General features: G+C 65.4%; 55 protein-coding genes (2 of these 55 cut by a window edge). 13 read left to right on the forward strand and 42 right to left on the reverse strand.

Annotation, left to right across the window (positions count from 1 at the left end):
• Positions 1-857, reverse strand: partial view of a lytic transglycosylase domain-containing protein gene (locus tag AAC691_RS16255; RefSeq protein ID WP_342627660.1) — the 5' portion only. 70 nt of this gene lie to the left of the window's left edge; the window shows 857 of its 927 coding nt (coding positions 1-857); the start codon lies at positions 855-857; its stop codon lies off the left edge, out of view.
• 455 nt (positions 858-1,312) lie between these two features.
• Between AAC691_RS16255 and AAC691_RS16260 the strand changes: the two genes are divergently transcribed.
• From AAC691_RS16260 to AAC691_RS16275, 4 genes are all read left to right on the forward strand, one after another.
• Positions 1,313-2,359, forward strand: coding sequence for a flagellar basal body P-ring protein FlgI (locus tag AAC691_RS16260; RefSeq protein ID WP_342630251.1), 1,047 nt, complete (start codon positions 1,313-1,315; stop codon positions 2,357-2,359).
• 40 nt (positions 2,360-2,399) lie between these two features.
• Entirely contained in the window at positions 2,400-2,708 is a 309-nt protein-coding gene (locus AAC691_RS16265; RefSeq protein WP_342627661.1) for a rod-binding protein, read from the forward strand.
• Positions 2,705-3,136: a hypothetical protein gene (locus AAC691_RS16270; RefSeq protein ID WP_176638665.1), complete on the forward strand. Its 432-nt coding sequence runs from the start codon at positions 2,705-2,707 to the stop codon at positions 3,134-3,136. Before AAC691_RS16265 ends, AAC691_RS16270 begins: the two co-directional genes overlap by 4 nt.
• Before the next feature lie 65 nt (positions 3,137-3,201).
• Complete coding sequence (locus tag AAC691_RS16275; protein ID WP_342627662.1) at positions 3,202-3,678, forward strand: hypothetical protein; 477 nt, start codon at positions 3,202-3,204, stop codon at positions 3,676-3,678.
• A gap of 43 nt (positions 3,679-3,721) precedes the next feature.
• On the opposite strand, the gene AAC691_RS16280 is transcribed toward AAC691_RS16275, so the two are convergent.
• The 8 genes from AAC691_RS16280 to AAC691_RS16315 all read right to left on the reverse strand — a co-directional run bounded on the left by AAC691_RS16280 (position 3,722) and on the right by AAC691_RS16315 (position 11,092).
• Positions 3,722-4,363, reverse strand: a complete 642-nt coding sequence (locus tag AAC691_RS16280; RefSeq protein ID WP_342627663.1) for a DUF6468 domain-containing protein — start codon at positions 4,361-4,363, stop codon at positions 3,722-3,724.
• An 84-nt stretch (positions 4,364-4,447) separates the two neighbouring features.
• Entirely contained in the window at positions 4,448-5,581 is a 1,134-nt protein-coding gene (fliM, locus tag AAC691_RS16285; protein WP_342627664.1) for a flagellar motor switch protein FliM, read from the reverse strand.
• Between the two features lie 58 nt (positions 5,582-5,639).
• Entirely contained in the window at positions 5,640-6,185 is a 546-nt protein-coding gene (locus AAC691_RS16290) for a flagellar basal body-associated FliL family protein (protein ID WP_342627665.1), read from the reverse strand.
• A gap of 299 nt (positions 6,186-6,484) precedes the next feature.
• Positions 6,485-8,266: a flagellar hook-basal body complex protein gene (locus tag AAC691_RS16295; RefSeq protein ID WP_342627666.1), complete on the reverse strand. Its 1,782-nt coding sequence runs from the start codon at positions 8,264-8,266 to the stop codon at positions 6,485-6,487.
• A gap of 239 nt (positions 8,267-8,505) precedes the next feature.
• On the reverse strand, positions 8,506-9,594 hold the full coding sequence (locus AAC691_RS16300; protein ID WP_342627667.1) for an EscU/YscU/HrcU family type III secretion system export apparatus switch protein: 1,089 nt from the start codon (positions 9,592-9,594) through the stop codon (positions 8,506-8,508).
• A gap of 24 nt (positions 9,595-9,618) precedes the next feature.
• Positions 9,619-10,431, reverse strand: a complete 813-nt coding sequence (locus AAC691_RS16305; RefSeq protein WP_342627668.1) for a flagellar biosynthetic protein FliR — start codon at positions 10,429-10,431, stop codon at positions 9,619-9,621.
• A 34-nt stretch (positions 10,432-10,465) separates the two neighbouring features.
• Positions 10,466-10,741, reverse strand: coding sequence for a flagellar biosynthetic protein FliQ (locus tag AAC691_RS16310; RefSeq protein ID WP_176638658.1), 276 nt, complete (start codon positions 10,739-10,741; stop codon positions 10,466-10,468).
• A gap of 9 nt (positions 10,742-10,750) precedes the next feature.
• Positions 10,751-11,092 carry a flagellar hook-basal body complex protein FliE gene (locus AAC691_RS16315; protein ID WP_342627669.1) on the reverse strand — a complete coding sequence of 114 codons (342 nt, stop codon included), beginning with the start codon at positions 11,090-11,092 and terminating at the stop codon, positions 10,751-10,753.
• A 240-nt stretch (positions 11,093-11,332) separates the two neighbouring features.
• On the opposite strand from AAC691_RS16315, the gene AAC691_RS16320 reads away from it, so the two are divergent.
• The gene (locus AAC691_RS16320; RefSeq protein WP_342627670.1) at positions 11,333-11,941 is read left to right on the forward strand and encodes a hypothetical protein; all 609 of its coding nucleotides are present in this window, start codon (positions 11,333-11,335) and stop codon (positions 11,939-11,941) included.
• A gap of 144 nt (positions 11,942-12,085) precedes the next feature.
• Here the strand turns inward: AAC691_RS16320 and AAC691_RS16325 are convergent, their stop codons facing one another.
• Positions 12,086-13,063, reverse strand: coding sequence for a flagellin (locus AAC691_RS16325; RefSeq protein ID WP_342627671.1), 978 nt, complete (start codon positions 13,061-13,063; stop codon positions 12,086-12,088).
• Positions 13,064-13,349: 286 nt separating this feature from the next.
• Between AAC691_RS16325 and AAC691_RS16330 the strand changes: the two genes are divergently transcribed.
• Both AAC691_RS16330 and AAC691_RS16335 read left to right on the forward strand, forming a co-directional pair.
• Entirely contained in the window at positions 13,350-13,748 is a 399-nt protein-coding gene (locus AAC691_RS16330) for a flagellar biosynthesis regulator FlaF (protein ID WP_342627672.1), read from the forward strand.
• A 62-nt stretch (positions 13,749-13,810) separates the two neighbouring features.
• Positions 13,811-15,313, forward strand: coding sequence for a globin-coupled sensor protein (locus tag AAC691_RS16335; protein WP_342627673.1), 1,503 nt, complete (start codon positions 13,811-13,813; stop codon positions 15,311-15,313).
• A 45-nt stretch (positions 15,314-15,358) separates the two neighbouring features.
• Here AAC691_RS16335 and AAC691_RS16340 read toward each other — a convergent pair whose 3' ends face one another.
• The 30 genes from AAC691_RS16340 to AAC691_RS16485 all read right to left on the reverse strand — a co-directional run bounded on the left by AAC691_RS16340 (position 15,359) and on the right by AAC691_RS16485 (position 44,450).
• On the reverse strand, positions 15,359-15,748 hold the full coding sequence (locus tag AAC691_RS16340; RefSeq protein WP_342627674.1) for a hypothetical protein: 390 nt from the start codon (positions 15,746-15,748) through the stop codon (positions 15,359-15,361).
• A gap of 27 nt (positions 15,749-15,775) precedes the next feature.
• Positions 15,776-16,336 carry a chemotaxis protein CheD gene (locus AAC691_RS16345; protein WP_317135213.1) on the reverse strand — a complete coding sequence of 187 codons (561 nt, stop codon included), beginning with the start codon at positions 16,334-16,336 and terminating at the stop codon, positions 15,776-15,778.
• On the reverse strand, positions 16,333-16,722 hold the full coding sequence (locus tag AAC691_RS16350) for a response regulator (RefSeq protein WP_176638652.1): 390 nt from the start codon (positions 16,720-16,722) through the stop codon (positions 16,333-16,335). Before AAC691_RS16350 ends, AAC691_RS16345 begins: the two co-directional genes overlap by 4 nt.
• Positions 16,723-16,897: 175 nt before the next feature.
• Positions 16,898-17,938, reverse strand: a complete 1,041-nt coding sequence (locus AAC691_RS16355; protein ID WP_342627675.1) for a chemotaxis response regulator protein-glutamate methylesterase — start codon at positions 17,936-17,938, stop codon at positions 16,898-16,900.
• Between the two features lie 3 nt (positions 17,939-17,941).
• The gene (locus AAC691_RS16360) at positions 17,942-18,784 is read right to left on the reverse strand and encodes a protein-glutamate O-methyltransferase (RefSeq protein ID WP_323993101.1); all 843 of its coding nucleotides are present in this window, start codon (positions 18,782-18,784) and stop codon (positions 17,942-17,944) included.
• Positions 18,781-19,242 (reverse strand): chemotaxis protein CheW, encoded by a 462-nt coding sequence (locus AAC691_RS16365; protein WP_176638649.1) that lies wholly within the window; start codon positions 19,240-19,242, stop codon positions 18,781-18,783. Before AAC691_RS16365 ends, AAC691_RS16360 begins: the two co-directional genes overlap by 4 nt.
• Positions 19,243-19,284: 42 nt before the next feature.
• Positions 19,285-21,513, reverse strand: coding sequence for a chemotaxis protein CheA (locus AAC691_RS16370; RefSeq protein ID WP_342627676.1), 2,229 nt, complete (start codon positions 21,511-21,513; stop codon positions 19,285-19,287).
• Positions 21,514-21,541: 28 nt separating this feature from the next.
• Positions 21,542-21,925, reverse strand: coding sequence for a response regulator (locus AAC691_RS16375; protein ID WP_323993099.1), 384 nt, complete (start codon positions 21,923-21,925; stop codon positions 21,542-21,544).
• 9 nt (positions 21,926-21,934) lie between these two features.
• Positions 21,935-22,228, reverse strand: a complete 294-nt coding sequence (locus tag AAC691_RS16380; protein WP_342627677.1) for an STAS domain-containing protein — start codon at positions 22,226-22,228, stop codon at positions 21,935-21,937.
• On the reverse strand, positions 22,228-23,643 hold the full coding sequence (locus AAC691_RS16385; protein ID WP_342627678.1) for a methyl-accepting chemotaxis protein: 1,416 nt from the start codon (positions 23,641-23,643) through the stop codon (positions 22,228-22,230). Before AAC691_RS16385 ends, AAC691_RS16380 begins: the two co-directional genes overlap by 1 nt.
• 316 nt (positions 23,644-23,959) lie before the next feature.
• Positions 23,960-24,667 (reverse strand): flagellar type III secretion system pore protein FliP, encoded by a 708-nt coding sequence (fliP, locus tag AAC691_RS16390; protein WP_342630252.1) that lies wholly within the window; start codon positions 24,665-24,667, stop codon positions 23,960-23,962.
• 76 nt (positions 24,668-24,743) lie between these two features.
• A complete protein-coding gene (locus tag AAC691_RS16395; protein ID WP_342627679.1) occupies positions 24,744-25,133 on the reverse strand; it encodes a flagellar biosynthetic protein FliO in 390 nt (129 codons plus the stop codon).
• An 85-nt stretch (positions 25,134-25,218) separates the two neighbouring features.
• Complete coding sequence (gene fliN / locus AAC691_RS16400; RefSeq protein ID WP_176639838.1) at positions 25,219-25,599, reverse strand: flagellar motor switch protein FliN; 381 nt, start codon at positions 25,597-25,599, stop codon at positions 25,219-25,221.
• A complete protein-coding gene (locus AAC691_RS16405; protein WP_342627680.1) occupies positions 25,596-26,372 on the reverse strand; it encodes a hypothetical protein in 777 nt (258 codons plus the stop codon). The genes fliN and AAC691_RS16405 overlap by 4 nt, the downstream gene beginning before the upstream one ends.
• A complete protein-coding gene (fliG, locus tag AAC691_RS16410) occupies positions 26,369-27,406 on the reverse strand; it encodes a flagellar motor switch protein FliG (RefSeq protein WP_323993335.1) in 1,038 nt (345 codons plus the stop codon). Before fliG ends, AAC691_RS16405 begins: the two co-directional genes overlap by 4 nt.
• Positions 27,407-27,423: 17 nt before the next feature.
• A complete protein-coding gene (fliF, locus tag AAC691_RS16415) occupies positions 27,424-29,073 on the reverse strand; it encodes a flagellar basal-body MS-ring/collar protein FliF (RefSeq protein ID WP_342627681.1) in 1,650 nt (549 codons plus the stop codon).
• 270 nt (positions 29,074-29,343) lie between these two features.
• Positions 29,344-29,679, reverse strand: a complete 336-nt coding sequence (locus tag AAC691_RS16420) for a hypothetical protein (RefSeq protein ID WP_323993087.1) — start codon at positions 29,677-29,679, stop codon at positions 29,344-29,346.
• 93 nt (positions 29,680-29,772) lie between these two features.
• On the reverse strand, positions 29,773-30,660 hold the full coding sequence (locus AAC691_RS16425) for a MotE family protein (RefSeq protein WP_176639545.1): 888 nt from the start codon (positions 30,658-30,660) through the stop codon (positions 29,773-29,775).
• Between the two features lie 395 nt (positions 30,661-31,055).
• Positions 31,056-32,534: a tetratricopeptide repeat-containing glycosyltransferase family protein gene (locus AAC691_RS16430; RefSeq protein WP_342627682.1), complete on the reverse strand. Its 1,479-nt coding sequence runs from the start codon at positions 32,532-32,534 to the stop codon at positions 31,056-31,058.
• Positions 32,535-32,658: 124 nt separating this feature from the next.
• Positions 32,659-33,396, reverse strand: coding sequence for a flagellar basal body L-ring protein FlgH (gene flgH, locus AAC691_RS16435; protein WP_246285459.1), 738 nt, complete (start codon positions 33,394-33,396; stop codon positions 32,659-32,661).
• Positions 33,397-33,424: 28 nt separating this feature from the next.
• On the reverse strand, positions 33,425-34,447 hold the full coding sequence (gene flgA, locus AAC691_RS16440) for a flagellar basal body P-ring formation chaperone FlgA (RefSeq protein ID WP_342627683.1): 1,023 nt from the start codon (positions 34,445-34,447) through the stop codon (positions 33,425-33,427).
• A gap of 1 nt (position 34,448) precedes the next feature.
• On the reverse strand, positions 34,449-35,234 hold the full coding sequence (gene flgG / locus AAC691_RS16445; protein WP_176639549.1) for a flagellar basal-body rod protein FlgG: 786 nt from the start codon (positions 35,232-35,234) through the stop codon (positions 34,449-34,451).
• A gap of 165 nt (positions 35,235-35,399) precedes the next feature.
• Positions 35,400-35,795, reverse strand: coding sequence for an MmcQ/YjbR family DNA-binding protein (locus AAC691_RS16450; RefSeq protein WP_342627684.1), 396 nt, complete (start codon positions 35,793-35,795; stop codon positions 35,400-35,402).
• A gap of 62 nt (positions 35,796-35,857) precedes the next feature.
• A complete protein-coding gene (locus tag AAC691_RS16455; protein WP_342627685.1) occupies positions 35,858-37,297 on the reverse strand; it encodes a hypothetical protein in 1,440 nt (479 codons plus the stop codon).
• A gap of 100 nt (positions 37,298-37,397) precedes the next feature.
• A complete protein-coding gene (locus tag AAC691_RS16460; RefSeq protein ID WP_176639402.1) occupies positions 37,398-38,612 on the reverse strand; it encodes a sugar ABC transporter permease in 1,215 nt (404 codons plus the stop codon).
• A 64-nt stretch (positions 38,613-38,676) separates the two neighbouring features.
• Positions 38,677-40,215: a xylose ABC transporter ATP-binding protein gene (locus AAC691_RS16465; RefSeq protein ID WP_342627686.1), complete on the reverse strand. Its 1,539-nt coding sequence runs from the start codon at positions 40,213-40,215 to the stop codon at positions 38,677-38,679.
• A 154-nt stretch (positions 40,216-40,369) separates the two neighbouring features.
• Positions 40,370-41,440 carry a D-xylose ABC transporter substrate-binding protein gene (xylF, locus tag AAC691_RS16470; protein ID WP_342627687.1) on the reverse strand — a complete coding sequence of 357 codons (1,071 nt, stop codon included), beginning with the start codon at positions 41,438-41,440 and terminating at the stop codon, positions 40,370-40,372.
• Positions 41,441-41,860: 420 nt separating this feature from the next.
• Entirely contained in the window at positions 41,861-42,010 is a 150-nt protein-coding gene (locus AAC691_RS16475; protein ID WP_342627688.1) for a DUF2474 domain-containing protein, read from the reverse strand.
• 10 nt (positions 42,011-42,020) lie between these two features.
• On the reverse strand, positions 42,021-43,028 hold the full coding sequence (cydB, locus tag AAC691_RS16480) for a cytochrome d ubiquinol oxidase subunit II (protein ID WP_176639400.1): 1,008 nt from the start codon (positions 43,026-43,028) through the stop codon (positions 42,021-42,023).
• A gap of 24 nt (positions 43,029-43,052) precedes the next feature.
• On the reverse strand, positions 43,053-44,450 hold the full coding sequence (locus tag AAC691_RS16485) for a cytochrome ubiquinol oxidase subunit I (protein WP_176639399.1): 1,398 nt from the start codon (positions 44,448-44,450) through the stop codon (positions 43,053-43,055).
• A 678-nt stretch (positions 44,451-45,128) separates the two neighbouring features.
• On the opposite strand from AAC691_RS16485, the gene AAC691_RS16490 reads away from it, so the two are divergent.
• The gene (locus AAC691_RS16490) at positions 45,129-46,217 is read left to right on the forward strand and encodes an acyltransferase (protein ID WP_342627689.1); all 1,089 of its coding nucleotides are present in this window, start codon (positions 45,129-45,131) and stop codon (positions 46,215-46,217) included.
• On the opposite strand, the gene AAC691_RS16495 is transcribed toward AAC691_RS16490, so the two are convergent.
• Positions 46,187-46,672: a nuclear transport factor 2 family protein gene (locus AAC691_RS16495; protein WP_342627690.1), complete on the reverse strand. Its 486-nt coding sequence runs from the start codon at positions 46,670-46,672 to the stop codon at positions 46,187-46,189. The two genes, AAC691_RS16490 and AAC691_RS16495, sit on opposite strands and share 31 nt — an antisense overlap.
• Positions 46,673-46,787: 115 nt before the next feature.
• Complete coding sequence (locus AAC691_RS16500) at positions 46,788-48,062, reverse strand: MFS transporter (RefSeq protein WP_342627691.1); 1,275 nt, start codon at positions 48,060-48,062, stop codon at positions 46,788-46,790.
• A 308-nt stretch (positions 48,063-48,370) separates the two neighbouring features.
• Between AAC691_RS16500 and glgA the strand changes: the two genes are divergently transcribed.
• From glgA to malQ, 5 genes are all read left to right on the forward strand, one after another.
• Positions 48,371-50,026: a glycogen synthase GlgA gene (glgA, locus tag AAC691_RS16505; protein ID WP_342627692.1), complete on the forward strand. Its 1,656-nt coding sequence runs from the start codon at positions 48,371-48,373 to the stop codon at positions 50,024-50,026.
• Between the two features lie 103 nt (positions 50,027-50,129).
• On the forward strand, positions 50,130-52,343 hold the full coding sequence (glgB, locus tag AAC691_RS16510; protein ID WP_342627693.1) for a 1,4-alpha-glucan branching protein GlgB: 2,214 nt from the start codon (positions 50,130-50,132) through the stop codon (positions 52,341-52,343).
• Positions 52,344-52,345: 2 nt separating this feature from the next.
• Positions 52,346-54,517, forward strand: a complete 2,172-nt coding sequence (gene glgX / locus AAC691_RS16515) for a glycogen debranching protein GlgX (protein WP_342627694.1) — start codon at positions 52,346-52,348, stop codon at positions 54,515-54,517.
• 12 nt (positions 54,518-54,529) lie between these two features.
• Entirely contained in the window at positions 54,530-56,356 is a 1,827-nt protein-coding gene (gene treZ / locus AAC691_RS16520; protein ID WP_342627695.1) for a malto-oligosyltrehalose trehalohydrolase, read from the forward strand.
• Positions 56,357-56,363: 7 nt separating this feature from the next.
• Positions 56,364-57,257: the beginning of a 4-alpha-glucanotransferase gene (gene malQ / locus AAC691_RS16525; protein ID WP_342630253.1), read on the forward strand. It continues 1,203 nt past the right edge of the window; 894 of the gene's 2,097 nt are visible here — the first part of the coding sequence; its start codon is at positions 56,364-56,366; its stop codon lies off the right edge, out of view.

Genomic DNA, 57,257 nt, shown 5'->3' on the forward strand with positions numbered 1-57,257 from the left:
CCCGCCGCCGGCCTGTGCAGAGAAGGCTCCGAGAAATGCCTGAAGCCCTGGAAGGGATGGAATATCCTGGCAGGGGCTCCCGCCGTCCCGGCATCAGCGGGGGAGGGGGCGGCGGCCAGGACCGTCTGCCGGCCCGCCATGCCGGTCATGGCCGGATGCGCAAAGGGCGGTGCGGACGCGAACGCCGCCTGGCCGTTCCGCCGCAAGGCGTTCTGCTCATCCCGTCCGTCCTGGGGAACCGCCCACGCTTCCAGGACCTTCCACTGATACTGGGTGCCGATGCCTGGCGTCTGGGAGTGATAGGCCGCCGCCGCCCGCGGCCAGCTTCCCATCCTGTCATGCATCCGCAGCAGGAAATGACCCGCGTAAAGCGCGTTTTCGCCCGGATCGAACGCCTGGTCGAGAGAGGTAAAGGCGTCCGGATGCTGCTGCAGGTTGATCTGCAGACAGCCGACATCGATCGACAGGATGCCCTGCTGGCGAAACGTCCCGACGGCGGCGATAGCATCGGCCCGCGTCGGGTAGTAGTGGCCGATTCCCGCCGCCGTGACGGTCCATGGCCACGCGGAAATGCTCCCGTCCGGCTCCGGCCGTCCGCTTTCGACGCGGCTCATGGCATCGAGAAACCCATCCGGGATGCGCAGCGCGCGCTCGGCCCGGGCGGCCGCCGTGGCGCACAGCGACGATTCGGGGGACCGGGCGGCAGCTTTCTGCACGGGCTGAAGCAGGATCGCGGCCGCAATCAATACCAGAGAGAGGGCCAAAGAGGGGGCGCGGCAGATGATTGCCCGCTCTTCGCCGGCGGCGTTCCATGGGGGGCCGCAACAGCGGGCCTGGAGATGGATCCGGAGTGTCATGGAGCGTCCCGAACAGGCGTCTCGAACCGCGCCTCATCGTGCGCCACCGGCTGAATTACCCCATCATCATGACGTCTGACAACCGGACCGGCGATACGGGAACATAACGCAGCAATAATGTCCTGCGCGGATCTGATTTTTCCGAAATCGAGAAGATGACGGCGCGCTTTTTCGGGCCGGTCGGGGCATTGAATGTCATGGCGCGCGCGCGTATTCTGCGCCGCACCACGGCCCGTTCGTGGCATCGCCCATGGAACGAAGCGCAAAGGTAAGCGGATTTTATGGGGAATGACCTCATGGTGGCCGGCCAGTACCGCGGCCGTGCAAGCCGCCGCGACGAAGTGGCCGCCGTCCTTCCCCGTCGCCGGGCCGGAACGTCAGGCCGGCCGCGCCGGATCCTGGCGCTGGCCGCCGCCGCGTTCCTGCTGGCGGGATTGTCTCCGATCTCGTCCGCCATGGCCGCGATGGTCAGGATCAAGGATATTGTCGATTACGAAGGCGTGCGCGACAACCAACTGGTCGGTTACGGCCTCGTCGTCGGCCTGCGCGGCACGGGCGACCGCCTGACCAATACGCTCTTCACGCGCGAAACGCTGATCAGCATGCTCAACCGCCTCGGCGTGAATATTCGCGACCAGGAGGTGCAGCTTCAGACCCATGACGTGGCTGCCGTCATGGTGACGGCCACGCTGCCGCCCTTCGCGCATGGCGGCGGGCATATCGACGTGACCGTGTCCGCCGTCGGCGATGCCCGCGACCTGACGGGGGGCACCCTGCTCGTCACGCCGCTCCAGGCGGCGGACGGCGAGGTCTATGCCGTCGCGCAGGGATCGCTGGTGACCAACGCGTTCGCGGCCGGCGGGGCAGCCGCCACGCTCACGCAGAACATACCGACCAGCGGTCATATCGCCAACGGTGCGGTGGTCGAGCGCGAAGTGCCCGTGACCCTGGGCGCGGGCGGGGTCATCCATCTGTCGCTGCGCAACCCCAATTTCACGACGGCGACCCGGATCGTCCAGGCCATCGACCGCCATGTCGCGCACGGCCTTGCCCGGGTCGACGACCCGCGCACCATCGCCATCGATCTGTCGGGGCGCGATCCCGCCGAAACCCTCTATCGGATCGGCGACCTCACCGTCGAGCCCGATACGATGGCCAAGGTCATCGTCGATGAGGCCAGCGGGACGATCGTGATGGGCGACAATGTCCGCATCAGCACGGTTGCCATCGCCCAGGGGAATCTGACGATCCAGATCACGGAACTGCCTCAGGCATCCCAGCCCGCTCCGTTCTCGAACGGAACGACCGCGATATTGCCCAGGACGCAGATCAACGCCAGTACCGACAATTCGCACCGCCTCGGAATATTGCGCGAGGGGCCGACTCTTGCCAGTCTCGTATCGGGCATGAATGCCCTGGGCATGGGGCCCCGGGACATGATCAGCATCCTGCAGGCCATCAAGGCCGACGGGGCGCTCCAGGCGGATCTCGAGGTCAGGTAGCCGGAACATGAATGTCCAGAGCATGAATGGAGGGATTGCCATGTCCGCGCCGTCTCCGGTCACCCCGCAAAGCCCGGCCGCGCAACCCGACATCAGCGCGGGCAACGCCGCGCAGGCCCGCAATGCGGCCGTCGCGTTCGAAGCCGTGACCATCGGCGAGCTTCTGAAGCCCATGTTCGATACCGTCGACATGACGGACAACAGGTTCGACGGCGGCCCGGCGGAAAAGCAGTTCCGGGCGCTTCAGGTCCAGGAAATGGGGAAGCAGATCGCCGATAGCGGGGGGATCGGCATTGCCGACAGCGTGTATCGGCAGATGCTGGCCATGCAGGAGCGATCCGGGTCATGAATCGCGCGCCGGACCGGTCCGCGGCCGTGCTCCTGCGCGGTTTTCAAAAGGTCTGCGCCCTTCTCGAGCGCGAGAACGACCTTCTGAAGACCGGAAAGCTGCAGGATGTGGTGAACATGCTTCCCGCAAAACAGAAGGAGATGGAGGCGCTCGAGGGCGTCCTGGCCGGCCCGGACGCCGCGCCGGCATCCCCCGACCGGACATCAGCCCTGCTGACGCCCGAGACCGAGGCGGCGGCAAGGCATTTCGGCGCCCTGGTGCGCACCAACCGCCGGCTGCTGCGCAATGCGATCGACGCGCAGAATTACGTCCTCCGGCTGATCGTCGTCGAGGCGGCCCAGATGGCCAGCGCCGGCTATGGTTCGTCCGGCCAATACGCGACGAATACCATCCCCCAGGGCGCGCTGACGCTGCGCAGCGACGTCTGAAAGGCGGCGCTTGTCCTGCGCATGCCGTCGGAAATCATGCAAAGCGCGCGATAGAGAACCATTCCATGGATCCACGAAACCGCCGATATCGTCATGCCGGGGCGGGGCGCGCCGCTTTGCTCTGCATCGCGCTGGCCGGATGCTCGTCTCCGGCCAAGCCCTATCTGGATGCGGGAAAGCGCTTGTCCGAGGCAGGCTTCATCGCCCATGCGGCCGATACGACGGCGCGTTACGCCATGATGAATACGCTTCCGCCGGGCGTGCTGACCTATCGCCCGTCCTCGATGGGGCCGGTCTATCTCTATGCCGATCCGATCGGGTGCGGCTGCGTGTATATGGGGTCCGTGCTGGCGTACAATGTGCTCGTCACCCCGGCGAAACGGGGGCGGACGACGGTGCCGGTCATGCCGGCCGTGCCGGACATGCAGGCGATGGCCGCGGAAAACAGGCGCGATACCGCGTCATGGGATTGGAGCGCATGGTCCTCCGGCGCCGATCCGGGGCCGACCCAGCCACGTCATGTGGCGGGGGGCTATTGGTAGCGGACAGCGGACCTAGCGGACAGCGGACCGGACATGCCGGCCCCTATCCGATCGACCGCGCGAGAAAGGTTTTCTCAAGCGCCTCCAACTGCCGGCGCTTGCGTCTGGCCGGGGCAGATGCCTGGATTTTGGCCTCCTTCGGCAAGATGTCGTCGGCGGCCGGCGCATCCGCATCGCCGGCCGCCGGCCCTGCCGGGTTACCGTCCGCGGGATGATCGGCCATGGTCGAACCGTCCTGGGGATCCGCCGTGCCCTGCGGTGCGCCGAGCCCGTTGCCGGCGCCTTCCGCTTTCTTGAGCAGGTCCAGCCTGATTTCCTCGGCCTTCTCGATCAGCGCTTCAAGTTGCTTCTCGCGGGATGGGATCCGTGTCGCCAGGGCTTCAAGCCGGTCGGCCGTCGCGTCGGCCTTGTCGACCATGGTGTCGAGTTCCGTCCCCATCATCTTGGCCTGCTCGATCATCCGGCTCAGCGGCCGGCCACTGACTTCGCCGGCAATCCGCAGTTTCTCCACCCCGTCTTCGGCGCTTTTGACGCTGCTTGCCAATTTCTCGACCAGGCCAAGCAGGCTCGCGCGATCCCGCTTCAGATTCGACAGAATCCGGCTCAGATAAAAACTATAGATAATTCCCAAAAGCAGGAAGAACGACAGAACGATCTCGATGATCACCTGGATCTGTGTCAGCATCTGCCGGATGGCCCCCAGTCTGGCCCGGTTGTGAAGCGGCGGGCGGATAACGGACAGTAAAGATTTTTTTAGTTTTGCACGCTCTCATTCCGCCGACGCGGGAGAGGGCAGGATGGGCTCGCGATGGTCGTGCGGACTGTCGGATGGGACCAGCCTTCTTTCGATCTTCACGGCGGCCTTGCCATGCATTTGGCCCAGCCTGCCCTCGAACAGGGGGGTCTGCCCGCATTGAAGCGTGACAGGAATCGGGGTGTCGCTCTGGTACGGAAAGGCGATCTGCATACCGGGGCGAATATTCAGAACCGTGGAAAGCGGGACCGTCTTTTCCTCGAATATCGCGGAAACCTGCACCTCGGTCTCGAGAATTTCGGACATCAGGTGGCTCTCCCAGATCGAATCGCGGCCGAACCGCTCACCCATGAACTGCTGGGACAACTGGTCGCGCACGGGCTCAAGCGTCGCATAGGGAACGATCAGGTCCAGATAGCCGCTTCTGTCGTCCATATCGATATGCAGCTTCGTCATCACCACGGCATTCGACGCCCGCGTGATCGTGGCGAATCGCGAACTGACTTCAAGCCTCTCGAACGTAAGGTCGATCGAACAGACGGGGCTGAAGGCCGCCGACAGATCGTGAAGCGTCAGCGCGATCAGCTTTTCGATCAGGGACCGTTCGATCGCGGTATGCGGGCGGCCTTCCATCCCGGCATGGCCCACGCCGCGCGGTCCGCCCAGCAGGATGTCGATAATGGAATATGACAGTGCGGAATCGACGATGATCAGGCCGTAATTCTCCCATTGCACGGCCTTGAAGACTGCGAACAGGGACGAAGAGGGGACCATGTTCATATAATCGCCGAACGGTATCGAGCGCATGCTCTCCATGGTGATCTCGACATTGCCGTTCGTGAAGCTGCGCAGCGTCGATGACAGCAGCCTGACCAGCGTGTTGAACACCATCTCCAGCATGGGCAGGCGTTCATAAGCCACGAACCCGGCCCGGATGACCCGCTCCATGCCGGTTTCTTCCCGGGTGGGAAGGCCGGAAAACGCATTGCCGAGAAGGCTGTCGATCTCGGATTGATCCAGCACGTAGCCACCCGTCACGCCGTTTCCGAACGACATCGCAGCGTCTTCCATGGCGCCATGCTGCGCGTTCGCCGCATCGTGCGATGCGCCGGATTGTGCCCCGGCGGCCGTCTCGTTTACATTCTGCATGACGTCTTCACCGTTGGTCCTGCTGAATTTTTCTCAAAATTCCAATAAATCCATGGGTCTACTGGACGAGAAATTCGACCAGATACAGGTTCGTGACCTCAAGCGGGGCCAGCTCGGCTCTCAGGCGGCGCAGGATCGCTTCGCGCAGCCGGTATATCCCGTTGCCGCGGATGTCCTCGGGGCGCGTCTCGTGCAGGTATGTCTGGAATATGTCCTGAATTTCCGGGATCGTGGTCTGAAGCGCGGTCTCGTCCCGCGCGCCGGATATCTCGACCTTGGCCGTCAGCTTCACATAGACGGGGCGCCCGTCACCATTGTCCAGATTGGAAACGATCGGCGGGATTCCAAGCAGGACAGGGCGATGCAGTACACCCTTCGCCAACTTCGTGTCCTTCGCCACGTCGCTTTCGACCGCCCGGAACAGGTTGCCCTTCTCAAGAAGGGCGGCACCGCCGCCGGCGATCAGAATCAGGGCTGCTCCTCCGGCGATCATCAGTTTTCGATTCGTCTGCCGACCCGCAGTCGCAGTGTCCGCAGCCATCGATTCCCGCTTCTCTTCGCCGGCAGGGAATTTGGGCGCGCCGCCGGCTACAGTCTCGCTCATATCTGGATGGCTCCGGGAGGGAAAAACGACTTGGCGTCAGTTTAGCCCCTGGACGGTGCGTGCTCAATGGGAATGGCGGCCTGCCCGGCGGCAGGAATCCGGTGCGCGCCAAAGCAGGCCACCGCCATTTATGCGACGTTCGCGCGCAATGAAGGTCCGAATATGAAACGGCATCGGAGTCTCGCAGATCGTTCCGCATCGCCGATGCGGAACGATCTCATGCCGTGCTGTCCATCCGAACATAGGCGTTCGGACGGGATTCATGGCTGGCCCGCATCCGTCACAGGCCAGCCGCAACATTATCCCTGCTTCATCGCGATCGTGGATTGCAGCAAATCGTCGGCCGTCGTCACGACCTTGGCATTGGCCGAATACGCCTCCTGCGCAACGATCAGCGAGGACAGGTCGCTGGTCAGGTCGGTTGTGGAGGATTCCACATAGCCGACCGACAGCGTGCCCGTTCCATTCTGCCCGACGGTGCCGATATTGGCGGTGCCGGACGATGCCGTGGCGGTATAGGCCTGGCCGTCGACGGCATTCAGGCCGTTCACGTTGGCGAAGTCGGCCAGGGCGATCTTGCCCACAAGCTGCGTGTCGCCATTGTCGAACTCGGCCATGACCGAGCCGTCGCTCTGGATCGCGATGCCCTCATAGGTGCCCGAGGCGACGCTGTCCGAGGTCAGGGCCGAGCTGTCGGTGGCGAGCGTCGTGCTGGTCGAAAGCTGGGTACCGCCGAGATTGGCGGTATAGGAATAGGAACTTCCGCCGATCGAGAAGGCTAGGTTGCTCAGCGACAATCCGGACGTATTGGTCGTCGTGTCCGTCACCGAACTCGCGGCGCCGGTCGCCGGGTCGAACGCGACCTGATACGTGTCCGAAGCGGCCCCGGTATAAGGGTCGACGAATTTGAGGTTCCACGTCGTCGACGAACTGCTCGCGCCCGTGGCGGCGTTGCTGGTGACGGGCGTCTGCGTCCAGACGGCGGACACATAGCTGCCGGACGCGGAATCGTAAAACGGCGCGGTGGTATAGCTCTGGTTCGATCCGGTGGTGGTCCCCAGCGTGGTCGGGGACGCGGCCATCATCAGGCCGCCCGTCGTCGGATCGGTGGTCAGGGCATCGATTCCGCTCGTGCTCGCCGTGCCGGTGGACGCCGCCATCGTGGTACCGCTGGTTCCCCCGATCGTGCCCAGATTGAGCGTCATGTTCTGCGTGACCCCGTTATAGGTCGCCGCGATCGGGATGGAAGCGGCCGCGCCGCTGGCGGAGACGGTGGTCGTCGCGCCGCCGGACGATGGATAGGAAATCGATTTCAGGTCGCCATTGGTGCCGAACGTCACGGTCGCCGCATTCGCCGCGATCGCCCCGTTGCCGCCGGCATCATAGGCTCTGACGGTCCAGACATAGGGATTGGTCGCGCTCTGCGTCCAGGTCAGGCCCACCTGGTGCGCGTTGGCATCGGCGTCATAGGTCGTGACCGGCGTCGCCGTGTAGGTCTGCGGTGTATAGCCCGTCGTGGGCGCGGTGCTGGACGGCAGCGTGCCGACGGTGGCATTCAGCGTCAGGGTCGTCGTCTGCGTCGGCCGAAACGCGACATTGTTGACATTGAGCTGCGACAGGTTCGTTTCCAGCGCGCCGGTGCTGTCATTCACCATATAGCCGTCGAGATAATATCCGCTGGTATTGACCAGGTACCCCGAATTGTTCTCGTAGATTTCGCCGTTGCGCGTGTAGTAGTTTTGGGATTCGAACTGCGTCGTGCCCGAGGTCGCGGTGCCGGTCTCCTTGGACACGACGAAAAGGCCGTTGCCCGAGATGGACGAGGCCAGGCTGTCGGTGCTGGTCGAAGACGTGCCCTGCTGGTCCACATGCTGCACGGTCACCGCGGCAACCGAGTCCGAAACGTCTTCCGACGCCGCGTTCCCGTTCAGCGAGCCGGCCACGAAGTCCTGGAACGCGGTACTGTCGGCCTTATAGCCGACCGTCTGGCTGTTGGCGATGTTGTTGCTGAGGTTCGTGAACGCGGTCGACTGCGCGTTGATGCCGCTGACAGCCGTGGAAAGGGCATTGAAAACTGACATAAGCCGTCCCTAGCCTTGTGCGCGTCACTGTCTGTCCTGTCCGCCGTCAGGCGGAAAGATCAAGGTCCGGTCGTGGTCGAACGATCCACGGCGCCGCACACCAATATCCCGGTATGGCAGAGTCCAGGCCAGCGATCTTACGGACATGGAATGGCGGCCGAAACATTCCCAGCGCGACACCGATGCCTAGCTAGGGCCCTGAGTAGCATGCGCGGCGTGAAACGCAAGGGCTTCCTGGCTCATGATTTCCGAGGCGCGCGCGATCCGGGGGTCCTCAGCTTCATGACATATGCGATGATCGCTGCGACGGGCTGGAAATATTCCGGCGGAATTTCCGCATCCAGCGGCAGCGTATACAGGGCGCGCGCCAGGGACGGGTTCGACACCACGGGCACTTTCGCATCCTCGGCCGCGTGCCGGATCCGGGCCGCCAGCTCGTCCATTCCCTTGGCGACGATCTTCGGCGCGCCGTCCGCGCCGTTTTCGTAAGACAGCGCCACGGCGTAGTGGGTCGGATTGGTCACGACGACCGTGGCCTTCCTGACCGCCTGTATCATGCGCTGCCGCGCGCGCCTGCGGCGGATTACCTTCAGCTTGGCTTTGACGTGCGGGTCGCCGTCGGTCTGGCGCGTTTCTTCCTTGATGTCCTGCAGGCTCATGCGCAATCCGTTCAGCCTGTGGTACCGGGTCCACAGATCGTCCAGAACGGCGATCACGCATTGTACGACCAGGATGATCAGCGTAGCATACGCGAACCACGCCATCAGTTCCGACGACAGGCGGGGAATGGTCCAGCGCTCGGCTTCGGGCGCCACGCGCAAGGTGCCCTGCGCCACGCCATAGAGCAGAAGACCGAAGACCACGAATTTGACCAGGCTCTTCAGCAGTTCCACCAGGTTGGTCACGCTGAACAGGCGTGTCAGTCCGCGAATGGGGGACAGGCGCGTGATATCCGGGACAAGGGCCTGCGGACGGAACAGAAAACCGGTCTGCAGCATGCTGCACGTGACGACGACCACCAGACTGGCCAGCGCCAGCGGTGCCGCCAGCAATGCTCCCTCGCGCCCGGCCAGCAGGGTCGCCGCATAGACCGACGGCATGTCCGGCGAGATCGTGTCGAAATGCTCCATCAGGCCATGCATGTGGCCGAGAAACGCGCGGCCCGCCGTCGCGGTCGTCATGGTGAAGACGATCAGAAACGCGCCCAGCACGACCAGCATCTGCAATTCCCGGGACTGGGCGACATTGCCGTCCTCGCGGGCGGTCTGGAGCCTCTTCTCGGTCGGGGCCTGGCTCCGCTCTCCGCCGCCCGATCCTTCCTCTGGCATGCATGTCCGTCCCTGATGGTCCGCTTAGCGTCGCGCCACGCCGGCCCCTATCCCGGGCAGGCCGGCCAGCAGATCGTTCATCCGCCCCTCCCAGACGCCGGTCATGACCTGGATCAGCATGGCCAGCAGCAGCACGCCGCCCAGAAGCTGCGCCGGCATGGCGATGGCATAGACCTGGATGGCCGGCATCAGCCGGTTCAGCACGCCCAGCATCGCCGGCCACAAGGTCCCGATCAGGACGAACGGCGCGGCCAGTTGGACCGCCAGGGCGAAACTCTGCGCCGTGGCTGCCGTGACGCTCTTCGCCATGTCGCCCACCATGGGCATGTGGCCCGGCGGGAACAGGGTGTACGACCCTGCAACCGCCGCCAGGGGAAACACGTACAGACCGGTGGACAGGACGATGACCGGCACCAGGAACGATGCCATATGGCTGATGGCCGTACTGGACGCCCCCAGTTCCACGTCCGGCTGCAGAACGCTGGACAGGCCGGTGAAGATCGAGATGATCTGCATGGCGATGCCCAGTGCCGTCGCCACCAGCCTGGCCAGCCATCCGATGAATGCGCCGCACAGAAGCTCGCCCGCGATGATGGCCACCGCCATGAACGGCACGCGCATCGCCGTGCCCGCCACATGCACCAGGCGGTCCTGAATGACGGGCAGGATGGTCACGGTGGTGGCCAGTGCGATTCCCGCCCTGACCACCATGGGCGACGTCGTCTCACCGAGTCCGGGGGCCGTCATCACCATGGCGCTGACACGGCAGAGCGCGACAAGAAACATGGCGGCCAGCACGGCGAGCGAGCCGCCGGGAAAAGACGGGTCCCCGGTCATCCTCGCGTGGCGGCCGCGCGCATGTCGCGCCTTTTCATGAACCTCCAACCATGATCATCTGGTCGAAGATCGTATGGGCATAGGTGTTCAATGTGGAATACATGAACGAGCCCGTCAGCAGCAGGGCGGCCATCGCCGCCACGAATTTCGGCACGAAGGACAATGTCGCCTCGCTCACCTGGGTCATGGCCTGCATCAGCGAGACCAGGACACCGGCGCACAGCGACGCCAGCAGAGAGGGCGCGCCCATCTTGACGGTCACAAGCAGGGTCTGCCGCAATATCTCATGAATATCGACCGCATGATGCATGCAAGGCGCCTAGATCGACATCTTCATGACGTCCTGATAGGCCTGAACGACGCGGTCCCTGATCGTGGTAACGGTCTGCAACGTCAGCTTCGCCTCTTCGACCGACGTCGCGATATCCGTCAAATTGCCGGTGCCAGACAGGCCCGCGGCGGCCTGCGCCTCGGCGCTCTTGCCTGTCGCGACGGCGTTGTTGAGCGCGCTCCCCAGCACGTCGCCGAAGCTGGAGACGATATCCGTCGACGGGGAATCCTGGCCGCCATCCAGGCCGTCGTTGGCCGGCTGTAACGTCTTCTGCGTCTGCCCATAGGCATTGATCGCGTCCAGACTGCGTGTGGTGATGTCGCTGATCATCCTGTCCGCGCTACGTCCTCGATGCCCCGGCATAACCCAGGCGTCTGGCAACGACAAGGTCGGCGGCTTTTACCACCCGTTAAAATATAATAGCGGAATTGCGCCCGGCGCCCATGGTCCCGGCCCGTGCGCCAGGGGGGTGTTGAAGCCGTCGCGGCAGTGGCGATAGGGTGCAGCCGGACAGCAAGTGCGTGGAGCACGATATTGATCGGTCGGTACAGGATGAATCTCCCGCGCGCGATGAAGGATGCTGGCGACTGGTGCCGGCCGGTATGCGGGGCCGCGCTGGCTGTCTTGCCGGTGGCAATGCTGCTCGGGGGCACGTGCCGGGCCGCCGGCACCGGCGAGGATGGCATCCGCTGCCCCGCGGGGGCTGTCCATATCGCGGAAATCCGTGTGCTCGCCCGTCAGGATGGCAGAGCCGGCGCCGTGCGGCCGATCGGAATCGCATCGGCGGAAATCTGCGCCGGCGATGCGACTCGTTTCTCGGACGTCGTGACGCGCGGCGCGCCGGACGGCGCCAGTGGCGCCGCCGCGATCGGGCAGAAGACAGGGGTGGAAGGCTCCATCCAGATCAGCGGACGCACCGCGCAGATGGACGCGACCGTCTACCTCCCTCTCAACGACGCGGACCTCGCCCAGTGCGCCCAGCAGCAGGACACGCAGGCGCAGGACACGCAGGCGCAGGGGGGCGCCGGCGGCACATGCAGGCCGCATGGCCTGGTGGCCAGCCTGGCCGACACATGGGTGTTCTCGCCCGGACGATGGTCGGCTCTTCAGGTGGGCACGGACAGCGCCGGGAATCCGATCGCCCTGTATGTCAGGATTTCCAACGGCCAGGTGGAATGACGGCCTGCCGCCGCGCGGCGAAAAAAATACCCCCGACCGAAATCGGGGGTATTCACAAATAGAATCAATGACGTGATGGCACGCTGCTTCCGAAATCCGTCACACGAATTTCGGAGGCAGGACACGTGCCAATCTTGCCCCAGATTACTGGAACATCGAGAGGATGTTCTGGGACTGCGAGTTGGCGATGGTCAGCGACTTGATCGCCAGCGACTGCTTGGTCTGCAGCGAGGTCAGCTTCGCGCTGGCGGCCGACATGTCGGCATTCGTCAGGGCGCCGACGCCGGCGGTCAAATTGTCCGAGATGGTCTGGCCATAGGTGGACATGTTGGCGATGTTGTTCGTGTTGGCGCCCAGAGCGGACGTGACGTTCGTCATCGCCTGGATGGCCGCCTGAACCTGGGAAATCATGTCGGCGACCGCGTTGGAGCCGGTGAAGGCCGAGCCGAGGCTGCCCGCGCCGCTCGCCGAGACGGAGACGAACACGTTGGCGGTCGGGTTGGCGCCGGCCGAGCTGCCCGTCGTCAGGCCCAGCGCGTCCGTCAAGGTGGTGCCGCTCGTGCCGCTGACGGACACCGAGGAGGAGGTGGTCATATAGCCGGCGATCGTCGAATTGAAGCCGCTGATGGTGGCCGAATCGCCCCCCAGGCCGGTTACGTAGCTCAGTTGGCTGGACGTGATCCCCTGGCCGTCGGCCGTGCCGCCGGACAGCAGGTTCACGCCGTTGAACGTCGCGTTGCGGGCAATGGTGTCGATCTGCTGGAGAAGACCCGTGATCTGCGTGCCGATCTGCCCCAGAGAGGCAGGCGTGCCCTCATTGTTGCCCACCGACGTCACGGCGTGCTGGACCTGCTGCAGCACGCTGATGATCTGGTTCGCGGCGCTGTCCGTCGAGCTGACGGTCTGCGAGGCAAAGGTCAGGCCGTTATTCACGGCGGTCTGGCCGGAAATGTTGCCCGACATCTGCTGCGCGATGCCATAGGCCGCGGCATCGTCGGCGGCCGAGGACACCTGCAGGCCGGTCGAGACCACGTTTTCCGTCTGGCTCAGGCTGGTCGACGTCGCATCGAGAGTTTCGATGGCGATCATGGCCGAGGTGTTGGTGTTGATCGAAAGGCTCACGGTGTTTTCTCCATGCTGACTCGTGCCGATGTCGCACCAGTTCCAGGCCAGACAATCGGCAAACGGCTAAGAGAAGGTTACCAGCTCTGTCGACACGTATGTTTTTTCGCGTTGTGCCGCGGCCGGATCGTGGCGCCGGAACGCCCGTCGAACGCCCGCCGAGCGACGTGATCCCGCGGCCCCAACTGGTCAGGGTTCCGGGTGTGTAGTAGTGTTTACTGGACCAGTGGCCGATATCGGGCATCATGGCCGGTATCGTACGCGGCGGACTCCAGACGGTAACATCATGATTCATCCTGCGATCAAAGCCTATCAGAGCATCAGCGGCTCTTCCCTGTCGGGCAGAGAGGCCGAGGCCGCATGCTTCAGAATGCTCATCGACGAACTCGAGACCGCGTCGCTGAGTTCCGATGTCGCCGTTCGCCGCCTGGCATTGTCCCGGCATCAGCGTTTCTGGTCCATGATCATGCAGGCGAACGCCCTGGATAACGGTCTTACGCCCGAGGAAGACCGCAGGCTTTTCGTCAGGCTGGCGGACCAGGCCCAGAGATACGGAATCAGGGCGATATTATATTCCGACGTGTCCCTGGCCCCCCTGATCGAGATCGCGGAAAATGTCCTGGCCGGCCTCGAGGCCGTCTCGGATAGCGATGCAATAGGCGCCGATCCGCTCGCCGCGTTCTGACGGAAGCGGGCGGTGGCGGAAGCGGGCGGTGGGATCGGCACCGCAGAGAGAGTGTCACGGTCATGAAGAATCCGGATGCCGGAGCGGGTGGCGCGTCGCCGCGGTCGATCGCGGACAGGCTTGCCTTCCTCAGGATCGGCAACAGGGAAAGCCGCATCCTCTCGGACATGCGCTCCGGCCTGGGCGATGTCCTGCAAGCCAGCCTCGATGATTTCTACGACCGGGTGAAGCAGACGCCCGAACTGGCGCGCTTCTTTCAGGGCGACCACCAGATGGACGTGGCCCGGTCGCATCAATTGGCCCACTGGAACACGATTCTTTCGGGCCGGTTCGGCCCCGACTATGTTCAGGCCGTCACGCGAATCGGCGGGACCCATGCCGTGATCGGGCTCGAACCGCGCTGGTATCTGGCCGGATATGCGGTTCTGCTCGACGGCATCGTCCGCCGGATGATCGACGCGGAGTTTTCGCGCCGCCCGCGCGGCCAGGCCGCCTTCTCCCGGTTGTTCGGCCGACCATCACCCGCCGCCGAACCACAGGACGCCGCGCTGCTGGGGGAGAAGATCGGCACGCTCATCCGCGTGGCGATGCTGGACATGGATCTCGCACTCTCCACCTATCTGCTCCGCCTGGAAGAGACGAACCGCAAGGCCGAGCGCGAACAGGCCGCGCTGGGCGAAATCGCACGGGCCCTGGAACAGGTGGCCGGCGGTGACCTGTCGACGACGCTCGACCGGACGGTCATGGAAAAATCGCCCCTCCTGGCATCCGTCTTCGCCAGGCTCAAGGACGGGCTGGGGGGAATCGCTTCGGAAATCCGCCGGGCATCCGCCCTGGTTCGGGAATCCGCGGCGTCGATCAGCAAGGACAGTGCGCGCATCCTCAGCCAGAGCGACGCGCAGGTCGGCTCGATCCGCAGGATTACCGGCGCCACGGCCGCGCTGGAGGAGTCGCTGTCCGACGTCGCCGAGCAGACCGAAGCGGCCGGCGTGGCCGTCAGGACCTGTGTGGCCGCGGCCGCCCTCGGGGATGGAAATATCCGTAGGGTGCGCGAAACGATGACGGATATCCGGCAGGCGGGCGAGACCATTTCCGAGCTTGTCGGCACGATTCAGGATATCGCGGTCCAGACGAATCTGCTCGCGCTCAACGCCAATGTCGAGGCCTCCCGCGCCGGAAGCGCCGGGCGCGGTTTTGCCGTCGTGGCGACCGCGATCCGCGAATTGTCGGCCAAGACCACCGAGGCGGCACGACAGATCGCGGCAAGCGCGCGCCAAAGCGAAACCGTGATCCGCAACGGCGACAGGGCGGTCAGCCAGATGACGGACGCATTGCGGGAGATCGGGACCAGCATCACGGTGGTCCGGGACGCCGTTGCCCGAATCAATACCGAAATCGGGAATCAGGAGAACAGCGTCCGCAGCACCCATCGCGAGGCCGCCGAACTGCGCGACATTTCCGAAAAGACATCCGCTATGACAAGGCATGCATCGGACGATTGCACGGCGCTGACGCAGCGGTCGGACAAGATGATGGAACTGGTCAGCAATTTCCGGCTGACCTGATGCGGCCCCGGGGCAACCGGCACTGCCCTCGGTCCGGACAGGCTTTCAGAACAGGTCGATCGTCCCGGCGGGCAGTGATCCGTCCGGTGCGTGCGTCCCTTTCAGGGCCCGCACGACTGCCCCGAGCGTAACCCCGTCATACAGACGGGCCACACTGACGCCGTCCGCCGGCCCGGGGTGGGGAAGGGATATCAGGTTTCTCAGAACCGTCGTCACGGCCGCGACCGTCTGTGTCGCGACGTCCAGCTTCTGAAGCCTGCCCATGTCCGCATCGCTCAGCGCCAGGCCCCTGACACATGTCTCGACGGCCTGCTGGGCGTGAACGAGATCTTCACAGGCCGCGTCCAGAAGACACGCCATTCTCGCCACGGCCTCATGCATCGTAATGTTCGGGGTGACGTCCGGGGTGGTGTGTGTAGCGGAATCTGTTTCCATCTTCAGTCTTTCTCCGCGCCCTGACGGTCAGAACAGTTCGACGCCCGAGCCGGCTTCCCGCGCCCATTTCCGTTCGGCTTCGGCCTCTCGCCGGCTGTACGCTTCTTCCTGATGCCCGACAGTCCTGGCATCGTGGACCAGGTTCTGCTGCGCCCGTCCGGTCGCGGGCCAGAACCGGACCCGCCGGGCCTGGCTGCCGCCCAGGCTGTGCGAAACGCAATGCAGCCCTTCTTCCGCCAGATATCGCAGGACGAAGCGGCTGTTCTCCTGCCCGATATGCCCCAGCGACGGAATGATGGCCGCGCCGCCGAATGCCTTGCATTGCAGCCGATCGAGGCTCCCGCCTGCTTTGAGAATCCCGTTGACGAGTTTCTCCATCGCATTGACGCCGAAACGCATGGCCGTTCCGCCATGGCCGTCATCTCCATCGGGCAGCAGAAAATGGTTCATGCCGCCGACGCCGGCCACCGGATCGAACATGCAGACCGAGACGCACGAGCCGAGAAGGGTAACCAGAAGAGTCGACGGATCGTCCGAGACGACCACTTCGCCCTGTACGACCGTCGTGATTGTCGATATGTCCGTCACGTTATGGGCCCGAACACCTTTTCAAGCACCTCCCGCAGTTTTGCGACGGTATAAGGCTTGGCAAGAAAATTATTGACCCCGGCCTTGACGGCTTCCTGAACGAGGTCCCGGCTGGCCTCGCTGGTCAGGATGATGAACGCGACTTTCTGCGTCTTCGGGTTGCCGCGGACGGCACGCAGCAGCGCCAGCCCGTCCATGACGGGCATGTTGAAGTCGGAAATCACGAGATGCGTCGGATTCTGGTCGAGATATTCGACGGCTTCCCTGCCGTCCTTCCTCTGCGCGATGTGCGCGAAGCCGATCTGCATCAGGCTGTTGGCCAGAATCTGCCGGATGGACGATTGGTCGTCAACGATCAGCGCCCTGATCTGTGAAGCCGCTGGCATAGTCTCCTCCTCATTTCCCATCCAGATCCGGCCAGTCCGCCGGCGTCGATCGCGATCTACGGTTGCCCGGTGCCGAAGCCCCGTCCGATCGGCCGGACACGGCGCGGACGGACAGGCCAAGGCAACGAGACAGAGAGATACCAGTAAGCCAATGGAATCGGGCGTCGTCCTGGGGTCATGTCAGCGCGCGGGCCGTCATGGCGGCGGCACTGATCTGGTCAAGAGAGACGATCCGGGACGCCGCCCCGATTTCGGCGGCGACCCGCGGCATTCCATAGACGACCGAAGACGCCTTGTCTTGCGCAATCGTCTGGGCTCCGGCCCGGTGCATGGCCAGGAGACCTGCCGCGCCATCCTGCCCCATGCCGGTCAGGATAATGCCCAGCGCATCACTGCCGACCTGCTTCGCAATGGAATCGAACAGAACGTCGACAGACGGGCAGTGACCGTTCACCGGCGCCGATTTCAGGAACGTCGTCATGCATCGGCCGTCGCGCCGTTCCACGGCCACGTGCCGGTCGCCTCCCGGCGCAATCCTGACGCAGCCCGGGGCCAGTATTTCGCCATCCCTGGCCTCGCAGATGGACAGCGCCTCGATCTTCTGGTCCAGCCTCTTGGCGAAACTGGCGGTAAACAAAGCCGGCATATGTTGGCAGACGATGATCGGGGGGCTCTGTCGCGGAAAACCCGCAAGCACCAGCTCCAGCGCCTCCACCCCGCCCGTCGAGGCCCCGATCGCCACCAGTTCGAACCAATGGGCCCAGCTTTTCTGCACGTCCGGCACGCTGTTCGGATCGCGGCGCCGCGGCTTGGCGGCAGGATCGGATTGCGCGGCCAGCCGAACGAGACGCGCCAGGCCCGCAAACGCATCCGTCCCGACCACCGAAGCCGGTTTCGCGAAGCAGTCGAACGCGCCCATCTGCAAGGCGGTGATCGCCGTATCGGCCCCCCGGGCCGTCAGGCTGGAGACCATGACGACCGGAATCGGACGCAGCCTCATGATCTTGTCGAGAAACTGCAGGCCGTTCATGCCGGGCATCTCGACATCGAGCGTAATGACGTCCGGCTGGTCCTTGATGATCAGGTCCCTGGCCTCGATCGGGTTCGCCGCTTCGCCACAGATGACGATATCGGGATACTGCTCGAAGGATCTCCGTATCAGTGCCCTTATCGTTCGTGAATCGTCGACCACCAGAACCCTTACCGGCTTCTCCAACGCTTAGTCGTCCTTTTCGTAGATGGTCGGGGCCACCTGCGTCAGCCCGCATTGGGTTGCGCAAGATACGCGTTCGGAATGGCCCACATACAGAAAGCCGCCCGGTTCCAGCCTGTCGGACAGGCGCTGCCACAGACGCTCACGCGTCGCCTCGTCGAAATAGATGACGACGTTCCGGCAGAAAATGGCCGAAAACGTCCCCCTGATCGGCCAGGAGGCATTGAGGTTGAGCACGCGGAACGCAGGAAGGCGGCCGATCGGGCCGGCAAAACGGTAATCCCCGTCGCCGCAGGACTCCATGAACTGGGCTTTCCGCGCCGCGGGTATGCCCTCCGTTTCCTCATCCGGGTAGACGCCGCCCGCGGCCCGCGCGACCACGTCGGCATTGATGTCGGTCGCGAGAATGCGCATGTCATGAGCCGCCGCGTCCGGAAATGCCGTCATGATGGACATGGCGATGCTCCAGGGTTCCTGCCCTGTGGAGCACGCCGCCGACCACACCCTTCCGCGCCCGCCCGCGGCGATGTTCGCGGCAAGGCGAGGAACCACGACGGTTTCGAGATGCTCGAAATGCTTCTTTTCCCGAAAGAAGCTCGTGACATTCGTGGTCAGGGCATAGACCAGCTTCTCCATCTCGCCTTCGCCGCCCGGCGCCTGCACGAAATCCAGATAGGTCCGGAACGAGGCGTGGCCAAGCTCCCGAACCCTGCGCGAAACGCGCGAATACACCAATGCGCGCTTGGTCGCAGGAAGATGGATGCCCGCCTGCGCCTGCGCGATCCGCTGTACCCTCTGGAAATCGGTATCCGTGTAATCGGACTCGCCGACCGGCATCAGGCCGTTCATGCGGAAACCGTATCCCCGACCAGTTGTCCGACCACGGTTTCAAGGCGAAGGACGCCGATCATCCGGTTGTCGACCAGCACCAGCCCCCCAAGGCTGCTGCCGTCATCGGATACGCTCTGCACGTCGCCAAGGTCGATGTCCGCCATGTCGATGACGCGATCGACCAGCAGCCCGCATACGACGCCGCCTTGCGACTCGACGAAGACCACGACGCGGCGCGGATTGTCGGCCTGCGGCGGCACGTTCAGATAGACCGCCAGATCGATCACCGTCAGGATGACGCCGCGCAGATTGATGGCCCCGCAGACATAGGGGGGGGCGAACGGCAGGGTCGTCGTCTTCTCGAATCCCCGGATTTCACGAACGCTCAGGATCGGAATGCAATATTCCTGCTCCCCTATGGCGAACATGATCATCTTGACGATCGTGGCGTCAGCAACCTCTGTCTGTTCCGTCATGTCCGGTTTCCTGCCTCGCTACCGATTATCGGCATGATGTCGCTACGCCGCCAGCCCCGCGCGGATGCGCGCGGGCTTGTTGTCGAGATGCCCGACGGCGGACGCAATCAATGCCGGAGCGTCGAGGATCAGGGAAACGCTGCCGTCGCCCAGAATGGTTGCCGCCGACACGCCGAATATCTGCCGGTAGTTGTTCTCTATGCTTTTGATGACGACCTGGGTCTGGTCGCGAATCTCCTCCACGACCAGGGCGGCCCGCGCCCCCGACTCGTTCTCGACGACAAGGATGATCGCATCGTCCGGCGAGCCCGCCGGCGAAGAGTCCGACAGGCCCAGCGCCGCGGCAAGCGGGATCAGCGGCATGCAGTCGCCGCGGATCGAAATGACATTGCTGCCGTCGGGCAGGGCGTAAATATCCCGGCGCTTGATCATCATGGTCTCGATCACGGCCGAGATCGGAACGATCATGGTCGAACCGCCGGCGACGATCACCATGCCGTCGAGAATGGCCAATGTCAGCGGGAGGCTGAGGCTGAACGTGGTCCCTTTCCCCGGGACACTGTGAATCGCGACCCTGCCGCCAAGGCTCAGGATCGCCTGCTTGACGACGTCCATGCCCACGCCCCGGCCCGAAAGGTCGGACACCGCCTCCGCCGTCGAGAAGCCCGGCGCGAAGATCAGATTGTTGATCTCGTCGTCGGTCAGCACCGCGTCCGGCGCGACGATGTTCCGCCTGATCGCCGTCTCAAGCACGCGCGCGCGATCGATCCCGCCGCCATCGTCCCTGATCGTGATCAGGATCCGGCCCGAGCGGTGTTCCGCGGACAGCCGGATATGGCCCTCCGCGGGCTTGCCGGCCGCGATTCGGTCTTCCTTCTTTTCGATGCCATGATCGACGGCATTGCGCAGCATATGGGTCAGCGGGTCCGTCAGCTTTTCGACCAGCGTCCGGTCGACTTCCGTCTCCTCGCCCGCAAGCGTCAGGACCACCTCCTTGCCGGTCATCGAGCACGCTTCGCGCACCACGCGCTGCATGCGCTGGAACACGCCGCGAACCGGCTGCGCCCGGATCGCCATGACGGCGTCCTGGATATCCCGCGTCAGGGACTGCATGCTGCCGATACTCTGGACCAGTTCCTGCTGCGTCGCGCTGTCGCCATGGCGGGACAGGGATTCGATGGCCGCCTGGGCAATCACCAGTTCGCCGACAAGATCCATCAGATCGTCGATCCGGTGGAGATCGACACGGATCGAAGCCTGCTCGGGCTTGCGGGCCGGCGCCGGACCAGCCGCGGCGGGCGCAACCGCCGCCGCGACCGGGACCGCGGCCGGCGCACGATGCGCGTCGGCCAGTGCGGTTGCCAGTACGGTTGCCAGTACGGGTGCCACCTCGTCGACGGGGGCAGGGACCGGTTCCGGGGGCGGCACCGCCACCGGGCTCTCTCCCGTTTCGCCCGCTCGGGTCATCTCGAAATCGCAGGCGTCGCTGACCCAGTCGAAGACGGCGCCGCAGCGTTCCTCGGAGACTTCCGGAGGCAGCACCACACGCCACGAGAGATAGGCCCTGCCGGGAACCAGATCGCCAAGCGAAGGAAGGGCGGAGCAGTCGCAGGCCGCCACGATGTCTCCCCCGCTCACCGCCGCCGCCGCGACGTCCGCAAGACCGATCAGGATGTTCCGCGCATCGTCCCCACGCTCATACAGGACGTCATGCGGGCGGAACGTGACGATCAGCGGCGCGGGGACCGGCGCGGCCGGCCCGTCAAAATCGAAATCCACCGCGATCGGTTCGAAGTCGATGGAGACAGGTTCGAAATCCAGCGGAACCGGCACGAAATCCTGCGGGACGGCGTCGTCGGTCGCATCGGGCGCATCGGTTGCGTCAGCCGTACCGCCACGGCCGGTGATGGCCTCCAGCTCGATCCGGCTCTCGGCAGCGCGGGCCGGATCGACCGCCAGATTGTCGCGCGCTTCGACGACCAGGTCGCTCAGCACATCCATCGCCTTGAGAAAAATCTTGATGATGTCGGGCGTCGGGGCAATACGCCCCGATCGCAGGTCATCAAGGGCACTTTCAAACACATGGGCGAAGCGCACGAGGTTCTCAAGCCCGAAGGATGCGGCCCCGCCCTTGATCGAATGCACGGCACGAAAGACGCCGTTGATGGTTTCCTGCCCGGATTCGCCATCCGACAATGCCGAAAGCCCGCGTTCAAGCTCCTCCAACTGTTCGTCGCATTCCTGGAAGAAGATCCGGAGGATATCGTCCATATCGGAACTCATGTCGTCCCCGCTTTCTTCAGGCCGTAACCCGCCGGATGGCCGCGACCAGACTCTCGGAACTGAATGGCTTGACGATCCATCCGGTCGCGCCGGCCGTCCTGGCCCGGGCCTTCTTTTCCGGGTCGCTCTCCGTGGTCAGAACGATGATCGGCAGATGCTTGAACTGATTCATGGTCCGAATCGTCTCGATCACCTCGAAACCGTCCATGCGCGGCATGTTGATATCGGTGATGACCACATTGGGGGGCGGGTCGGCGCCGCGCAGGACGTCCAGCCCATCGACTCCGTCCGCGCCCTGAATGACGTCGCACCCGGCCTCTTCCAACGCTTTGCGCAGCATGCCCTGCATGGTCCGGGAATCATCGATCGTCAGGACACGTAAATTCTGTCTACTCGCCATACCGCATGCTCACTGCAGAAGGGGGAGCGGTTCCTGCAGGAACGCGCTGACCCCGAAAAGGGCAAATGCCTCGCGGATCTTCTCCGACGGTGCGACCACAGGGCAGCCGCTGGCCAAAAGAACCTGCAGGCACAGGCCGCCGACATAGCCGACGCCGGATGCGTCAAGTGCCACCGTTTCCGTCCCGGCCTGGTCCCGTGCCTGCGCGATCAGCGCCTTCAGCGCCTCGGCGGCTGCACTGTCCAGCCGTTCGGGCAATATCACGCAGGCAAGGGGGGACGCCGCGCCGGATTCGCCTTCCATCAGAAATCTTCCCATCCCTGATCCGGCGACGTCGTCAGCAGCGGGGCGGTCAAGCTGGGGGAAGGCGGCCGGCCGGCTCTCGTCTGCGGCCGCGCGGGCGACAGCACGGCCATGCCGTCGTCGGCGGCGTGACGCCTCTCATTGCCGATCCTGAAACGGCTCAAGGTTTGGGTCAGCGTTCTGGTCTCGGCCGTCAGGTTATGGCTGGCCGCGGTCGTTTCCTCGACCATGGCCGCGTTCTGCTGGGTCACCTGGTCCATCTCGCTGATAAAGGCCGTGATCTCTGACAGACGCTGGGCCTGGTCCTGCGTGGAGACCGAAACCTCCTCGACCCGGGTCGCGATATTCTGCGTGCTGCCCGCGAAGTCAGTCAGATAGCGCCCCGTCTGCTGCACCAGGTCGACCCCCTTGTCGACCTGTTCCGCCGAGACGGAAATCAGGCGCTTGATCTCGCTGGCCGACTTCGCCGATTTCTCGGCAAGGGACCTGACTTCCTGCGCGACCACCGCAAAGCCCCTGCCGGCGTCACCCGCGCGGGCCGCCTCGACACCGGCATTCAGCGCCAGGACGTTGGTCTGAAAGGCGATGCCGTCGATGACCGAGATAATCTCGCCGATCGCATCCGACGATTTCTTGATGCCGTCCATCGCCGACGTCGTCTCGGCCATGATGCCGGTCGCGGACTTGACCTTTTCCAGCGACTGCTTCGTTTCGGCGCTGGCGTCCGAACAGGCCCGGGCGATGCGCTGCACGCCATCGGTCACGGTGCGCACCGACGCCGCGGCCTGGCCGAGGTTGGCCGCCTGCTTTTCCGTCCGCTTCGCAAGATCGGCGGACGCGGTGGAAATTTCGGTGGCCCCGGTCGCGATCAGTTCCGAATTGTTGGCCACGGCCCGCAGCGCCTCGCTCCGGCGCATGGCCGAATTGTTGAACGCATCGCGCAACGGCGCGAATTCGCCGTCGAAAATGGGATCCGTGATCCGCAGCTCGAGATCGCCCTCGGCCAGTTCCTTCAGCGCCGTGCCAAGGGCCTCGATGACCGCGTGCGTGTGCCTGTCCCGTTCCTCGCTGCGGTCGAGAGACTGCCTGATCTCCGCCGCCATGGCCGCCTGGCGGGTTTGCGCCTCGCCCTGCTCGCGCACGCTTCGCGCGAACGCGACCATCACGCGCGCCAGGCGCCCCGCGCAATCCTTGTTGTCGAGAAACGGCACATTGGCGCGGTTTTCACCACGGCCGAGCTGCTCGCCAAGATCGCGCAGCGTCTCCAGGGGGGTCGTCACCACACGTGTCATCATCTGCCAGATGATAAAGACGACCACCTGTCCGAAAGCCAGGGCGCACATATTCATCAGGAACATGTGGTCGATCGGCTCGTGGGCGAGATACCCGGCGGCCTCGATAATGATCTGGAGCATCAGATACGCTTCCAGAAACAGCATCACTGTCCTGATTTTGCTTCGGAACGGCGCGTCCCGATAGAGCCAATTCAACATGCTGGTCTAGCTTTCCTTCATATCTGGGGGGCACCGCATATGAAGCTGTTCGCACACACACTCTGCTTCGGACGGCACGCTGAATCCCGTCGGCCATTCCGTTGGAAAGGTAATTGTCTTGCCGTAAAGAGTTAACAAATTGTTAAAATTCCATCTTTTGCCGGAAAACACATGCGCGGTACGACGCTCGCCGAAATGCCGTCGGCGCGACATACATCCCACCAATGGAAAATGCCGGTCAGGAGCCAAAGCTTCTGACCAGGCCGCCCGCCACCATCTGCCAGCCATCGACCATGACGAAGAAGATCAGCTTGAACGGAAGCGATATCGTCGCCGGCGGCAGCATCATCATGCCCAGGCTCATCAGCACGCTCGACGTGACGATGTCGATGACAAGGAACGGCAGGTAAAGCAGAAAACCCATTTCGAAGCCGCGGCTGAGTTCACTGATCATGAAGGCGGGCATAAGCACCCGCCACGGCGTTTCGGCCGGCGATTTCGGCAGCGGGACATTCGCCAGGTGCAGGAACGTTGCGATGTCGGCCGGCCGCGCATTGGCCAGCATGAAGGTCCGGAAGGGTTCCGCCGCCGCCTTCAGGCCATCCATCTCGCTCATGCGCCCATCCATCATCGGAACGATGCCGTGGTACCAGGATTGTTCCAGAACCGGCTGCATGACGAAAAAGGTCAGAAACAACGCAAGGCCGATCAGCACGGTGTTCGGCGGCGTCCCCTGCGCGCCGATGGCGCCGCGCAACAGGGACAGCACGACGATGATGCGCGTAAAGGCCGTAACCATCACCAGCAGGCTGGGCGCAAGGGACAGAATGGTGATAAGAGCCGTCAGTTGGACAAGACGGCTGGTCGTTCCCGCGTCGCCAAGACCCCTGCCGAGATCCAGGGTCAGGGACTGGGCGTGCGACAGGCCCGGCATGGCGATCAGCATGCCGAGGGCCAGACCGACCGCGACAATGGCTCCTGAACCGAAAAAACGGCGCGTGAGCAGGCGGAATGTCACTCTGTCAGGTTCCTCTATTCGCATCGCGCGCGCCCACATCCGGCGGCGCCGGGGAGGACGCGCGCGGCGGGCTCGCCTCCGCCTCGTCGATCCATCCCAGAAACACATCACTGCCCCCGCCGGTCAGGATCAGCCCCGTCTTCCGATCGCATCGTATGATGCTCAGGCGCCGGCGCTGATCGATGGCCAGACTTTCCACCACCGCCAGACTGCGCGTCCGGCGTCCCTTCAGCAGGTACGGTTCCAGGAATTTCAGAGCATGGCGGCTCAGAAGAATCAGCGCGACGACCACCGCAAGGGACGCAAGACCGGTCAGCCACGGGGTGACGAACGCGCCCGTGCCCAGCGCCGGAAATCCCGTCCGGGCGGCGGCAAGCGTGACTGTTCCGGGCATTCCGTTCCCTCTCTCCGAAGCCGCATCCGGCTCAGCGGAAATGCTCTATGTTTTTACTTTATCGCGCATCTTCACGCGATCTGCTCTAGCTGGACGAGCCCGGAGAGGATGACAGGATCTCGGTCATCGTCACGCCGATATGGCTGTCATCGACCACCACGACCTCTCCCCGTGCGATCAGCCGGTTGTTCGCATAGATATCCACCGCTTCTCCCAGCTTCTTGTCCAGCTCCACGACCGCGCCGCGCCCCAGCCGCAGCAACTGGCTCACCGGCATCGTCGCCGTCCCGATCACGGCCGTGATCTTGACCGGGATGTCATAAATCGCCTCCATCTGGCCGGTGCCGATCGCCGCTTTATTCTGGTCGTGCTGCTCGGCCTTCCCGGACGATGAAGGCGCAGAGGGGGCGTCCGAACCCGTGGTGGAAAAATCCTCCAGCCCGATATATCCATTGTCTGCACTCATGGTTCTCTCCGCCTGGTCTGTGCCTTTTGCCGGCCCCGTTCCGCGCGCTGCTCCGCGAGGGCCGTAACAGCGGCAACAATCTTCTCCGCGACGGATTTTCGCCATTGTTCCGGATCAATGACAATGGTGGTTGCCGCAGAGGTGACGCTGATCATGCCCGACCCTGCCTCCGGTTCTGATTTCAGCACGGGCTCTATCCGAACATCGCCATCCGCCTTGACGATCGACGCCAGACGCTGCGCATGCGCTTCATCGCAGCGGATCGTGACGGCGCCCTCGCACTCCCTGACGAATCCTTCGGCATCCGCGACAAGATCGCGCCGCAACCCCGCCAGCACGGTGCCGTCCAGCGCGGTCAGGCCCCGGACGATATCCACGACGGTCGCCACAAAGGCATGCGCGGCGTCGTCCATGACTTGCCGCCGCCGGGCGTTCTCGGCTGCGAATGCCGCATTGAGAGAAGCCACGCAGGATGCATGCTGTTCCGTCAGCACATCCTCCCGGTTCCTGGCGCCGGTTTCCAGCCCCTCCTGGAACGCGGCCCGACGCAACGACTCCACGTCCTCGCGAGACATCGTGACCCGCTCCGGGTCGGACCCGGCATCGTCCGGGGGCGTCTGCGCCTCTGTCGGGATGCTCTCGGTGTCCGGCCGGGACGCGGCGCCGAAATCCTCCAGGTCGATCAGCCGGCGCCGACGGTCCGCCCCCTCCGCGGGGTGGTGCCGGTCGGACGGGCGGGCGGCCGCCGGAAAAGGAATGAAAGCCCCCCTCATGGAATGATCTCGTCATTGCCGCTATTGTCGGTCAGGTCGATCTCGCCGGCATTCGCCATGGTCTTGATGGTCGCGACAATGTCGGCTTGCGCCGCGTCGACGTCTTTCAGGCGTACAGGCCCCAGGGCGGCGATCTCTTCCAGCAGGATGCTTCCCGCGCGTTTCGACATGCATTGCAGGAACAGCTTCCGTTCCGTCTCCGCCGCGCCCTTCAGCGCAAGCGGCAGCTTCTCGCGATCGATCTGGGCGACGACCTGCCGGAGGGAATCGTACGGCAGGCGCTTGATGTCTTCGAAGGTGAACATAAGCGCCTTCACCTTCTCCATATCCTCCTGGTTGCGCCTGTCCATGGCCTCCGTCAGGCGGATTTCCGTCTTGCGGTCGAAATTGTTGAAGACTTCCGCAAGCAGTTCGTAACTGTCCTGCTTGGCCGAACGTCCCAGAGACGCAATGAACTCGGAACGCAGCGTGGCCTCGACGCTGTCCAGAACGTCCCGTTGCACCGTTTCCATGTGCAATATCCGCATCATGACGTCGGTCGCATAGTCCTCGGGCAGCAACGCCAGGACGCGCGCGGCATGGGCGGGCTGCAGGCGGCTGAGGATGACGGCGGCGGTCTGCGGATATTCGCCGCGGAGATAGTTGGCAAGCACGCTCTCCTGCACATTGCCCAGCTTGTCCCACATCGTCCGGCCGCTCGGACCACGGATCTCGTCCATGATCTTCTCGACCTGGTCCTGCGGCAGGGCCTTGCGCAGAAACTCTTCCGTGGTCTCGTATGTTCCGACCAGCCCGTCCGGCGATTCGAAGTTTTTCGTGAACTCCTGGCACACGGCTTCCACGATCTGGGCTTTCACGATCCCCAGGCTCGCCATGGCGACGGAAATGTCCCGGATTTCGTCTTCATGCAGAAGTTTCAGGATTTTCGCCGCCTGATCCCGCCCCACGGCCAGCATAAGGACAGCGGCCTTCTGCGGGCCGCTCAGATGCGGAACAGCGAAATTCTGTCCTTCGACGGCCAGCGCCGTTTCCATCACGGAATCGGCCATGGTCACGCTCCCGCTCCCGCCCTGGAATCCGGCGCGGCCAGCCAGTTCCGGATGATAAAGACGGTCTCGCGGGGACTCTCCTCCATACGGGCCGCCACTTTCGCAATCGCGACCATGCGCATCTTCCCTTCGACCCCGTCGATGCTGACCGTTTCGTCATCGCCGGCAAGGATCGGCGCCAGCGCCGCGGGCGACGCGGTGCCCGCGATCCGGGCCGTCGCGGCAGGTGCGCCCTGCAGGACCTCCAGCTCGGTTCGCGCCGCCAGGGCCGGCGTGTTGGCCTTGCCACGCCAGAGCATGGGCCGGACCGCGACGAAGATGGCGCCCAGCGCCAGCAGGATGGGAATGACCCATTCGGCCACATAGATAAGCGTATCCCGGCTGAACAGGCTGCTGCTTTCCGCCGGAAGGCCAACCCCGTTATCCGGCATGAACCGCATGGAAACGACATTGACCGCGTCGCCACGGCTTTTGTCATATCCGATTGCCGTCTCGACGAGTGTCGAAAGCCGGGCCAGCTCGGCATCGTCCAGCGGCTTCCAGACCTGGTTTCCGGTCTTGTCCTTCGTAAATGTGCCATCGACCATGACGGCCAGGCTGATCCTGGACACGCGGGGGCGTGTCTGGCTGACGACGCGGACCCGCTTGCCGATCTCGTAATTGTCGGTTTCTTCCTCCCGGTCGTCGCTCGAACCGGTCCTGTTGGCCTGGTTCGCGTTGGCGTTCGGCAGATTGTTCGCCACCGAGGTATTCGGGTTCGCTTCGGTATTGGCGCTCTTGTCGGTCGTCGTCTGCTGCGATCTCAGGACCTGCTGATTCGGGTCGTAGCTTTCATCCGTTTCGCGGATTTCGTCGGTGTTCATGGTAACGGCCGCCCGGGCGCGGACATGGCCCGCCCCCAGGATGGGTACCAGCATGTCTTCCGCGGCCTGCGCCAGACGCTGCTCTTCGGCGTAGCGGAACTTCTCAAGGGCGGATTCCTGGCCCGCCGCGCTGTCAGGATCCCCAGGCTTCGCCAGAACGTCGCCGCGCGTGTCGACGATGGAAATATTCTGCGGGCGCAGGCCGGGAACGGCCGCCGCGACCAGATTCTGAATGGCCTGGATGCCGTCCGGCGCCATGCGGCCAGCCCTGCCGATATCAAGCACCACACTGGCCTGCGACGGGCTGGTCTGGGTCGAAAAAAGATCGCGATGCGGAAGAACAAGGTGAACCCGAACGTTGCGCACCCCGTGAAGCAGGCGAATCGAACGTTCAAGTTCGCCTTCCATCGCCCTGGTTTCGTTGATGGTCTGTTCGAACTGCGTGCTGGTCAGGGTGCCGCTTTTGTCGAAAAGCTCGTACCCGACGGCGCCGCCGCTGGGCAGGCCATCCTTGGCAAGCAGCAACCGCGCACTGGCCACCTGGTCCCGCGGGACATAGAGGCTCGTGCCATCCGTGCTGGTCGTCGAGGCGATATGCGCCTTGCCCAGATCGTCGACCATCTGGGCTGCCTCATTCAGGTCGAGATCGCCATATAACAGAGCCATCGGCTGGCCGCCGCTCCGAAAGGCGAAAATGCCCAGAGCCGTAAGGAGAATCGTCGCCGCGACTCCCAACACCGCAAGCCGCGTCCGCCCGAGCCCTTTCAGGCCAGCCAATATATTCTGCATACGGAACGCTGCTATGCTGATACGGCGCTGGACCAGGAAGCCACAAAATCCTCCGGCGGGTTAACCATTCGATAATCTCTGCGTCTCGCATGCCATCGCGTCATCCTACGCGTCAAGGCAGTCCGGAAGCGCCATTTCCTCATCATAACGTGACCCGGCGTGTCAGGAAGGCCAAAAACACAGTCCGCAACAAAATCCGGAAGCGAGACACGGCTCCAGTGCGCCATGTTCGGCATCCGGCCATGCTGCCTGTCATCTCAAGGAATAGTCTCAAGGAATATAGGCGTTCGTCGGAGGTGCGGTCCTGATCGTCGTGTTGAGCCTGTTCGCATTCTGCTCCTGGGTCAGTCCGGTCGGACCTTCCGCCACCTGGCGCGCGACGTTGGGCATCAGGTCCGGTCGGCTCCAGCAATCCACGCCATTCCAGCTCTGGGTGCAATAAGGCTGCGGAGCGGGCGGTCGTTGCGGGGGCGCACACCAATCCTCGCCCGCCTGGATGTAGCCCGCATTGCATTCGCGCCCCGTCATGTGTGAGACGAGATAATCCGGCGCGCACCCTGCAAGACCCGCGATCAGGAAAACCATGATGCCGCCCCTGATTGTCATAGCTGGCAGTTCCTGTCCCTCAAGACTGTGCCCCGATCATGCAGTTTCGGGCCAGGCGGTTCCGGGCCATGCGGCGTCCGGCCGCCCGGCAGGCTACTGGCGCGATAGCTTCAGCGGATCCTGATCGGCCGGACCTTGCCCGGACGGGCTCTTCAGCCACCAGGACGGCGCACCCATATCCGTCGCCGCCGGCCCGCTCCTTCCATCGCCGCCGAAGGGCAGGCGCGAAGAACGGAAACTCCGCACGCCCGCCATGTATTGCGACACGAGATTCACGCGTTCAGGCATCATATATCCCATGACGGCCGAGATCTTCCGGGGGGTCATCCTGTTGGCCACCGAGACGAGCACATGGATATCCATGATGTCGAAGACCGCGGCGGCCTCCTTGGGGGGCATGTCCTCGTATATCTTCACCAGCCTGTCGGTCTCGGCGGACATGGTCTCCCGATGCGCCTCCTGCTTCTCGGCCAGCGCGGCCATGGACGTATCAAGGTCGCGCATCTTCGCGTCGAGGGCCGACCTGGCCGCATCGAGGATGTGCCTCTGCGCCTCCAGATCCTTCTGTTCGCTGTCGATGTCCGACCGCCGGGCCAGAATATCCTTGACGAGATCCGTCTCGGCCCTGTCGACCCCCGGGTCGGACTCTCCGCTCCGGCCTGTGGCGACCGTCCCGGCTCCCGCGCAGGCGATGCCCCGCGGGCAGTCCGCATCGGACATGCCGGTCTTCTTTGCCGACATGCGGTCGGGGGCGGGCGCGGCAGGCGCGATCGCCCTGCCGTTCCCGTCGGAGGAAAGAACCGACGTCCAGCCTTCCGCGGCATTTCTCGCCGCGGAATAGGTGCTCGCCATCGTATCCGACGTGCTGGCCGCGGCCATCTGCAATGGCGCCGCCTGTCCGGCCGGAGCGCCCGCCTCGACCCCGTCATCCTTCAGGTGTCCGGCAAGCGCATGCATGTTCATGGCAAGAAGAAGCGTCATCAGGATTGACGAGACATGCACGAGCTTCCCGAATGACAAGCGGGGTATGAGCATCTTAACCTGGCCCGCTCGCGGGTTTCTGCCGGCGTTCACACATCGCGTCCCTGGCGGAGACCACGGACATGCCTCTCGATACGGGCCATGAACCGACCATTAGGCGTTGCCTCTATGATCCGCCCGCGGCGCCTGCTTCCAAAGCGACCGGCTTGCTCATCACCTCGTCGATTCTGCCGCCCTCGGTCACGTTCCGTTGATGCTGTGAAGTCGGGCCGCTGTCAAGTTTTTACAAAGGATCTCCCCACTGGCGCCGCATATCCGACATAATTGTCATTCCGACCATGAATGAACGATCCGCGACGACATATTTCGGCAGGCGCCTTCCCGCCACTGCCGCCCTACGCGCTCCGGCCGCGGGCGGTCACGGACAGACGGGTCTCCACAAGCGCGCATAGATCGGCACGGACACGGTGCATGGGGTCCGACCAGTCGAGCGGTCTGGTCTGCTGGTAAAGGCGCAAACTGTCGTACCACGGAGAATCGGTGCGGCCCGACAGCCATCGCCAGCACTGGTCGTAACGGGAAAGCATCCAGACCGGCTTCCCCAGCCCGGCCGCTATGTGTGCGGTCGATGTATCGACACTGATCACCAGGTCCAGCGTGCCGATCAGTGCCGCCGTATCGCTGAAATCGCGCAGCAGGGATGTATGGTCGATCAGACGCATCCCCGCCGGCGGCTCCCCGGCCTGCCCGGCCCGTTCTCCAAGCTGCAGGCTGTAGAACACGGCATCCGGGGCGGCATCGGCAAGCGGCGCGAATGTCGCGAGATCGGTCGAACGGCGCCGGTCGGCAAGCTCGGCCGCACGAATTTCCTGATGCGGCGCTCCCGCCCAGACAAGACCGACGCGCAGCGACCGCACCCGTCGCCCATCTTTCATGGCGTCGTCCTGAAGTACCCCGCGCCAGAACGACATTTTATCCGGATCGGCCCGAAGAAACCCGCCCGCCGACGGGATGGTCGTCAACGTCGTGCCCAGCGCCCGCGGCAGGCTGAGTGCCGGACATTGCAGGTCATGGGGCGGGATCTCATCCTCTTCCGACACGAATGTCTGGTCCGGAAAGGAGTGCCGGAACAGGGTCAGCAATTCCCGCCTCGCCCTGATCAGGGTCCGGCCGCCCCGTTCCGCCGCGCACGGGAAGAAGCGGGAGAACTGGATCATGTCTCCAAAACCGCCTTCCGTATGGATCAGCAAGGTCCGGCCCCGAAAATCTTCACCATTCCAGAGCGGCGCGCTCATCGCGTTACGACGCGAATCGAACGTCGTCCAACGCCATTCATATTCCCGGAAACCTTCAAGATACTTGCCCTGGGCCAGAAGGGACAAGGCATGGTTCGTCCGGGTTTGCGCATTCTCGGGCGTCAGCGCCACGGCGACCTGATGAAATTTCTGGGCCAGTTCATGCTCTCCGCGATGATCGAGGGCCAACCCGAGATTGCTGAGGGCAAGGGGATGGACAGGATTGCGCTGGAGACAGTTCCTGTAGGCGGCAATGGCCTCGTCGTAACGCTGTGTCTGTAACAGGACATTGCCGAAATTCGACCAGCCGTCCGTCAGGGCCGGATCAAGCGCCACCGCGCGCGCCAGCAATTCATACGCTGCGTCAAACGCGCCGAGGGTGCAGAGCAGCCCGCCATAATTGCTCAGGGTCCGGGCGTCGTCCGGATTGTCGGCCAGCACGGCCCGATAAGCCTGTTCCGCCTCCTGCAGGCGTCCGGCGCGTTGCAGCGCCTCTCCGCTCCCTTCCGGATCGGCCCTCCGTTGTGCCGTCGCTCCAGAAGACGGCCCGGAAGCGGGCGGGAAGGCATCATGTGGCATGGCGTACGGAACCTGATAATCCGGGGGTGGCACCGCCACCCGTCATGGCCGGCCGGGCCTGCGTCCCAAAAAATCGTTCAAGAAACAAGCGCCGGGATGTCTTTTGGATATTTTTTAAATACTGTCAAAACGGCAATATGCTATCAAGAATCTGCTGCCCGTACCGTGGCATCTGCATCTTGGTCAATTGTCCACGGCCGCCGTACGAAATTCGCGCCTCGGCGATTCTGTCGTGCGTCACGGTGTTGTCCTCCGTAATATCCTGCGGCCTGACGACACCGCTGACCATAAGCTGGCGCAATTCGCCGTTGATCCTGACTTCCTGGCGGGCGACGACCACGAAATTACCGTTCGGAAGGACCTGCGTGATCGTTCCGGCCAGGGAGAGCGTGACCGTTTCGTTCCGCGTGATCGTGCCGGTCGCCGTATTGGCATTCGTACTGCTCGTATGAAGGGCCGTCGCGCTCGACAAAGCCTTGCCCTGCAAGCCGAAAAGGTTGGGAATGCCGAAAGTCTCCGTCCCGCTGCCGGACGCCGACGTATCGTTGGTCAGGGCCGCATTGTCGGCGATATCGACCTTGATCGTCAGCAGATCCCCGACCTGCGACGCCCGCTGGTCCCTGAAGAATGCCCGGCTCCCCGGCCGCCACAGGCTTCCGACCTCCGTGGGGGGCGGCTGCAGCGGCGGCATCGGCATCGTGACGGGGCGATAGTCGGGCGCCTGCGTCGGGTCCGATGTCGTGGTCATGCGCGGCGGATGCCCCTGCTCGCTCAGGTCCGACAGGCCCGAACAGGCGGACAGGCACAGCAGCCCGGTCATCGCGGCGCTAACCAGGGCAACTCCGGACAAAGCGGCTCTCATCGGTGCAAGATCCCAGCGCATTCAACGGCTACCGCAAGGACAGGGTCGCCCGCGCATCGTCGCGGGCGGACGCCGTCAGACGCCGCAGGACGCCCGGATCGGAGCGCACCGCACCCGACCCCGCCTCGACCTCGATTTCCGACGCGTTCGTCACACGGCCCGTCACGATCATGCCGCTCGCCAGGTTAAGGGCGCGCACATACTGACCCGCCCCTCCATCGTCCAGGACGCGTCCCGTCGCCGTCAGATGAACGCCGGGGGCGGTAAAGGCGACCAGTACCGGGTCTCCCTTGTGCATCAGCACGGTCCTGTGCAGGTCCTGATCCAGGACGGCTTCGCCCGCGACCACGCCGCGCGTCAGGGTCATCCCGTCCACGTCGCCCGCATCGGTGAAGGCCCTGCTCGCGATGTGGCCGGTATAGGCGTCATCCATCTGCAGGTCGGACGCCGAGAGCACGGCCCCGGCAGGCAATGCGTGCGCGAAGACCAGCACCCTGCGTGCCGCATGCACCGTGCCGGTCAGCAGGAAAGAATCCTGCGTGGCATCCCCCGTGGGCTGGCTGCGATAGGCCGTCGCGGAAAACCACCCGCTGCGCTGGTCCCAGTCGACGTCGGACAGGACGATCGGCCTCGGATCGTCCGGCGCAACCATGATGGGGTGGAAATTGACAAGTGCCACGGACACGGGGCCGCTGCCGATATCCGGCAGGTTTTTCCTGACGAGTTCGGAAAAGAAGGTTTTGTCCAGGATGCGGCCCGCACGGGTGATCGTCGTCATGGCCGATGGAGACCGATCGAGCCAGTCGACGCCGTACTGGTCGGCGATGGCCATCAACTGGCCGCCGCCGACCTGGATGCTTGCACCGGGCGCGGGGGCGGGGCCCAGCACCTGGTCCTGGCCCGGCTCCAGGTCCGCGAACAGGTCCGACAATCTCACGGTGCCCGACGCGATGACCGTCGCATTCCGCAATGTCGCGGCCCCGCCATGCGCGGGATGTGCCATCACGAAGCCGGCCGCGATCACGCCCGCGATTGCCGCCCGCGCCGACATGCTATTTCAGGTTCGTCAATGTCTGAAGCATCTGGTCGGAGGCCGTGATGACCTGGCTGTTCATTTCATAAGCGCGCTGCGCGGTGATCAGATCGGTGATCTCTGTCACCACGTTGACGGCGGATTCCTCGATGAAGCCCTGCTGGACCGATCCGTATCCCTGGCTCTGGGGCGTGCCGAGATTCGCGGTGCCCGACGAGGTCGTCTCCGTAAAGAGGTTCTGCCCCATTGCCGCCAGGCCGTTCTCGTTCTGGAAGGTGGCAAGCTGGATCTGTCCCGCGACCTGCGAGGTCGTCTGGCCGGATATCGTGTACTGAACCTGGCCGGTCTGATCGATGGTGATGTTCTCGGCGTTGCTCGGCAGGCTGATATTGGGCGCAAGCGGATAGCCGTCCGCCGTCACGATGGTACCATCCTGCGACAGCGAGAACGTGCCGTCGCGCGTATAGGCATATTCGCCCGACGGCAAGGTCACCCGGAAATAGCCGGATCCTTCGATCGCCATGTCGAGCGAATTGCCGGTCTGCTCCAGCGAGCCCTGTTCGTTGATCCGGTAGATCCCGGCCGTGCGGACGCCAAGGCCGATCTGCGCGCCCGCCGGGACAAGGTCGCCCGTGTCGGAACTCATGGTGCCGGCGCGCCGGAGATCCTGATAGATCAGGTCCTGAAATTCGGCCCGGCGGCGCTTGTAGCCGGTCGTGGTCATGTTGGCGATGTTGTTGGAAATCGTCTCGACGTTCGTCGTCTGGGCCTGCATGCCCGTGGCGGCGATATCAAGAGAGCGCATCATGGAAGACAATCCTCCTTGTGTCTTGCGGCACGGGCCAACGCCACACAAGACAGGTGCCGGTCATGGCATTCGATGATGCCATAGTTTGGCAGATCATAACCAATTCCTCACAGGTAAAACCATGTCGCCGCCGTGGCAAGGCCCTTTCTGGCGGGCCGCCCGCTACGCGGCGCCCAGGCCGAGTTCGGCCCGCGCCTTCTTCGACAGGCCCTGCGCGACCATCCGGTGGGATCGGCGGATATGGTCGCGCAGCTCGTCATCGCCCGGTCCGTCATCACCCAGTCTGTCACCACCAGGGCCCGGCGCCGCGAAATGCTGGATCCATTTCAGCCCGCGTGAGGCCAGATAGGGCGCCGGGCGCAGTCCGGGGCGCTCCCGCAGGATCTCATAGAACAGCTCGCCGGCCTTGAAGGTGACCATCAGCCGCGCGCCGTCCACGCTGCCGATCGCAAAGACCTTGCCGCCGACCTTCCAGACATGCGCGCCGCCCCATTGCATCACATAGGTGGTCGCGGGCAGCGCGCGGCAGAATGCATTGAAATCGTCTACCGTCATCATGCCCCCTCACGCCCCGGCCATCAGCTTTCGGCCGTCAGACTTCGATCATCAGACTTCGATTATTAGACTTCGATTATCTGGGCACCGGTCCGCCGCGTCCCCTCCGCCGGGGCCAGTTCCGCCCTGAACAGGCGCGCGGCCAAAATCAGCAGGCACGCCGCGACGGCGATCAGCGCCGCATGCGCCAGCCAGAACCGGGTCGATCCCAGATCGGGCAGCATCGCGCCAAGCCGCCCCGCGATGACGTCGGACAGGCGCGTGATCAGCGCAAAGCCGGCGACGATCGTTCCCTTCAGCCCGGCCGGCGACACCCGCACATACAGGGCCATGCCGATGGGCATCACGGCCGACATGGCGAAATCGTTGATCGTATGGAACAGGATGCCCCACAGCAGGCTGATCGTCGGGCCATGGGGCGACCGCGCCGCCGCCAGCGCCAGCACCAGCGGGGCCAGCGCCGCGATCACGCTGAACATCGCCACCTGGTCGATTTCGCCGGGCGCCGCGAAGCGGCGTTCATAGGCGCGCCAGAACGCCAGCCCGGCAATCTGCGTCGCAAGGCTGATCCCGGCATCCAGCGACAGCAGCCAGCTCGCCGGCATCGTCAGGCCGAACAGCGTGCGGGCATAATGCTGCTCGCCCCACAGGATATAGGTGTCATAGACCTGCTCGTTGCCGACCTGGGCCAGCGCCAGCACCGGGACAAGACCCGCCAGGATCGCCAGCAGGCGCCAGTTCGTTTCCGTTTCCGCGTTCGCTCCCGGCCCCGGCCCCGGCCCCGGTCCCGGCCTGGCCGTGCGCGCGTCGTCGCCCGCCGGCCGGGGCAGACTGGCCCACCCCAGCAGATAGGTCAGCGTGCCGGTGCCCATCACCATGGCGGCGACCGCGAAGCCGGCGTGAAAGCCCGCCCAGGCGGCCGCGCCGCCGCAGACCAGCGGCCCCAGCACCACCGCGGCATCCTGCACCAGGGCCAGCAATTGAAACGCATCGGCCAGGCGCTCGTCCCCGGGCCGGTAGAGATCGCCCACCTGCGCGTTCAGCGTGTTGGCCAGCGCCAGCCCGCACACCGAGAACGGCAGCCCGAGCACGAAACTGAAATCGAAGCTCCAGAGCAGCGGCGCCACGGTCAGGCACGCCAGGCCCAGCGCCGTCCCCCAGCGCCGTCCCAGCACGCGGTCCGCCAGCAGCCCGCCCAGGATCTGGACCGGCATCGCGGCGAAGGCCAGCGTGCCGATCAGCGCCGCGGCCAGCGCCTGGCCCCCCACCTGGCTGCCCTGGCCGGCGCCGATCTCCCACCCCAGCAGGTGCCGCAATCCCCAGCCCCCCAGCACGGCCGGATGCGCCGCGGCATTGAACAGGACATGCGCCAGGTACAGGACCATGATCGACTGGGCGCCATAGCGCGTGAAATACCAGGCCCCCTGGGCCACGGCGATCACGCCCAGGCCAGGAGGATGCCCAAGGAACCGGTGGGAGGTCGTCCCGCCATCGATTCGTCTCATAGGGTTCCCAAGGCGCGCACCGCCCACTCCGGATGCCGGTCACAAAGGCAAACCCTGCCAGATCGGCGCCGGTCGGGGGAAGCCCCCTTCGGTCGGCCCGCTACCGCTTGGGCGTGGTCGCCACGTCCAGCCAGACCGCCAGCAACAGGATGACGCCCTTGACGATCATCTGCCAGTACGTGTCCACGCCCTGCATGGACATGCCGTTATCCAGCGTGGCCATGATCAGCGCGCCGATCAGCGCCCCGAACACGGTGCCCGCTCCGCCGCGCATCGACGTGCCGCCGATGATGCATGAGGCGATCGCGTCCAGCTCCTGCAGCGACCCGGCCGAGGGCGAGCCGGCCGCCAGCCGGGCCGTGGTGGCAATGCCCGCCAGCGCGGCCATCGCCCCCATCAGCGCGAAGACGCACAGCTTGACCAGTTGGACATTGATGCCCGACAGCCTCGTCGCTTCCAGATTGCCGCCGATCGCATAGATGCGGCGGCCGAACACGCTGCGCCGCGCCATCAGCGTAAAGACGCCCAGCAGGATCAGCACCATCAGCACCGGCAGCGGCACGCCGCGATAGGCATCCAGAATGCCGAAGAAGGCCGCGATCGCCACCGCATAGCCCGCCAGCCGGGCCGCATCCAGCACCATCGACGGGACCGGCAGCCCGTATTCCGCGCGCTTGGCGCGGTTGCGCAGCACCGAGACGGCCAGCGTCGCGAAGACCACGATCCCCAGCCCATAGCTGGCATAGCGCGGCAGATAGCTCTGCGCGATGGCGACGAACCCGGGCGAGATCGGCGCGATCGTCACCCCGCCCGTGGTGCCCAGCAGCACGCCGCGCCAGGCCAGCAATCCCGCCAGGGTCACGATGAAGGACGGAATCCGCAGATAGGCCACCCAATAGCCGTTGAACGCGCCCAGCAGCGCGCCCAGCAGCAGCACCGCCGGCACCGTGACGTAAAGCGGCAGGTGGTACTGGTTGTCCAGGATCGCCGCCAGCCCGCCCAGCAATCCCAGCATCGAGCCGACCGACAGGTCGATCTCGCCCGAGATGATCACGAAGACCATGCCGCTGGCCAGCATGCCGGTAATCGCCATCTGCCGCAGCAGGTTCGACAGATTGCGCGCGGTCAGGAAATCCCCGTCCGTCTGCCAGGCGAAGAAGGCCCAGATGATGGCGATCGCCACCAGCAGCGCCAGGATCTTATAGCGCGCGAACAATCCCTTGACATGTTCGGCGCGCAGCATCCCCCGCGCGGCCTGGGCCGCGCCGGTCGCGGGATGGGGCAGGGGGGGCTCGATGGTCGGCGCTTGGGTCATGGTCCCGAAATTCCGCAAGGTCGTTTCAATAGGGTCTCGTTGTCGGCTCCGGCCCGGACAGGGCTCAGGCCGCCTGGCGCACGGGCGTTATGGCCGCCGTCAGGATGCGCTCCTGCGTCAGCGTCTCGTCATTGACGAAATCGCCCCGCAGCTCGCCCTCGCCGATGACCAGGACGCGGTCGCTGATGCCCAGGATCTCGGGCAGTTCGGACGAGACCATGATGATCGACATCCCCTCCTTCACCAGGGCGAACATCAGCTTGTAGATCTCGTATTTCGCGCCGACATCCACGCCGCGCGTCGGCTCGTCCAGGATCAGGACCCTGGGCCTGGGTTCCAGCATCTTGGAAATGACCGCCTTCTGCTGGTTGCCGCCCGAAAGATTGGAAATGGCCAGCAGCGGACTCGCGGTCTTGATCCGCAGCCTGTCGATGGCGGTGCGGATATCCGCGAATTCCCGGTGCTCGTCGATCAGCCCGGCATGGGCGAAATCCTCCAGCACCGACAGGGTGATGTTGTATCCCACCCCCAGGCCCGGCACGATGCCCTGCAGCTTGCGGTCCTCGGGCACCATGCAGATGCCGTGCCGCACCGCCTCGCGCGGCGAACGGATACGCAGCCTTGCGCCGTCCAGCCGGATCTCGCCCGAATACTGCCCGGGATAGGCCCCGAACAGCGCGCTGACCAGTTCCGTGCGCCCCGCGCCGACCAGCCCCGCAATGCCCAGGATCTCGCCCCGCCGCAGCGCGAACGATACGTTGTCCACCCGCTTGCGCAGCGGATTGTTCAGGTCGAGGCACGTCATGCCGATCGCTTCCAGCACGACGTCGCCGATCGGGTGCGCCTCGCGTGGGAACAGGTTGCCCATGTCCCGCCCGACCATCATGCGGATGATATCGCCGATCGTCAGGTCGCCGATCGGCGCCGCGCCCACGAACCGCCCGTCGCGGATCACCGTGACCGTATCGGCAATCTCCTGGATTTCCTCCAGCTTGTGCGAGATATAGACGCAGGCCGTGCCGCGCGCCTTCAGGTCCTTGACCAGCCGCAGCAGGATGGCGGTCTCGGCCTTGGTCAGGGACGAGGTCGGCTCGTCCAGGATCAGCAGCTTCGCCTTCTTGCTCAGCGCCTTGGCGATCTCGATCAGTTGCTGCTCGCCCCCCGCATAGGACGACACGGGCAGGACGACGTTGATATGCCCCATCCGCAGGTCCGACAGCAGCCGCGCCGCGTCCAGGTTCATGCGGTCGAAATCGATCAGGCCGGCCGCCGTGCGCGGCTCGCGGCCCAGAAAGATATTCTCGGCGACCGAAAGTTGCGGAACCAGCATCAGCTCCTGGTGAATGATGACGATCCCGGCCTCCTCCGTCTCGCGGATGGAGGCCGCGCGCAGCTCAACCCCCTGCCACAGGATGGTGCCGCCCCAGGTGCCATAGGGATAGACGGCGGACAGCACCTTCATCATCGTCGATTTCCCGGCGCCGTTCTCGCCGCACAGCCCGACGCATTCGCCGGGGCGGACGCGCAGATCGATGCCGTCCAGCGCCTTCACCCCGGAAAAATCCTTGGTGATATTCCGCATTTCCAGAAGATACTCGGACATCGTCGTCCTTTCCCCGGCGGGACCGGCCAGGGAAGGGGCCGGACGGCTCCGGCCCCGCGCCCATCCGTCCCGGGTGCCGGCCAGAGCCGCATCCGTTCCCGGATACGGCTCCAGCTCATTGTTTTAACAGCACGTTATCCGATCGGATAACGCCCTATTGCGCGTTGATCTGGGCCTGGGTGTAGTACCCGTCCTTGACCACCTGGTCGACATTGGTCCGGCTCAGCGCGATCGGGGTCAGCAGGATCGTGTCGACATCCTTCGTCCCGTTATTCATCTTGGTGGTGAAGGCCGGTTTTTCACCCTTGGCCAACTGCACCGCCAGCTTGGCGGCGGTCGAGGCGATCAGCTTGATCGGCTTGTACACCGTCATGGTCTGCGTGCCCTTGACGATACGCTGCACGGCGGCCAGGTCCGCGTCCTGGCCGCACACCGCCGTCTTGCCCGCCAGTCCCTGCGCCGCCAGCGCCTGGATCGCCCCGCCGGCCAGGCCGTCATTCGACGCCACGATGCCCTGGATGTTGTTGTTATTGGCCGTCAGTGCGTTTTCCGTGATCGACAGCGCGGCGGTGGCGCTCCATTCGGGTACCCATTGCGCACCCACGATCTTGATCTTTCCCGCCTCCACCAGCGGCTGCAGCACCGTCATCTGGCCTTGGCGCAGCAGCTTGGCGTTGTTGTCCGTCGGCGCCCCGCCCAGCAGATAATAATTGCCGCGCGGCGCGGCATCGACCACGCCCTGGGCCTGCATCTCGCCCACGCGCACATTGTCGAACGACACATAGGCATCGATGTCGCTGTCCAGGATCAGGCGATCATACGAAATCACCTTGATGCCCGCCTGCTTCGCCTCGGCGATCGTATTGGTCAGGACCTTGCTGTTGAACGGCACGATGACGATCACGTCCATGCCGCGCGCGATCAGGTTCTCGATCTGCGCGTTCTGGCGGCTTTCGCTGGCATCCGCCGACTGCACGTTCACGGTCGCGCCCAGCGCCTTGGCGGCCGCCACGAAATAATCGCGGTCATGCGCCCAGCGCTCCACGCGCAGATCGTCGATCGAAAACCCGATCTTCGGATGCTGCGCCGATGCGTGGGCCGGATGGGAACCGGCGGCGGCCAGCCCGAATGCGAGCGCACAGCCCAGGACGACCCGCCGCGATACGCCGGCATGCCCAAGGGAATTCCCCGGGGGCGCCGTGCGCGGAAACTTGCACAGAAACACTCTTCTTCTCCTCGCGCCGCCCGGCGGTGGTCCGCCATGGCCCGGCTTCTGAGTTCGGTCTTGTCGCCGACATTGACAGGTCAGCACGTCGCCGCCCGTGCCGCAATGCACGACCACCGGCATTTTCTTCATTTTATCTTGAATAGACGCTGGAATAGGCGCCGGGAAATATTTGCCGCGACCACACGTTGTGGCCGGTTTCGCCTTGGACGGACCGCACTGCACCAGGGTACTGCATCAGGGGGGGGCGCATCGGTTCGGCCGGCCTGTTTTTCGATTGGCGTCTTGCACGCGCTCTTCGCGGCCCGGCCGGATGAATGACGGGGCCGTGATCTCCGGCGCCCTCCGCCGTCAGCGCAAAAAAAACGGCCGGGCATGCCGCCCGGCCGGGTATAGAAAATTCCGCCTGTCCGCCGGCGCTCAGCCCACCATGCCGGCGGCGGCCATCAGCAGGTGCATCAGCGTCGCCAGCACGCCCAGGGCCAGCACGCTGGCGCCCCAGATCGCCACCAGCCATCCCAGCCGCTTCACCCAGGGCCGGCGCATCGCGATCCCCTCCGTCCGCGTCACGGCCGGCGCCTCAATGATAGCCTTCGTTCGACGTCACCTTGCCGCGGAACACGTGATAGGCCCACGCGGTATAGGTCAGGATGACCGGGATGATGAACAGCGTGCCGACCAGGGCGAAGCCCATGCTCTCCGGCGGGCTGGCGGCGGCGCGGAAGGACACGCCCGGCGGAATGATGTTCGGCCACAGGCTGATCGCCAGCCCGCTATAGCCCAGGAACAGCAGCACCAGCGTCAGCAGGAACGGCCCGGCATTCGGCGTGCCGCGCAGCAGGCGCAGCATCAGCGCGCCGACCGCCAGGATCAGCACCGGCACCGGCGCGAAATAATACAGGTTGGGCAGCGAGAACCAGCGCGCGGCGATCGCCGGATGGCTCAGCGGCGTCCACAGGCTGACGATGGCGATGACCGCCAGCAGCGCCAGCGTCACCCACCGCGCGCACGCGATCATCCGCGCCTGCAGGTCGCCCGCCGTCTTCATCGTCAGCCAGGTGGCGCCCAGCAGCGCATAGGCCACGATCAGCCCCAGCCCGGTGAACACGCTGAACGGCGACAGCCAGTCGAACGCCCCGCCCAGATAGGACGGGCCGCTGACATGGAACCCGTCGATGAACGCCCCCAGCGACACGCCCTGGAAGAAGGTCGCGCCATAGGACGACACCGCGAACATCTTGTCCCAGAACGGCCGGTGCGCCGCATCGGCCTTGAAGCGGAATTCAAACGCCACCCCGCGGCAGATCAGCCCGGCCAGCATCAGGATCAGCGGCAGGTACAGCGCGCTCAGCAGCAGCGAATAGGCCAGCGGGAACGCGCCGTACAGCGCCGCCCCGCCCAGCACCAGCCAGGTCTCGTTGCCGTCCCAGACCGGTGCCACCGTATTGACCATCAGGTCACGGTCCTCCCGGTCATGGACGAAGGGGGACAGGATGCCGATACCCAGGTCGAACCCGTCCATGATGACGTACATCATCAGGCCGAACGCGATGATGACGACCCAGATCAGCGGAAGATCGATACCCATTGCCTTGTTCCGTCGCTCAGGGGTTCAGTTCAACGATTCGGTCGCCGCCGACAGCGGGCGGGCCGGGCGCTTGTCCAGCTCGTCGCCCACCGGGGTGACGGTGTGCTCGTCCGGCCCGTGCGCGGCCAGCTTCAGCAGATAGCCGATGCCCGTGCCGAACACCGTGCAATACAGCACGACGAAGATCAGCAGGCTCAGGCTCAGCGTCATCGCCGAATGGGCCGACACCGCGTCCGCCGTGCGCATCACGCCATAGACCACCCAGGGCTGGCGGCCGATCTCGGTCGTCAGCCAGCCGGCCAGCAGCGCGACCAGGCCCGACGGCCCCATCACCAGGCAGGCGCGCAGGAACAGCCGGTTGCTGTACAGCCTGCCCGCCCAGCGCAGCACCAGCGCCACCACGCCCAGCAGCAGCATCAGCATGCCCAGCCCCACCATCACGCGGAAGGTCCAGAAGATCACCGTGGCATTCGGCCGGTCTTCGGGCTTGAAGTCCTTCAGCCCCGGAATCGTGCCGCTCCAGCTATGGGTCAGGATCACGCTGCCCACATGCGGGATCTCGATGGCATAGCGCGTGGTCTCGCTCTTCATGTCCGGAATGCCGAACAGGATCAGCGGCACGCTCTCGCCGGGCGGGTTCTCCCAGTGGCCCTCGATCGCCGCCACCTTCGCCGGCTGGTATTCCAGCGTGTTGCGGCCATGCAGGTCGCCGACCAGGATCTGGATCGGCGCCACCACCAGCACCATCCACATCGCCATCGACATCATGGTGCGGATGCGCGCATCGTCCCGCCCGCGCAGCAGGTGCCACGCCGCCACCGCGCCGACGAACAGCGCCGTGGCCAGGAAGGCCGCGATACCCATATGCGCCAGCCGGTACGGGAAGGACGGGTTGAAGATGATCTGCAGCCAGTCCGCCGGTACGATCCGCCCGTCCGCGATGCGATAGCCCTGCGGCGTCTGCATCCAACTGTTCGAGGCCAGGATCCAGGTCGCGGAAATCAGCGTGCCGATCGCCACCATGACGGTCGAGAAGAAATGCAATCCCCGCCCGACCTTGTCCCAGCCGAACAGCATGACCCCCAGGAACCCCGCCTCCAGGAAGAAGGCCGTCAGGACCTCATAGGTCAGAAGCGGCCCCGTGACGCCGCCGGCATAGCTGGAGAAATAGCTCCAGTTGGTCCCGAACTCATAGGACATGACCAGGCCGGACACCACGCCCATGGCGAAATTCACGGCGAACAGCTTGGACCAGAAATGGTACAGGTCCTTGAAGACCGTATTGCCCCGCCACAGCCACAACCCCTCCAGCACGGCCAGGTAGCTGGCCAGCCCGATGGTGATCGCCGGAAACAGGATGTGGAATGAAACGGTAAAACCGAACTGTATGCGGGCAAGCGTCAGTGGATCGAGCGCGTGCATGAATCCGCTCCCATGCAGATGCTAAGAACTGGACCTATCTCTTCCACAACGCGGCAGCGGAAGACAGCCCTCTGAACACGAAAATTTGAATGAAATGTCCGAAACCCGACATTCTTTCGCGCCCGACCGCGCGCCCGCAAGGCGCCGCGTCGCTCGGGTATCGTGCGTAACCAATTTATAAATAAAGATAAAATTTCACGATGTCCAGCGACCCGACGGAATCCGCCACGGTCCACCGGATGGTTCATCCGGACTCGGACCTAGCCCCCGCCTCCTCATGCGGTGTGGCCACGGCGCGGCACGCCCGGCGCTCCTCCAGTCGTCCCTCCGGTCTCCGTGGCCCCATCCGCTCCGCGATCCCTGCCCGAACGGCCGCGCCGTGGCCCGGTCGGCTCCCGCTGCCTGTCACAAAACCGGGCGCTCCCGGCCGCGTGGGACAAAAACACGGACCGGCCGATATTTCCTTGAATCGGTCGGTAGAATCCTCCTAACACAGACATACATCCGGGGCGTTCCCAGCCCTCGCCACGTCTGCCTTTTCGCGCCAGGTCCGGCCTGGCGGTGCCGAGCATCGCGCCTCCGGCGTCTTGCAGACGGTCGTGACCGTTCTCTCTCAGAACAGATTTGTCCAGACCATCGATTTTCGTTTCGAAAATTAAAGATAAAGGGCCAATTGGAATGGAGAAACGCCTGTTTCATACTATTGACGGCCTGCGCGGTCTCGCGGCGGCGGCCGTCGTTCTCCTGCACATGGGCATGATTTTTCCCCATGCCTGGTACCCTCCGGGCGCCTATCTCGCCGTGGACCTGTTCTTCGGCCTCAGCGGCTTCGTTCTGGCCGAGGCCTATGCGGCACGGCTCGAGGCCGGATTGCCGATTTCAGCCTTCCTGCGCGAACGCGTATTGCGTCTCTGGCCGCTCTACACGCTGGGGTTGTCGATCGGCGCCGCTGCAACCACGGTCAAGGTGCTCTGTCACCACGCGCCTGTCTCGGCCCTGTTTTCGTTTCCGCTGGCGCTCGTCTATTTTCCCTGGTCTGGCAGCCAGGGGGAACTCTATCCCTTGAATCTGCCGGCCTGGTCTCTCTTTTACGAATTGCTCGTCAACACCCTCATGGCCGCCACCTGGCGACGCCTCAGCAATCAGGCCCTGGCCGGACTGATCGGCTGCTGCGCGCTCGGCCTGGTCGCCGCAGCCTGGATCACGGGCTCCCTCAACGCCGGCTTCACCTGGGGCGGCGCACCCATCGCCGTGGCACGGGTCGGATTCTCGTTTTTCCTCGGGATTCTCCTCTGGCGCGCGCGTCTGCGCCCCATCGGGTTCAGCGCCTGGGTTCCGATGACCATCCTGGTGGTCGGATTGGTGGCCGACATGGCCCCTCTGCCGCATGGCGCGGCCGATCTTCTGGCCGTGTTCCTGCTGTTCCCGCTGATCATCTGGCTCAGCGGATCGGTACAGCCCTCCGGCCCCAGCCTGCCCGTGTTCAAGGCGCTGGGGGCCGCATCCTACGCGGTCTACACCGTGCACGAACCGATCCTCCAATGCATCGCCTCGGTCATCAACAAGGGGTTCGGCATCTCGCTCGCCACGATCCCCTTGTGGGATTGCGTCGCCATGCTGATCGGGCTGTTCCTGCTGTCCCTGCGCCTGAACGCGCTGGACCTGACGGTGCGGCATCATCTGCGGCGACTGGTCCGCCCCCTCCCGCCCTCCGGTCCCATCCTGGCGGCTCCATCCTACAGGCCCAGTTCCGACAGGCCGGGATGATCCGCCGGCCGCGGTCCGCTGCGCGCCCAATGGAACAGGCGCGCTTCGGGGGAAATCGGCTGGTCGTTGATGCTCGCATGGCGCTGCCGCATCAGTCCGGCCGCATCGAATTCCCAATTCTCGTTCCCATAGGACCGAAACCACGACCCGGCCGCATTCCGCCATTCATAGGCAAAGCGCACGGCGATCCGATCGCCGCTCCAGGCCCATAACTCCTTGATCAGCCGATATTCGGCCTCGTCCTGCCATTTGCGTGCCAGAAACGCGGCGATCGCCGCGCGTCCGCGAATGAATTCCGACCGGTTGCGCCATTGGCTGTCGGGGGTATAGGCCAGCGCGACCCGCTCCGGGTCGCGGGAATTCCAGGCATCTTCGGCCGCGCGCACCTTCTGCGCCGCACTCTCGCGGCTGAAGGGCGGCAAAGGCGGGCGCACTGCGCCCATCGCGTCGGTCATCCTGTCCATCTCCCGAAAAGCGCCGCATATCTGGCGCTGTCATTGTCCGGCGGCCATTGTCCGGCCGGCGCGTCGAACCCCGCTCCGCCGCCCCGCGTGCGTTCGCCCTGCCGGCTCACCGCTCCGCCGGCTGCGCACCCAGTTGCGAACGATGCGCGCCGCCGGCCAGCATGGTCAGCAGGACGATCGCCCCGCCGGCGCTCCCCACCACCAGCATCAGCGCCGGCGCCAGGTTGCCGCCCATCCGCGCCGCGATACCATTCTGGATCAGGCTGGAACCGGCCGCCAGCAGGTTGCCGCATTGATAGGCCACGCCGGGGAAGGTCGCGCGGATGTCCGCGGGCGACAATTCGTTCAGATAGGCCGGCACCACGCCCCATGCCCCCTGGATGCAGAACTGGATCAGCATCGCCCCCACCGCGATCCAGGCCGCCGATTCCGGCAGCGCCCACAGCGGCAGCAGCGGCAGCGCCAGCAGCGCGGCCAGAGCGATCGCCCGCCGCCGCCCGATCCGTTCGGACAGCATGCCGAAGCACAGCCCTCCCGCGATCGCCGCCAGATTGTACAGCACCACGATCAGCGTGACGGTCGGATGCGGCAGATGCCTCTGCAACGCCAGGAAGATCTTGGGATACAGGTCCTGCGACCCGTGGCTGAAGACATTGAACGCCGTCATCAGGCACACCGCATACAGCACCAGCGCCCGATGCCGCTTCAGCACCGGCAGGATCGGCGCCCCGGCCGGCCCCCGGTTCCGCCCGGGGCCGCCCGCCGCCACGCGGTGCCGCGCCAGCCATTCCGGACTTTCCTTGACGAACAGCACGATATAGATGGCCGACAGTCCGCTGGACGCGCTCAGGACGAACAACCCGCGCCAGCCCAGCACCGGCAGCAGCAGGAACAGCAGCGATGCCAGCAGGTAGCCGGCCGGATACCCCGCCTGCAGCAGGCCCGAGGTCATGCCGCGCCAGCGCGGCGGCACGCTCTCCATGGTCAGCGCGGTCCCGACCCCCCATTCGCCGCCCAGCGCCACGCCGAACAGCAGCCGCAGGAACAGGAACAGCCCCAGCGTCGGTGCCAGCGCCGACAGCAGCTCGACCAGCGAATAGCACAGGATCGCCGCGATCAGGATCGGCCGCCGCCCGTACCGGTCCGCGGCGCGGCCGAACAGATACGCCCCCACCGGCCGGCTGATCAGGGTCAATGTCGGCGCCAGCAGCACCGCCTCGATCGACGCCGCATAGCTGCGCGCCACATTGTCCAGCGTGAACAGCACCACGAAGAAATCGCAGGCATCCAGCATCCAGCCCAGGAAGCAGGCGATCGCCACATGGCGCGCCTCGCGCGCGCTGCGCGCGGGTATGGCGCCGGTCGGGGGCAGGGGAGTCATGACGGCCGCTGATCCTCGGATTTTTCGCTGTTTTTTCTTCTAGTGCAGATCGCGATGTGGTGGAATGACCCCGCCGTCAGGACGTTCTATATACGTAACGATACGGCGGCCGGCCGCCGATGGGCCACGCGTCTCATCCTGGAAAAAATTTCTCATCTTTTTTGATATTGTCGACATTCTTCCATTATTATCACTTTGCCGTGACACCTGCGCCCCCGGCCTCCTCAAGTCGTTAAACTTTCGCAGGCTTTATTCCGCCGCTTTTCGTTCGAATGCCGTTCCCCTCTGGACAATAAGGCTCAGTGACGATGGATCGACACCACCAGGCGCCCGGATCCATCCGGGTTCTCTCCGTCGCTTCGGAAATGTTTCCGTTCGTCAAGACGGGGGGCCTGGGAGATGTCGTGGGGTCGCTGCCCGTCGCCTTGCGGGCCGAGGGCGTGATGGTCACCACCCTGCTGCCCGGCTACCCCGCAGTGCTCGACGCGCTCGAGGGCCCGGTCCGGGTCGCCGAATTCACGCCGCTGCCCGACGTCACGGTCTCGCTGCTCGACGGCCACGCGGCCGGCCATCATCTGCTGGTGATCGACTGCCCGGCCCTGTTCCGGCGCAAGGGTAATCCCTATCTCGGCCCCGACGGCGCGGACTGGCCCGATAACGGCCTGCGTTTCGCAACCCTCTCGCGCGTGGCGGCGACGATCGCGCAGGGACAGGTCGCGGCCTGCCTGCCCGACCTGGTGCTGGCGCATGACTGGCAGGCCGGGCTGACGGCGGCCTATACCCATTATGACGGACTGCCCGCGGCGCCGGTGGTGCATACCATCCACAACATCGCCTTCCAGGGGCGCTTCCCCGCCGCCGACCTGGCGAATTTCGGCCTGCCGCCGCATGCCTTCGCGATCGACGGGGTGGAATATCACGGCGATATCGGCTTCCTGAAGGCCGGGCTGCATTTCGCCACCTGGATCACCACGGTCTCGCCCACCTATGCGCGCGAAATCCAGCAGCCCGAATGGGGCATGGGGCTGGACGGGCTGCTGCGGGCGCGCTCCGACCGGCTGATCGGCATCCTGAACGGCATCGACACCGACGACTGGAATCCCGCGACCGACCCGGCGGTGCTCTTTCCCTACCAGGTCGGCGACATTCGCGGCCGCCGCCCCAACAAGCGCGCCTTCCAGGCCGAATTCGGCCTGCCCCAGGATCCGGACGTCTTCCTGCTGGGGCTGGTCAGCCGCCTGACCGGGCAGAAGGGCGTGGACATCCTGGCCGACATCGCGCCGCGCATCCTCGACGACCGCACGCAGCTCGTCGTGGTCGGCAGCGGCGACGCGGCGATGGAACAGGCCTTCGCCCGGCTGTCGCGCCGCTATCCCGACCGCCTGGCCTGCCATATCGGCTACAGCGAGCAGCTCGGCCATCGGATCCAGGCTTCGGTCGACGGGCTGCTGATCCCCTCGCGCTTCGAACCCTGCGGCCTGACGCAGCTCTGCGCCGCGCGCTATGGCTGCGTGCCGATCGCCGCCCGGGTCGGGGGGCTGGCCGACACGATCATCGATGCCAACCAGGCCGCGATGACCAGCAATGTCGCGACCGGCCTGCTGTTCTCGCCGACCGATGGCGACACGCTGGTCAATGCCGTCCGCCGCGGCGCCAACCTGTATCGCGACCGCGCCCGATGGATGGCGCTGCAGCGCAACGCCGCGCATTACGACGTGTCCTGGGGGCACAAGGCGCATGAATATGCGCAATTATTCCGCCGCGTGCTCGGGCGGAACGACATCGCCGCCAACGATCACGACCATGACGTGCTGCTGGTGCGGCCGCGCGCCGGCGGCCGGCGGGCGCGCCGCGCCGGGCCCATCGGCCCGCACGCGATCGACCTGCCGCATGGCCGCTTTCCCCCGCATGCGGCGCGGCGCGCCCGCGTGCGGGCCAACAGCCTGCATGCCCGCCCGCATTGACGCCGCCCGGCGGGGCCGTCTTGCGGACGGCCCCGCCAAGGCCCGGCCGTCCCACCTGTCCTCCCGCTTCTAATGTCCTGCCTGCTTGCCGGAATTGCGCCCGATGAATGCTGCCCGGACTGACGGTGCCGATATTCTCCCCCCGGAAACCGAAGATCTTCTCCAGGGACTCAGTTCCGATCCTTTCGCCATCCTCGGGCGACATCCCGCCGGGCGGAATGACATCATCCGCGCCTTCTGCCCCGACGCGCGCGCCGTGCGCCTGGTGGTGATCCGCCCGCGCTCGGCCCCCGTCGAGCGGGTGATGCGCCTGGTCGACGAACGCGGCCTGTATGTCGGCACCGTGCCGGCGGGCGCGCGCTACCGGCTCAAGATCGGCTGGGCCGACACGTGGGAGGAAACCGAGGACCCGTACAGCTTCGGCCTGCTGCTGGGCGATCTCGACCTGCATCTCCTCACCCAGGGCCGGCACCAGGATATCGACCGCGTCATGGGCGCCCAGGCGATGGAAATCGACGGCGTCGCCGGCGTGCGCTTCGCGGTGTGGGCGCCGAACGCCTACCGGGTCTCGGTCATCGGCGATTTCAATGTCTGGGACGGGCGGCGCCATCCGATGCGCCTGCGCCATGCCGCCGGGATCTGGGAAGTGTTCATCCCCCGCATCGGCCCCGGCGAACGCTATAAATACGAAATCCTCGACGCCAACCGCCGGCTCCAGCCGCCCAAGGCCGACCCGATCGCCCTGTCGGCCGAAATGCCTCCGGCCACCGCCTCGGTGGTGGCCGATCCGACCCCCTTCGTCTGGAACGACGACGCATGGATGGCCACCCGGCAAGAGCGCCAGGGCCCATCCGCCCCACTGTCGATCTACGAGGTCCACCTGGCATCATGGCGCCGCCCCGACGGCGACCCCCAGGGCACCCTGCACTGGGGTCAGTTGGAACAGACCCTGATCCCCTATGTCGTCGATCTGGGCTTCAGCCACATCGAGCTGATGCCCATCATGGAACATCCCTTCGACGGCTCCTGGGGGTACCAGACGCTGGGCCTCTACGCGCCGTCTGCGCGCTTCGGCACGCCCGCGCAATTCGCCCATTTCGTCGATGAATGCCACCGCGCCGGGCTGGGCGTGATCCTCGACTGGGTGCCGGCGCATTTCCCGGCCGACGCGCACGGCCTGGCCCGCTTCGACGGCACCTGCCTGTACGAGCACGAGGACAAGCGCGAAGGGTTCCATCCCGACTGGCATACGCTGATCTATAATTTCGGCCGGCATGAAATCCGCGGCTTCCTGATCGGCAGCGCGCTGACCTGGCTGCGGCGCTACCATGTCGACGGGCTGCGGGTCGATGCCGTCGCCTCCATGCTCTATCGCGACTACAGCCGCGCCGAAGGCGAATGGATCGCCAACGTCCATGGCGGGCGCGAGAATCTCGAAGCCATCGCCTTTCTGCGCGACCTCAACCTCACGGTGGCCGAACTCTGCCCGACCGCGATCATGGTGGCCGAGGAATCGACCGCCTGGCCGGGGGTCAGCCAGCCGGTGGCCGACGGCGGGCTCGGCTTCTCCTATAAATGGAACATGGGCTGGATGCACGACACGCTGCAATACATGTCGCGCGATCCGCTGTGGCGCCGCTACCACCATTCCGAAATCATGTTCGGCCTCTACTACGCCTTTTCGGAACATTTCATCCTGCCCCTGTCCCATGACGAAGTCGTGCACGGCAAGGGCGCGCTGATCGCGCGCATGCCCGGCGACGAATGGCGCCGCCATGCCGGGCTGCGCGCCTATTACGCCTTCATGTGGGCCCATCCGGGCAAGAAGCTGCTGTTCATGGGCGGCGAATTCGCCCAGCCCCATGAATGGCAGTCCGACGGCCAACTCGCCTGGTACATGCTCGACTACCCCTTCGCCCGCGGGGTGCAGATGCTGGTGCGCGACCTCAACCGGCTCTATGCGACCCATCCCGCCCTGCACCGCGCCGATGCCACCTATCACGGCTTCGCCTGGATCATCGGCGACGACTCCGACAATGCGGTCTTCGCCTGGCTGCGCATGGCGCCCGACGTGCCGCCGGTGCTGGTGGTCTGCAACATGACGCCCGTCCCCCGGCCGGATTACCGCATCGGCGTGCCCTGGGCCGGCTGGTGGCGCGAACTGCTCAACACCGACGCGCAGGATTACGAGGGGTCGGGCGTGGGCAATGGCGGCGGCGTCATGGCGCAGGACCAGCGGTCGCACGGCTACCCTCATTCCTGCGTGCTGACCCTGCCGCCGCTCGCGGTCCTCTACCTGACGCCCGAGGGGGGCTAGGCATGATGCGCTTCCCCGCCCGGCTGATGCGGGGCGCCAGCGCGCCGCTGGGCGCCACATGGGACGGATTGGGCGTCAATTTCGCGGTTTTCTCGGCCAACGCGCTGCGCATCGACCTGTGCATCTTCGACCCGTCGGGCCGGCGCGAGATCGCGCGGTTCGAACTGCCCGAACGCACCGACGAGGTCTGGCACGGCTACCTGCCCGACGCGCGACCCGGCCTGCTCTACGGCTATCGTGCCTACGGCCCGTACGAACCGCTGCGCGGCCATCGCTTCAACCCGCATAAATTGCTGGTCGATCCCTACGCCCGCGCCCTGCAGGGGCAGCTCAGATGGTCGGACTCGCTGTTCGGCTACCGCATCAGCTCGCCGCGCGGCGACCTGTCGATCGACCGGCGCGACAGCGCCCCCGGCGTACCCAAAAGCGTGGTCACCAACGAGGCCTTCAACTGGGGCGACGACCGCCTGCCGCGCATCCCGTGGGAGCGCACGGTGATCATGGAGGCCCATCTGCGCGGCCTGTCCATGCGCCGCAGCGAACTCACCCCGGTCGAACGCGGCACCTTCCGCGCCCTGGCCGACCCGCTGCTGATCGACCACCTGCTGCGGCTGGGCATCACCACGCTCGAACTCATGCCGATCCAGGCCTTCGTCAAGGACCGATTCCTGCTCGAACGCGGCCTGACCAATTACTGGGGCTACAACACGCTCGCCTTCTTCGCGCCGCACGCGGCCTACCTGGCCGAAGGCTCGCCGCACGAGGTCCGCACCGCGATCCGCCGCCTGCATGCCGCCGGGATCGAGGTGATCCTGGACGTCGTCTACAACCATACATGCGAAGGCAGCGAACTCGGCCCCACGCTCTGCTATCGCGGCCTGGACAATGCCAGCTATTACCGCCTGGTGCCCGAGGACGAGCGGCACATGATCAACGACACGGGCTGCGGCAACACGCTCAATCTGTCGCATCCGCGCGTGCTGCAGATGGTCATGGACTCGCTGCGCCACTGGGCGGTCGATTTCCATGTCGACGGGTTCCGCTTCGACCTGTGCTCGACCCTGGGGCGCGAAAGCTACGGCTTCGACCAGAATTGCGGCTTCTTCGACGTGCTGCGCCAGGACCCGGTGCTGTCCAACCTCAAGCTGATCGCCGAACCCTGGGACCCCGGGCCCGGCGGCTACCAGCTCGGCAACCATCCGCCCGGCTTCGCCGAATGGAACGACCGGTTCCGCGACACGGTGCGCCGCTTCTGGCGCGGCGACGGGCTGCAGCGCGGCGACCTCGCCGCGCGGCTCAGCGGCTCGGGCGATATCTTCGACCGCCGCGGCCGCCGCCCCACGGCGTCGCTCAATTTCGTGACCTCGCACGACGGTTTCACGCTTATGGATGTCGTCAGCTATTCGACCCGCCACAACGACGCCAACGGCGAAGGCGGCCAGGACGGCCATTCGGAAAATTTCAGCGCGAACTGGGGGGCCGAGGGCCCGACCGACGATCCCGCCATCCTCGCGGTGCGCGACCGGCTGCGCCGCGCCATGCTGGCCACGATGTTCTTCTCGCAGGGCACGCCCATGCTGCTGGCCGGCGACGAGTTCGGCCAGACCCAGGACGGCAACAACAACGCCTATTGCCAGGATAACGGCACGGCCTGGCTGGACTGGTCGCTGGCCGGCAGCCCGAGCGGCCAGACCATGATCGATTTCGTGGCGCGGTTGGCCGCGCTGCGCAAGGCGCGCCCCTCGCTGCGCTGGAACGGCTATCTCCACGGGCGCCGCGAAACCATGCCCGGCCTCAGCGACATCGCCTGGTACGGTCCCGACGGCACCGTCATGACGACCGATTCCTGGAACGACGCGGCGGGCCGCGTGCTCGGGGTGCTGCGCTCCGTCGCCGATGCTTGGAACGGCCCCGACACCACCTATCTGATCATGAACGCGGGGGCCGAGGACGCGGATTGCACGCTGCCGCCGATCCCCGGGACCTGGACGCTGCTGCTCGACAGCGCCAATCCCAACCGACCGCCCGGCACGGCGCCGGACGGCGGCCAAGGATCGACATACCTGGGGGCGGGACTGCCGGCCGAGGGGCAGGGGGGGCAGAACCCGTCACACTGGATCGTCCCCGCCCACGGCGCCGTGCTGCTCGGCTTCACCCCGCGCACGAAGATCTGAAGGGGATTGCCCATGCGCACGACTCACGCCTTCGCCTGCACGTTCGGCGCGACGGTGATCGCGCCGCATTGGACCCGGTTCCGCTTCTGGGCCCCGTCCTGCAACCACGTGACCCTGGAAATCGAAGGCGCGTCTCCCCTTCCCATGACCGCCGAAGGCGCCGGCTGGTTCGTGGCCGAGGCCCCCTGCGGCGCCGGCGCCCGCTACCGCTACCGCGTCGCCCCCGACCTCGCCGTCCCCGACCCTGCCTCCCGCGCGCAGCCCGACGACGTCCAGGGCCCCAGCATGGTGGTCGATCCGCGCGCCTATGACTGGACGGCCGACGAGCGGCGCGGCCTGCCATGGCGCGGCCTGCCCTGGGAACAGGCCGTCATCTACGAAATCCATGTCGGCGCCGCGGACGGTTTTCGCGGCGTGCGCGCGCTGTTGCCGCGCCTGGCCGCGCTGGGCGTCACCGCGATCGAACTGATGCCGCTGTCCGAATTTCCCGGCGGCCGCAACTGGGGTTATGACGGCGTGCTGCCCTATGCGCCGGAATCTGCCTACGGTACGCCGGACGACCTCAAGGCGCTGGTCGACCATGCCCACGCGCTGGGCATGATGGTCTTCCTCGACGTCGTCTATAATCATTTCGGACCGGACGGCAATTTCATCGCCGCCTACGCCGCCCCCTTCTTCCGCGCCGACCGCCCCACGCCCTGGGGGGCCGCCATCGATTTCCGCCAGCAGGCGGTGCGCACCTATTTCACCGAAAACGCCTTGTATTGGCTGATGGAATATCGTTTCGACGGCCTGCGGCTGGACGCGGTGCACGCGATCGCCGACCGCGAATGGCTGCTCGAACTCGCCGCCCGCGTCCGCGCGCGCGTCGAGGCCGACCGCCATGTCCACCTGATCCTGGAAAACGAGCATAACGATGTCGGCCTGCTGCAATCCGGCTTCGACGCGCAATGGAACGATGACGGCCACAATGCCGCGCACGTCCTGCTGACCGGCGAGCATGAAGGCTATTACCGCAATTTCGCCGACGAACCGATCATCCACCTCGCCCGCGTGCTGGGCCAGGGCTTCGCCTTCCAGGGCCAGTTCTTCCCCACGCTCGGCCGGCCGCGCGGCATGCCCTCGGGCAGCCTGCCGCCCTCGGCCTTCGTGCTGTTCCTGCAGAACCACGACCAGATCGGCAATCGCGCGATGGGCGAACGGCTGACCGTGCTCGCCGATCCCGACGCGCTGCGCGCCTGCTACGGGCTGCTGCTGCTCGGCCCGCAGATCCCGCTGCTCTTCATGGGCGAGGAATGGGGCTCGCGCCGCCCCTTCCTCTTCTTCACCAGCCACAAGCCCGAACTGGGGCAGATCGTGCGCGACGGCCGGCGGCGCGAATTCGCCGCCTTCTCCCATTTCGCCGATCCGACCCTGCGCGAGACGATCCCCGACCCCAATGCCCCGGAAACCTTCGCCGCCTCGCGGCTCGACGAGTCCGAGGCCGAGACCGCGGACGGCAGGGCATGGCTGGACCTGACCGGCCGCCTGCTGCGCCTGCGCGCGCATCACATCGTGCCGCGCCTGCGCGGCGCCCACGCGATGGGGGCCTCGCCCATCGGGCCCGCCGCAGTGGCGGCGCGCTGGCGCATGGGCGACGGCGCCATCCTGTCGATCGCCCTCAATCTGGGCGCCGATCCGGTCGCGCCGCCCGGCTGGGTCGCCGGCCGGGTGCTGCATCGCAGCGCGCCCGCCGGCCACGACCATGGTCACGATCATAGCCCCAACCATCATCACGCCGGCGCCGCCGTGCCCCCCAACGGCCTCGTCGTGTGCCTGGACGACATCGCCCATGGATAATGCCAGGATGGATGACGGCGCTCTTCGCAGCCGCGCGCGCCGCGCCGGCCTGTCCACCTCCTGGCGCGACGCCGGCGGCACGCTCCACCGGGTCGGCGCGGACTCGCTGCGCAGCCTGCTGCGCGTGCTGGAAGGCAGCGCCGACATGCCGCCCCACGCGCTGCCGCCGCTGCTGGTCGGCCAGGTCGGGCAGGCGACCAGGCTGCCCGGCTTCACCCGCGCGGAGCATCCCGCCTACACGATAAAATGCGAGGACGGGACCATCCTGACCGGCCGCGCCAGGCGCGGCCGCGACGGCGCGCTGACCCTGCCGGCCATCCGCCAGGTCGGCTACCACGCGCTCGACATCGCTGGGGCGCACGCCACGCTGGCCATCGCGCCCTCCGCCTGCCGCACCCTGGCCGAGGCCACCCATGGCGGCCGCGCCTGGGGCCTGGCGGCGCAGATCTACGGGCTGCGCGCCCGGCACGATGGCGGGATCGGTCATTTCGGCGCCCTGGCCGACCTGGCGCGCCAGGCCGGCCAGGCCGGGGCCGACGCCCTGGCCGTCAGCCCGGTGCACGCCATGTTCACCGCCCGCCCCGATCAGTACAGCCCCTATTCGCCCTCCAGCCGCCTGTTCCTCAACGTGCTGCTGGCCGACATGCGCTGCTGGTTCACCGCCCATGACATCGGCCAGGTGCTGCGCCGCCTGCATGTCGCGCCCTCGGCCGTCCTGGCGCTGGAAAACGCGCCGCTGATCGACTGGCCGCAGGCTTCGGCGCTGCGCCTGCAGGTGCTGCGCGGCCTGTACGACGATTATATCCGCCCCGCCCCCCCGGCCGAGATGACGGATTTCGTCGCCGCCCAGGGGCGCAAGCTGCATCTGCACGCGGTGTTCGAAACCATCCACGCCCAGCAA

The organism is Nguyenibacter vanlangensis (assembly GCF_038719015.1).
In the GTDB taxonomy this organism is placed as follows: domain Bacteria; phylum Pseudomonadota; class Alphaproteobacteria; order Acetobacterales; family Acetobacteraceae; genus Gluconacetobacter; species Gluconacetobacter vanlangensis.

Bases quoted from the DNA above. Each gene is read 5' to 3' on its own strand.
- AAC691_RS16260 (WP_342630251.1), top strand. From the start codon at position 1,313: ATGGCCGCGATGGTCAGGATCAAGGATATTGTCGATTACGAAGGCGTG.
- AAC691_RS16265 (WP_342627661.1), top strand. From the start codon at position 2,400: ATGTCCGCGCCGTCTCCGGTCACCCCGCAAAGCCCGGCCGCGCAACCC.
- AAC691_RS16270 (WP_176638665.1), top strand. From the start codon at position 2,705: ATGAATCGCGCGCCGGACCGGTCCGCGGCCGTGCTCCTGCGCGGTTTT.
- AAC691_RS16275 (WP_342627662.1), top strand. From the start codon at position 3,202: ATGGATCCACGAAACCGCCGATATCGTCATGCCGGGGCGGGGCGCGCC.
- AAC691_RS16280 (WP_342627663.1), bottom strand. From the start codon at position 4,363: ATGCTGACACAGATCCAGGTGATCATCGAGATCGTTCTGTCGTTCTTC.
- fliM (WP_342627664.1), bottom strand. From the start codon at position 5,581: ATGCAGAATGTAAACGAGACGGCCGCCGGGGCACAATCCGGCGCATCG.
- AAC691_RS16290 (WP_342627665.1), bottom strand. From the start codon at position 6,185: ATGAGCGAGACTGTAGCCGGCGGCGCGCCCAAATTCCCTGCCGGCGAA.
- AAC691_RS16295 (WP_342627666.1), bottom strand. From the start codon at position 8,266: ATGTCAGTTTTCAATGCCCTTTCCACGGCTGTCAGCGGCATCAACGCG.
- AAC691_RS16300 (WP_342627667.1), bottom strand. From the start codon at position 9,594: ATGCCAGAGGAAGGATCGGGCGGCGGAGAGCGGAGCCAGGCCCCGACC.
- AAC691_RS16305 (WP_342627668.1), bottom strand. From the start codon at position 10,431: ATGACCGGGGACCCGTCTTTTCCCGGCGGCTCGCTCGCCGTGCTGGCC.
- AAC691_RS16310 (WP_176638658.1), bottom strand. From the start codon at position 10,741: ATGCATCATGCGGTCGATATTCATGAGATATTGCGGCAGACCCTGCTT.
- AAC691_RS16315 (WP_342627669.1), bottom strand. From the start codon at position 11,092: ATGATCAGCGACATCACCACACGCAGTCTGGACGCGATCAATGCCTAT.
- AAC691_RS16320 (WP_342627670.1), top strand. From the start codon at position 11,333: ATGAAGGATGCTGGCGACTGGTGCCGGCCGGTATGCGGGGCCGCGCTG.
- AAC691_RS16330 (WP_342627672.1), top strand. From the start codon at position 13,350: ATGATTCATCCTGCGATCAAAGCCTATCAGAGCATCAGCGGCTCTTCC.
- AAC691_RS16335 (WP_342627673.1), top strand. From the start codon at position 13,811: ATGAAGAATCCGGATGCCGGAGCGGGTGGCGCGTCGCCGCGGTCGATC.
- AAC691_RS16340 (WP_342627674.1), bottom strand. From the start codon at position 15,748: ATGGAAACAGATTCCGCTACACACACCACCCCGGACGTCACCCCGAAC.
- AAC691_RS16350 (WP_176638652.1), bottom strand. From the start codon at position 16,722: ATGCCAGCGGCTTCACAGATCAGGGCGCTGATCGTTGACGACCAATCG.
- AAC691_RS16360 (WP_323993101.1), bottom strand. From the start codon at position 18,784: ATGAACGGCCTGATGCCGGTCGGCGAGTCCGATTACACGGATACCGAT.
- AAC691_RS16365 (WP_176638649.1), bottom strand. From the start codon at position 19,242: ATGACGGAACAGACAGAGGTTGCTGACGCCACGATCGTCAAGATGATC.
- AAC691_RS16370 (WP_342627676.1), bottom strand. From the start codon at position 21,513: ATGGACGATATCCTCCGGATCTTCTTCCAGGAATGCGACGAACAGTTG.
- AAC691_RS16375 (WP_323993099.1), bottom strand. From the start codon at position 21,925: ATGGCGAGTAGACAGAATTTACGTGTCCTGACGATCGATGATTCCCGG.
- AAC691_RS16380 (WP_342627677.1), bottom strand. From the start codon at position 22,228: ATGGAAGGCGAATCCGGCGCGGCGTCCCCCCTTGCCTGCGTGATATTG.
- AAC691_RS16385 (WP_342627678.1), bottom strand. From the start codon at position 23,643: ATGCTCCAGATCATTATCGAGGCCGCCGGGTATCTCGCCCACGAGCCG.
- fliP (WP_342630252.1), bottom strand. From the start codon at position 24,667: ATGCTGATCGCCATGCCGGGCCTGTCGCACGCCCAGTCCCTGACCCTG.
- AAC691_RS16395 (WP_342627679.1), bottom strand. From the start codon at position 25,133: ATGCCCGGAACAGTCACGCTTGCCGCCGCCCGGACGGGATTTCCGGCG.
- fliN (WP_176639838.1), bottom strand. From the start codon at position 25,599: ATGAGTGCAGACAATGGATATATCGGGCTGGAGGATTTTTCCACCACG.
- AAC691_RS16405 (WP_342627680.1), bottom strand. From the start codon at position 26,372: ATGAGGGGGGCTTTCATTCCTTTTCCGGCGGCCGCCCGCCCGTCCGAC.
- fliG (WP_323993335.1), bottom strand. From the start codon at position 27,406: ATGGAAACGGCGCTGGCCGTCGAAGGACAGAATTTCGCTGTTCCGCAT.
- fliF (WP_342627681.1), bottom strand. From the start codon at position 29,073: ATGCAGAATATATTGGCTGGCCTGAAAGGGCTCGGGCGGACGCGGCTT.
- AAC691_RS16420 (WP_323993087.1), bottom strand. From the start codon at position 29,679: ATGACAATCAGGGGCGGCATCATGGTTTTCCTGATCGCGGGTCTTGCA.
- AAC691_RS16425 (WP_176639545.1), bottom strand. From the start codon at position 30,660: ATGACGCTTCTTCTTGCCATGAACATGCATGCGCTTGCCGGACACCTG.
- AAC691_RS16430 (WP_342627682.1), bottom strand. From the start codon at position 32,534: ATGCCACATGATGCCTTCCCGCCCGCTTCCGGGCCGTCTTCTGGAGCG.
- flgH (WP_246285459.1), bottom strand. From the start codon at position 33,396: ATGAGAGCCGCTTTGTCCGGAGTTGCCCTGGTTAGCGCCGCGATGACC.
- flgA (WP_342627683.1), bottom strand. From the start codon at position 34,447: ATGTCGGCGCGGGCGGCAATCGCGGGCGTGATCGCGGCCGGCTTCGTG.
- flgG (WP_176639549.1), bottom strand. From the start codon at position 35,234: ATGCGCTCTCTTGATATCGCCGCCACGGGCATGCAGGCCCAGACGACG.
- AAC691_RS16450 (WP_342627684.1), bottom strand. From the start codon at position 35,795: ATGATGACGGTAGACGATTTCAATGCATTCTGCCGCGCGCTGCCCGCG.
- AAC691_RS16455 (WP_342627685.1), bottom strand. From the start codon at position 37,297: ATGAGACGAATCGATGGCGGGACGACCTCCCACCGGTTCCTTGGGCAT.
- AAC691_RS16460 (WP_176639402.1), bottom strand. From the start codon at position 38,612: ATGACCCAAGCGCCGACCATCGAGCCCCCCCTGCCCCATCCCGCGACC.
- AAC691_RS16465 (WP_342627686.1), bottom strand. From the start codon at position 40,215: ATGTCCGAGTATCTTCTGGAAATGCGGAATATCACCAAGGATTTTTCC.
- cydB (WP_176639400.1), bottom strand. From the start codon at position 43,028: ATGGGTATCGATCTTCCGCTGATCTGGGTCGTCATCATCGCGTTCGGC.
- AAC691_RS16485 (WP_176639399.1), bottom strand. From the start codon at position 44,450: ATGCACGCGCTCGATCCACTGACGCTTGCCCGCATACAGTTCGGTTTT.
- AAC691_RS16490 (WP_342627689.1), top strand. From the start codon at position 45,129: ATGGAGAAACGCCTGTTTCATACTATTGACGGCCTGCGCGGTCTCGCG.
- AAC691_RS16495 (WP_342627690.1), bottom strand. From the start codon at position 46,672: ATGACCGACGCGATGGGCGCAGTGCGCCCGCCTTTGCCGCCCTTCAGC.
- AAC691_RS16500 (WP_342627691.1), bottom strand. From the start codon at position 48,062: ATGACTCCCCTGCCCCCGACCGGCGCCATACCCGCGCGCAGCGCGCGC.
- glgA (WP_342627692.1), top strand. From the start codon at position 48,371: ATGGATCGACACCACCAGGCGCCCGGATCCATCCGGGTTCTCTCCGTC.
- glgB (WP_342627693.1), top strand. From the start codon at position 50,130: ATGAATGCTGCCCGGACTGACGGTGCCGATATTCTCCCCCCGGAAACC.
- glgX (WP_342627694.1), top strand. From the start codon at position 52,346: ATGATGCGCTTCCCCGCCCGGCTGATGCGGGGCGCCAGCGCGCCGCTG.
- treZ (WP_342627695.1), top strand. From the start codon at position 54,530: ATGCGCACGACTCACGCCTTCGCCTGCACGTTCGGCGCGACGGTGATC.